Source organism: Rhodococcus sp. P4_C10 (assembly GCF_056402135.1).
In genome coordinates, this window is record NZ_JBFUHZ010000002.1 from 1 (window position 1) to 57,044 (window position 57,044).

Annotated in this window: 50 protein-coding genes, 1 tRNA gene and 2 pseudogenes (1 of these 53 running past the window's edge); 29 read left to right on the plus strand and 24 right to left on the minus strand. The window is 71.2% G+C overall.

The genetic code is table 11. From position 1 onward, the window contains the following. The 3 genes and pseudogenes from AC1DWC_RS01200 to AC1DWC_RS01210 form a co-directional block, all read left to right on the plus strand. Positions 1-240 (plus strand): annotated as a pseudogene (locus AC1DWC_RS01200) (ABC transporter ATP-binding protein); the annotation flags it as partial. Between the two features lie 110 nt (positions 241-350). Further along, positions 351-779: a CBS domain-containing protein gene (locus AC1DWC_RS01205; RefSeq protein WP_477905444.1), complete on the plus strand. Its 429-nt coding sequence runs from the start codon at positions 351-353 to the stop codon at positions 777-779. A gap of 89 nt (positions 780-868) precedes the next feature. Next, the gene (locus tag AC1DWC_RS01210; RefSeq protein ID WP_072844797.1) at positions 869-1,087 is read left to right on the plus strand and encodes a helix-turn-helix domain-containing protein; all 219 of its coding nucleotides are present in this window, start codon (positions 869-871) and stop codon (positions 1,085-1,087) included. Between the two features lie 39 nt (positions 1,088-1,126). Here the strand turns inward: AC1DWC_RS01210 and AC1DWC_RS01215 are convergent, their stop codons facing one another. Both AC1DWC_RS01215 and acnA read right to left on the minus strand, forming a co-directional pair. Continuing rightward, positions 1,127-1,693 (minus strand): TetR/AcrR family transcriptional regulator, encoded by a 567-nt coding sequence (locus AC1DWC_RS01215; RefSeq protein ID WP_477905446.1) that lies wholly within the window; start codon positions 1,691-1,693, stop codon positions 1,127-1,129. 107 nt (positions 1,694-1,800) lie between these two features. Further along, positions 1,801-4,605, minus strand: a complete 2,805-nt coding sequence (acnA, locus tag AC1DWC_RS01220) for an aconitate hydratase AcnA (protein ID WP_477905448.1) — start codon at positions 4,603-4,605, stop codon at positions 1,801-1,803. A gap of 321 nt (positions 4,606-4,926) precedes the next feature. Here acnA and AC1DWC_RS01225 point away from each other — a divergent pair, with 321 nt between their 5' ends. From AC1DWC_RS01225 to AC1DWC_RS01270, 10 genes are all read left to right on the plus strand, one after another. Beyond that, on the plus strand, positions 4,927-5,436 hold the full coding sequence (locus tag AC1DWC_RS01225; protein ID WP_477905450.1) for an Rv1476 family membrane protein: 510 nt from the start codon (positions 4,927-4,929) through the stop codon (positions 5,434-5,436). Positions 5,437-5,839: 403 nt separating this feature from the next. Beyond that, positions 5,840-7,519 carry an NlpC/P60 family protein gene (locus tag AC1DWC_RS01230; RefSeq protein ID WP_477905452.1) on the plus strand — a complete coding sequence of 560 codons (1,680 nt, stop codon included), beginning with the start codon at positions 5,840-5,842 and terminating at the stop codon, positions 7,517-7,519. Positions 7,520-7,619: 100 nt separating this feature from the next. Continuing rightward, positions 7,620-8,798: an AAA family ATPase gene (locus tag AC1DWC_RS01235; protein ID WP_477905789.1), complete on the plus strand. Its 1,179-nt coding sequence runs from the start codon at positions 7,620-7,622 to the stop codon at positions 8,796-8,798. A 68-nt stretch (positions 8,799-8,866) separates the two neighbouring features. After that, positions 8,867-9,802: a DUF58 domain-containing protein gene (locus AC1DWC_RS01240; RefSeq protein WP_072844842.1), complete on the plus strand. Its 936-nt coding sequence runs from the start codon at positions 8,867-8,869 to the stop codon at positions 9,800-9,802. Beyond that, positions 9,799-10,779, plus strand: a complete 981-nt coding sequence (locus tag AC1DWC_RS01245; RefSeq protein ID WP_477839832.1) for a VWA domain-containing protein — start codon at positions 9,799-9,801, stop codon at positions 10,777-10,779. The genes AC1DWC_RS01240 and AC1DWC_RS01245 overlap by 4 nt, the downstream gene beginning before the upstream one ends. A gap of 72 nt (positions 10,780-10,851) precedes the next feature. Beyond that, positions 10,852-11,589, plus strand: a complete 738-nt coding sequence (fabG1, locus tag AC1DWC_RS01250; RefSeq protein ID WP_477839830.1) for a 3-oxoacyl-ACP reductase FabG1 — start codon at positions 10,852-10,854, stop codon at positions 11,587-11,589. Between the two features lie 52 nt (positions 11,590-11,641). Further along, complete coding sequence (gene inhA, locus AC1DWC_RS01255) at positions 11,642-12,439, plus strand: NADH-dependent enoyl-ACP reductase InhA (protein WP_072844791.1); 798 nt, start codon at positions 11,642-11,644, stop codon at positions 12,437-12,439. Positions 12,440-12,474: 35 nt separating this feature from the next. After that, positions 12,475-13,533 (plus strand): ferrochelatase, encoded by a 1,059-nt coding sequence (locus AC1DWC_RS01260; RefSeq protein WP_477905454.1) that lies wholly within the window; start codon positions 12,475-12,477, stop codon positions 13,531-13,533. 67 nt (positions 13,534-13,600) lie between these two features. Beyond that, entirely contained in the window at positions 13,601-14,122 is a 522-nt protein-coding gene (locus AC1DWC_RS01265; RefSeq protein ID WP_477905456.1) for a nitroreductase/quinone reductase family protein, read from the plus strand. Between the two features lie 201 nt (positions 14,123-14,323). Continuing rightward, positions 14,324-14,650 (plus strand): hypothetical protein, encoded by a 327-nt coding sequence (locus AC1DWC_RS01270; protein WP_477839825.1) that lies wholly within the window; start codon positions 14,324-14,326, stop codon positions 14,648-14,650. Positions 14,651-14,666: 16 nt separating this feature from the next. Here AC1DWC_RS01270 and AC1DWC_RS01275 read toward each other — a convergent pair whose 3' ends face one another. Next, positions 14,667-16,001 carry a type I glutamate--ammonia ligase gene (locus tag AC1DWC_RS01275; protein ID WP_477905458.1) on the minus strand — a complete coding sequence of 445 codons (1,335 nt, stop codon included), beginning with the start codon at positions 15,999-16,001 and terminating at the stop codon, positions 14,667-14,669. A gap of 157 nt (positions 16,002-16,158) precedes the next feature. Here AC1DWC_RS01275 and AC1DWC_RS01280 point away from each other — a divergent pair, with 157 nt between their 5' ends. The 3 genes from AC1DWC_RS01280 to AC1DWC_RS01290 all read left to right on the plus strand — a co-directional run bounded on the left by AC1DWC_RS01280 (position 16,159) and on the right by AC1DWC_RS01290 (position 18,368). Continuing rightward, a complete protein-coding gene (locus AC1DWC_RS01280; protein WP_477905460.1) occupies positions 16,159-16,743 on the plus strand; it encodes a TetR/AcrR family transcriptional regulator in 585 nt (194 codons plus the stop codon). Between the two features lie 97 nt (positions 16,744-16,840). Continuing rightward, complete coding sequence (locus AC1DWC_RS01285) at positions 16,841-17,341, plus strand: hypothetical protein (RefSeq protein ID WP_477905462.1); 501 nt, start codon at positions 16,841-16,843, stop codon at positions 17,339-17,341. Between the two features lie 133 nt (positions 17,342-17,474). Further along, entirely contained in the window at positions 17,475-18,368 is an 894-nt protein-coding gene (locus AC1DWC_RS01290) for a class I SAM-dependent methyltransferase (protein ID WP_477905464.1), read from the plus strand. A 10-nt stretch (positions 18,369-18,378) separates the two neighbouring features. On the opposite strand, the gene AC1DWC_RS01295 is transcribed toward AC1DWC_RS01290, so the two are convergent. After that, the gene (locus AC1DWC_RS01295) at positions 18,379-19,191 is read right to left on the minus strand and encodes a hypothetical protein (RefSeq protein ID WP_477905466.1); all 813 of its coding nucleotides are present in this window, start codon (positions 19,189-19,191) and stop codon (positions 18,379-18,381) included. Positions 19,192-19,273: 82 nt separating this feature from the next. On the opposite strand from AC1DWC_RS01295, the gene AC1DWC_RS01300 reads away from it, so the two are divergent. The 3 genes from AC1DWC_RS01300 to AC1DWC_RS01310 all read left to right on the plus strand — a co-directional run bounded on the left by AC1DWC_RS01300 (position 19,274) and on the right by AC1DWC_RS01310 (position 21,823). Beyond that, complete coding sequence (locus AC1DWC_RS01300) at positions 19,274-20,095, plus strand: DUF3097 domain-containing protein (RefSeq protein ID WP_477905791.1); 822 nt, start codon at positions 19,274-19,276, stop codon at positions 20,093-20,095. Between the two features lie 80 nt (positions 20,096-20,175). Next, complete coding sequence (locus AC1DWC_RS01305) at positions 20,176-20,607, plus strand: NfeD family protein (protein ID WP_477839813.1); 432 nt, start codon at positions 20,176-20,178, stop codon at positions 20,605-20,607. Between the two features lie 22 nt (positions 20,608-20,629). Further along, positions 20,630-21,823 carry an SPFH domain-containing protein gene (locus AC1DWC_RS01310; protein ID WP_477905468.1) on the plus strand — a complete coding sequence of 398 codons (1,194 nt, stop codon included), beginning with the start codon at positions 20,630-20,632 and terminating at the stop codon, positions 21,821-21,823. Here the strand turns inward: AC1DWC_RS01310 and AC1DWC_RS01315 are convergent. After that, entirely contained in the window at positions 21,810-22,505 is a 696-nt protein-coding gene (locus tag AC1DWC_RS01315) for a TVP38/TMEM64 family protein (RefSeq protein ID WP_477839809.1), read from the minus strand. The genes AC1DWC_RS01310 and AC1DWC_RS01315 overlap by 14 nt on opposite strands. Before the next feature lie 170 nt (positions 22,506-22,675). Between AC1DWC_RS01315 and mutA the strand changes: the two genes are divergently transcribed. From mutA to AC1DWC_RS01335, 4 genes are all read left to right on the plus strand, one after another. After that, positions 22,676-24,589, plus strand: coding sequence for a methylmalonyl-CoA mutase small subunit (gene mutA, locus AC1DWC_RS01320; RefSeq protein ID WP_477905470.1), 1,914 nt, complete (start codon positions 22,676-22,678; stop codon positions 24,587-24,589). Further along, positions 24,586-26,841 carry a methylmalonyl-CoA mutase gene (scpA, locus tag AC1DWC_RS01325; protein ID WP_477905472.1) on the plus strand — a complete coding sequence of 752 codons (2,256 nt, stop codon included), beginning with the start codon at positions 24,586-24,588 and terminating at the stop codon, positions 26,839-26,841. The genes mutA and scpA overlap by 4 nt, the downstream gene beginning before the upstream one ends. Further along, complete coding sequence (meaB, locus tag AC1DWC_RS01330) at positions 26,831-27,820, plus strand: methylmalonyl Co-A mutase-associated GTPase MeaB (RefSeq protein WP_477905474.1); 990 nt, start codon at positions 26,831-26,833, stop codon at positions 27,818-27,820. The genes scpA and meaB overlap by 11 nt, the downstream gene beginning before the upstream one ends. Before the next feature lie 178 nt (positions 27,821-27,998). Beyond that, positions 27,999-29,348 (plus strand): serine hydrolase domain-containing protein, encoded by a 1,350-nt coding sequence (locus AC1DWC_RS01335; protein ID WP_477905476.1) that lies wholly within the window; start codon positions 27,999-28,001, stop codon positions 29,346-29,348. A 6-nt stretch (positions 29,349-29,354) separates the two neighbouring features. Here AC1DWC_RS01335 and AC1DWC_RS01340 read toward each other — a convergent pair whose 3' ends face one another. The 5 genes and pseudogenes from AC1DWC_RS01340 to AC1DWC_RS01360 form a co-directional block, all read right to left on the minus strand. Then, a complete protein-coding gene (locus tag AC1DWC_RS01340) occupies positions 29,355-30,131 on the minus strand; it encodes a BPL-N domain-containing protein (RefSeq protein ID WP_477905793.1) in 777 nt (258 codons plus the stop codon). Next, positions 30,128-30,460, minus strand: coding sequence for a hypothetical protein (locus tag AC1DWC_RS01345; RefSeq protein WP_477905813.1), 333 nt, complete (start codon positions 30,458-30,460; stop codon positions 30,128-30,130). Before AC1DWC_RS01345 ends, AC1DWC_RS01340 begins: the two co-directional genes overlap by 4 nt. Positions 30,461-30,647: 187 nt before the next feature. Further along, a pseudogene (locus AC1DWC_RS01350) lies at positions 30,648-31,295 on the minus strand (heparan-alpha-glucosaminide N-acetyltransferase domain-containing protein); the annotation flags it as partial. A 2-nt stretch (positions 31,296-31,297) separates the two neighbouring features. Beyond that, positions 31,298-31,972 (minus strand): BPL-N domain-containing protein, encoded by a 675-nt coding sequence (locus tag AC1DWC_RS01355; protein ID WP_477905478.1) that lies wholly within the window; start codon positions 31,970-31,972, stop codon positions 31,298-31,300. Continuing rightward, positions 31,969-35,949 carry a Pls/PosA family non-ribosomal peptide synthetase gene (locus AC1DWC_RS01360; RefSeq protein WP_477905480.1) on the minus strand — a complete coding sequence of 1,327 codons (3,981 nt, stop codon included), beginning with the start codon at positions 35,947-35,949 and terminating at the stop codon, positions 31,969-31,971. Before AC1DWC_RS01360 ends, AC1DWC_RS01355 begins: the two co-directional genes overlap by 4 nt. A gap of 610 nt (positions 35,950-36,559) precedes the next feature. Between AC1DWC_RS01360 and AC1DWC_RS01365 the strand changes: the two genes are divergently transcribed. After that, positions 36,560-39,040 carry a helix-turn-helix transcriptional regulator gene (locus tag AC1DWC_RS01365; protein ID WP_477905482.1) on the plus strand — a complete coding sequence of 827 codons (2,481 nt, stop codon included), beginning with the start codon at positions 36,560-36,562 and terminating at the stop codon, positions 39,038-39,040. Between the two features lie 18 nt (positions 39,041-39,058). Here AC1DWC_RS01365 and AC1DWC_RS01370 read toward each other — a convergent pair whose 3' ends face one another. From AC1DWC_RS01370 to AC1DWC_RS01385, 4 genes are all read right to left on the minus strand, one after another. Further along, entirely contained in the window at positions 39,059-39,934 is an 876-nt protein-coding gene (locus AC1DWC_RS01370; RefSeq protein ID WP_477905484.1) for a BPL-N domain-containing protein, read from the minus strand. 73 nt (positions 39,935-40,007) lie between these two features. Next, positions 40,008-41,090 carry a nucleoside hydrolase gene (locus tag AC1DWC_RS01375; RefSeq protein WP_477905486.1) on the minus strand — a complete coding sequence of 361 codons (1,083 nt, stop codon included), beginning with the start codon at positions 41,088-41,090 and terminating at the stop codon, positions 40,008-40,010. A 1-nt stretch (position 41,091) separates the two neighbouring features. Beyond that, entirely contained in the window at positions 41,092-41,577 is a 486-nt protein-coding gene (locus AC1DWC_RS01380) for an OsmC family protein (protein ID WP_477905488.1), read from the minus strand. Positions 41,578-41,646: 69 nt separating this feature from the next. Beyond that, complete coding sequence (locus tag AC1DWC_RS01385) at positions 41,647-43,002, minus strand: CoA transferase (protein WP_477905490.1); 1,356 nt, start codon at positions 43,000-43,002, stop codon at positions 41,647-41,649. 80 nt (positions 43,003-43,082) lie between these two features. Between AC1DWC_RS01385 and AC1DWC_RS01390 the strand changes: the two genes are divergently transcribed. After that, the gene (locus tag AC1DWC_RS01390) at positions 43,083-43,796 is read left to right on the plus strand and encodes a lysoplasmalogenase (protein WP_477905492.1); all 714 of its coding nucleotides are present in this window, start codon (positions 43,083-43,085) and stop codon (positions 43,794-43,796) included. On the opposite strand, the gene AC1DWC_RS01395 is transcribed toward AC1DWC_RS01390, so the two are convergent. Further along, positions 43,777-45,015 carry a saccharopine dehydrogenase family protein gene (locus tag AC1DWC_RS01395; RefSeq protein ID WP_477905494.1) on the minus strand — a complete coding sequence of 413 codons (1,239 nt, stop codon included), beginning with the start codon at positions 45,013-45,015 and terminating at the stop codon, positions 43,777-43,779. The genes AC1DWC_RS01390 and AC1DWC_RS01395 overlap by 20 nt on opposite strands. Before the next feature lie 24 nt (positions 45,016-45,039). Then, positions 45,040-46,482, minus strand: a complete 1,443-nt coding sequence (locus AC1DWC_RS01400) for an SDR family NAD(P)-dependent oxidoreductase (protein ID WP_477839775.1) — start codon at positions 46,480-46,482, stop codon at positions 45,040-45,042. Positions 46,483-46,660: 178 nt separating this feature from the next. On the opposite strand from AC1DWC_RS01400, the gene AC1DWC_RS01405 reads away from it, so the two are divergent. Continuing rightward, positions 46,661-47,875 (plus strand): S8 family peptidase, encoded by a 1,215-nt coding sequence (locus AC1DWC_RS01405; protein ID WP_477905496.1) that lies wholly within the window; start codon positions 46,661-46,663, stop codon positions 47,873-47,875. A 78-nt stretch (positions 47,876-47,953) separates the two neighbouring features. Here the strand turns inward: AC1DWC_RS01405 and AC1DWC_RS01410 are convergent. Next, a tRNA-Leu gene (locus AC1DWC_RS01410) sits at positions 47,954-48,039 on the minus strand. A gap of 187 nt (positions 48,040-48,226) precedes the next feature. Between AC1DWC_RS01410 and AC1DWC_RS01415 the strand changes: the two genes are divergently transcribed. Beyond that, positions 48,227-49,600, plus strand: coding sequence for a M20/M25/M40 family metallo-hydrolase (locus AC1DWC_RS01415; RefSeq protein WP_477905498.1), 1,374 nt, complete (start codon positions 48,227-48,229; stop codon positions 49,598-49,600). Positions 49,601-49,654: 54 nt separating this feature from the next. Then, positions 49,655-50,188 (plus strand): YbhB/YbcL family Raf kinase inhibitor-like protein, encoded by a 534-nt coding sequence (locus AC1DWC_RS01420; protein WP_477905500.1) that lies wholly within the window; start codon positions 49,655-49,657, stop codon positions 50,186-50,188. 55 nt (positions 50,189-50,243) lie between these two features. Here AC1DWC_RS01420 and AC1DWC_RS01425 read toward each other — a convergent pair whose 3' ends face one another. Continuing rightward, the gene (locus AC1DWC_RS01425) at positions 50,244-51,314 is read right to left on the minus strand and encodes a quinone-dependent dihydroorotate dehydrogenase (protein ID WP_477905502.1); all 1,071 of its coding nucleotides are present in this window, start codon (positions 51,312-51,314) and stop codon (positions 50,244-50,246) included. Positions 51,315-51,370: 56 nt separating this feature from the next. Beyond that, positions 51,371-52,375, minus strand: coding sequence for a YncE family protein (locus AC1DWC_RS01430; RefSeq protein ID WP_477905504.1), 1,005 nt, complete (start codon positions 52,373-52,375; stop codon positions 51,371-51,373). Positions 52,376-52,579: 204 nt separating this feature from the next. Here AC1DWC_RS01430 and AC1DWC_RS01435 point away from each other — a divergent pair, with 204 nt between their 5' ends. Beyond that, entirely contained in the window at positions 52,580-52,933 is a 354-nt protein-coding gene (locus AC1DWC_RS01435; protein WP_477905506.1) for a hypothetical protein, read from the plus strand. A gap of 9 nt (positions 52,934-52,942) precedes the next feature. Here AC1DWC_RS01435 and AC1DWC_RS01440 read toward each other — a convergent pair whose 3' ends face one another. The 5 genes from AC1DWC_RS01440 to AC1DWC_RS01460 all read right to left on the minus strand — a co-directional run. Next, the gene (locus AC1DWC_RS01440; protein ID WP_477905508.1) at positions 52,943-53,794 is read right to left on the minus strand and encodes a heme ABC transporter ATP-binding protein; all 852 of its coding nucleotides are present in this window, start codon (positions 53,792-53,794) and stop codon (positions 52,943-52,945) included. After that, positions 53,791-54,861, minus strand: coding sequence for a FecCD family ABC transporter permease (locus tag AC1DWC_RS01445; protein WP_477905795.1), 1,071 nt, complete (start codon positions 54,859-54,861; stop codon positions 53,791-53,793). The genes AC1DWC_RS01440 and AC1DWC_RS01445 overlap by 4 nt, the downstream gene beginning before the upstream one ends. Before the next feature lie 17 nt (positions 54,862-54,878). After that, on the minus strand, positions 54,879-55,901 hold the full coding sequence (locus AC1DWC_RS01450; RefSeq protein ID WP_477905797.1) for a heme/hemin ABC transporter substrate-binding protein: 1,023 nt from the start codon (positions 55,899-55,901) through the stop codon (positions 54,879-54,881). Positions 55,902-56,011: 110 nt separating this feature from the next. Further along, positions 56,012-56,689, minus strand: coding sequence for a biliverdin-producing heme oxygenase (locus AC1DWC_RS01455; protein WP_072844829.1), 678 nt, complete (start codon positions 56,687-56,689; stop codon positions 56,012-56,014). A 71-nt stretch (positions 56,690-56,760) separates the two neighbouring features. After that, positions 56,761-57,044, minus strand: the 3' portion of a protein-coding gene (locus AC1DWC_RS01460; protein WP_477905510.1) for a TIGR03668 family PPOX class F420-dependent oxidoreductase. It continues 154 nt past the right edge of the window; 284 of the gene's 438 nt are visible here — the last part of the coding sequence; its start codon lies off the right edge, out of view; it ends in the stop codon at positions 56,761-56,763.

Below are 57,044 nucleotides of genomic sequence, written 5' to 3' on the forward strand. Positions count from 1 at the left end.
GCCGGGCTGGTGTCGTCGGCGGCGAACGTGCTGCTGCTCGACGAGCCGACGAACAACCTGGACCCGATCTCCCGCGAGCAGGTGCTCGACGCGCTGCGCAGCTACAAGGGCGCGGTGGTGCTGGTCACGCACGACCCGGGTGCGGCGGAAGCGTTGAACCCGGAGCGGGTCATCCTGCTGCCCGACGGCCAGGAGGACCACTGGTCGCAGGAGTACCTGGAGCTCATCCAGCTCGCCTGAGCGCCCGGTCCGGCCGTGACATCCGCGGCGCCCGACGGTTCCGTCCGGCTCGACTGCCTGCCTATGATCATCTGGCGGGTAGTCGAGAGCGGACGGGTCGGTGTGTCCAGATGCGAATCGCGGATGTGTTACGGCGTAAAGGCGCGGCGGTGTCGACGGTGGGCCCGGGGTTGTCGGTCGGCGGGCTGATCGCGGAACTGTCCCGGCGCAACGTGGGTGCCCTGGTGGTGGTGGAGAACGGCGCGATGGTCGGCATCGTGTCCGAACGCGACGTGGTGCGCCAGATCCACGAGCGCGGCGCCGAGGTGCTCGGCGCCCGGGTCGCCGACATAATGGCGGGCTCGGTGTTCACCTGCCTGCCCACCGACAGCCTGGACAGCCTCGCCGAGACCATGACCGAACGACGGATCCGGCACCTGCCGGTGGTCGAGGACGGCCGGCTGCTCGGCATCGTCAGCATCGGTGACGTGGTGAAGACCCGGATCGACGAGCTGCAGTGCGAACGCGACCAGCTCGAGTCGTACATCGAGCAGGGCTGACGGGCGCCCGGGTCGTTGCCGTGACCCAGGCGTGGTGGCTAGCCTGGAACTGCTGACCGAACACTCGCAGGCTCGCCTGGAGGTCGTCGATGGCAGGACCCGATCCGCTTCGCAAGGGAACCCGGATAACCGGCGCGACCCGCGATGCCCTGCAGCGGGACCTGCGGGACCGCTACACGCGCGGTGAGAGCATCCGAAGCCTCGCCGAGGCCACTGGCCGTTCGTACGGCTTCATCCGCACCGTGCTGACCGAGTCCGGGGTGGTGTTGCGCGGACGGGGCGGGGCGAATCGACACCGGATGGCGTGACTCGCCCCGCCCCGGCGGCGGCGGAAGGAGACGTCGAGGTCAGTCCCGGCGCCGCACCGATTCCTCCACGAGATCGAGTACCGCGGAAAGGTTCTCGGTCGCATGTCCGGACGCGATCCGCGCGATCAGGCCGTCGAGCACCAGATCGAGGTAGCCGAGCAGCACCTCGGTCGGCAGGTCGTCGCGCAGCCGTCCCGCCGACTTCTGGCGTTCGAGCCGGCTGACCGTGGCCTGGGTCAGTTCCGCGCTGTGCTGCGTCCAGTCCCGGGCGAACTCCGGGTCGGTGCGCAGCCGCCGCGCGATCTCCAGGCGGGTACCGAGCCAGTTGAACTGCTCGGGCTGCGCGAGCATGTCGCGCATCACCTGGACCAGGCCCTGCTCGGCCGCCACGTCGGCCATCCGGCGGGCATCCTCGTGGGCGAGGGCCAGGAACAGCCCGTCCTTGTCCTTGAAATGGTGGAAGATGGCACCGCGCGAGAGCCCGGTCTCCTCCTCCAGTCGGCGCACGGTAGCGCCCTCGTAGCCGTACTCCGCGAAACACCGTCGGGAGCCGTCGAGTATCTGGCTCCGACGTGCCGCGAGGTGGTCCTCGCTGACCTTGGGCACAGCCGACATCCTTTCGTACGGAACGGGAACGGCGGGCCCGAGACGAGACGTCCCGAGCCCGCCGCCCACGCTCTGCGCGATCTGCTTAGATCACTGGGTCAGGCTGGCTAGCCCTTGATCATGTTGCGGAGCACGAACTGCAGGATGCCGCCGTTGCGGTAGTAGTCCGCCTCGCCGGGGGTGTCGATGCGGACGACCGCGTCGAACTGCACCTTGGCGCCGTCCGTCTTGGTGGCCGTGACCTTCATGGTCTTCGGGGTGACGCCCTCGTTGAGCTTCACGATGCCCTCGATGTCGAAGGTCTCGGTGCCGTCGAGGCCCAGCGACGCGGCGGACTCGCCGACGGGGAACTGCAGCGGCACAACGCCCATGCCGATGAGGTTGGAGCGGTGGATGCGCTCGAACGACTCGGTGATGACGGCCTTGACGCCGAGCAGGCTGGTGCCCTTGGCGGCCCAGTCACGCGAGGAACCGGAGCCGTACTCCTTGCCGCCCAGGACGACCAGCGGGATGCCGGCGGCCTGGTAGTTCTGCGACGCGTCGTAGATGAACGCCTGCGGCGCGCCTTCCTGGGTGAAGTCGCGGGTGTAGCCGCCCGAGACGTCGTCGAGGAGCTGGTTGCGCAGACGGATGTTCGCGAACGTGCCGCGGATCATCACCTCGTGGTTGCCGCGACGCGAGCCCAGGGAGTTGTAGTCCTTGCGCTCGACACCGTTGGCGTCCAGGTACTGCGCGGCCGGGGTGCCGGGCTTGATCGGGCCGGCCGGGCTGATGTGGTCGGTGGTGACCGAGTCGCCCAGCAACGCCAGGACGCGGGCGCCCTTGATGTCGGTGACCGGGGTGGTCTCCATCGTCATGCCCTCGAAGTACGGCGCCTTGCGGACGTAGGTCGAGTTCTCGTCCCACGCGAAGGTGTCGCCCTCCGGGGTGGACAGGTTCTGCCAGCGCTCGTCGCCCTTGAAGACGTTGGCGTAGGAGTTGACGAACATGTCCTGGTTGATCGAGGACGCGATGGTCTCCTCGATCTCCTTCGTGGACGGCCAGATGTCCTTCAGGAAGACGTCGTTGCCGTCCTGGTCCTGTCCGAGCGGGTCGACCTCGAAGTCGAAGTCCATGGTGCCGGCGAGACCGTAGGCGATGACCAGCGGCGGGGAGGCCAGGTAGTTCATCTTGACGTCGGGGGAGATGCGACCCTCGAAGTTGCGGTTGCCCGAGAGCACCGCGGTGACCGACAGGTCGTTGTCGTTGATCGCCTTGGAGATGTTCTCCGGCAGGGGACCGGTGTTGCCGATGCAGGTGGTGCAGCCGTAGCCACCGAGGTAGTAGCCGAGCTTCTCGAGGTACGGCCAGAGGCCGGCCTTCTCGTAGTAGTCGTTGACGACCTGCGAGCCCGGCGCCATGTTGGTCTTGACCCACGGCTTGGTGGACAGGCCCTTCTCGACCGCGTTGCGGGCCAGCAGGGCGGCGCCCAGCATCACCGACGGGTTCGAGGTGTTGGTGCAGGAGGTGATGCCCGCGACCACGACGGCGCCGTGGTCGAGCACGAACTCGCCCTGCTCCGGGGTGGTGACGCGCACCGGCTTGGAGGGGCGGCCCTCGGCGCCGTTCGCGGCCGACGCCACGGCGCCCGCGCCGTCGTCGGCGAAGGTGAGAGCGGCGGGATCGGACGCGGGGAAGGACTCCTCGACGGCCTCGTCCAGCTGGCTGTGGTCGGCCGCGACGTGATCCTCCACGTAGGTGTGGATGTCGCGACGGAACGCGTTCTTCGAGTCCGAGAGCAGGATGCGGTCCTGCGGGCGCTTCGGGCCGGCGATGGACGGCACGACGGTGCCGAGGTCCAGCTCGAGGTACTCGGAGTAGTTGGGCTCGGCGTCGGCGTCGTGCCACATGCCCTGTTCCTTGGCGTACGCCTCGACGAGCGCGAGCTGCTCCTCGCTGCGGCCGGTCAGGCGCAGGTAGTTCACGGTCTCCTCGTCGATCGGGAAGATCGCGGCGGTGGAACCGAACTCGGGGCTCATGTTGCCCAGGGTGGCGCGGTTGGCCAGCGGCACCTCGGCGACGCCCTTGCCGTAGAACTCGACGAACTTGCCGACGACGCCGTGCTTGCGCAGCATGTCGGTGACGGTGAGCACCACGTCGGTGGCGGTCACGCCGGGCTTGATCTCACCGGTCAGCTTGAAGCCGACGACGCGCGGGATCAGCATGGAGACCGGCTGGCCGAGCATCGCGGCCTCGGCCTCGATGCCGCCGACGCCCCAGCCCAGCACGCCCAGGCCGTTGACCATGGTGGTGTGCGAGTCGGTGCCGACGCAGGTGTCGGGGTACGCCTGACCGTTGCGGATCATGACGGTGGGTGCCAGGTACTCGATGTTGACCTGGTGCACGATGCCCATGCCCGGGGGGACGACCTTGAAGTCGTCGAACGCGCCCTGGCCCCAGCGCAGGAACTGGTAACGCTCCCCGTTGCGCTGGTACTCGAGGTCGACGTTGCGCTCGAGGGCGTCGGCGCGGCCGAAGACGTCGAGGATGACCGAGTGGTCGATGACCATGTCGGCGGGGGAGAGCGGGTTGACCTTGCTCGGGTCGCCGCCGAGGGCGGTGACGGCCTCACGCATGGTGGCGAGGTCGACGATGCAGGGCACGCCGGTGAAGTCCTGCATGATCACGCGGGCCGGGGTGAACTGGATCTCGATGCTCGGGTCGGCCGACGGATCCCAGCTCGCGATGGAGCGGATGTGGTCGGCGGTGATGTTCGCGCCGTCTTCGGTGCGCAGCAGGTTCTCGGCGAGAACCTTCAGCGCGTACGGCAGCTTCTCGGTGCCGGGAACAGCCGAGAGTCGGAAGATCTCGTACGAGTTGTCTCCGACTTCGAGAGTTCCCTTGGCGCCAAATGAATCAATACTGGTGGTCACGTCAGCTCCACTCGTCTTTGAGGTTCGCCGTCGGCGGGGCTGTGCCGACGGCTGAAGCGAGGCTCGTCGCAGCGAACCAATCGGTCGCGCCGAAGCACCTCGCGGCAAGTCTAACAGTACGCTTGTCCTGTGAAGCCCGCGGGCGGTTCGTGCGCTCCCGACGTTCGACCGGTCGGGGCACGTGTCGATCCTTGCCCACGTCCCGGCGTGTCGCAACGCCGGGCGCCGAGCGGCACGGGTGGGATCGGGCCGGTCCCGTAGTGTGCTGGGCGCACGACGCGCCGCGCGAGCCCACGCGCCTGAAACCGATCCGGATGAAAGATGCCTGCTGCCCTCACCTTCGCGTTCCTCCCGGCCCCGGCCGACATCCCGCCCGAGGTCAACATCGACACCGTCGTCGCGGACCTCGCGGACGACGGTGTTTCCGCGCCGTCCGCCGACGTGCCCGGCCTGCAGGCGGTGGTGGCCCGTGCCCAGGAACACGGGCTGGACGTGAAGATCGTCGTCCTCGAGCGGAACCCGGGGCGCGACGAGCAGTTGCGCGACATCGCGACGGCGGTCGGCAAGCACGAGGACGGCACCGTGCTGGTGCTCAGCCCGAGCTGGGTCGGGTCGTACACCAACACCCTGCCCCGGGTCGCCGTCGAGGACGCCCAGGACAAGGCGTACACCGGCAACGCCGTGCAGTCCGCGTCGAACTACGTCGACGAACTCATCGCGCCGGGGGAGTCGTACGGGCTGATCACCGTCGGTGTCCTGGTGCTGGCCGGCGGCGCGGCCACGGCCACCTGGGTGCTGCGCAGGCGCCGCGCCGACCGCGACGGTCGCTGACACTCCTTCCATCGCCCGGATGGGCGTTTTCTCGCGTGCGTCGGCGCGCGGCGCGCCGTAGGGCCCGCGTTTATCCGACAGTCCTACGGGGCGTTGGCATTCGGATGTGAAGTCGGTGAATTCGACGTGTCCGTCAATGGTGCGGAAAACTACTTCAGTGTTATTTGTGGTTAGAGTTACCGCCCGTGGGCAAAGTGTCGTACGGTGCCATTGGCACTTAAGGGGAAGAAGTGTCGTCGTGGCATCGTCGTCACGTATGTGGATCGTCACGTAGGTGACCGCTGCTCGCGCACGTTTCCCCCGATGGGCACGACCACGAAGACGGGTTGCAGGGCCAGTTCTGGACGTCGGCTCGGTGACACCGGAGTTGTTCACCGTGGTGGTTGAACCGAGGGAGAAGTCAGTGAGCCGAAGGGCAGCGCGCGGGACCCACCGCCGCGGATTCTCGCGATCGAGAATTCGTAGTGCGCAACTGCTCGTCGGACTCGCCGTCGTGACGTCCCTGGTGACGACCACGACGGGCCTGGCCGCTGCCGTTCCGCCGCCACCTCCGAACCCCAGTGACTCCGACCTTCAGCAGGCCACGGCGGGTGTGGATTCCCGGCTGGGTCAGGTCGGTGCGCTGATCAACGAAGTCGCTTCGGCCGACCAGCAATTGAGCGCCCTCGACGACGAGGTGGCGATCAAGCGCGAGGGCGTCAACAAGGCACTGGTGGACCTGCAGAACGCGCGTGACGCGGCCAGTGTCGCGGCCGGTGCCGTCGCCGGGACGCTGCAGGCGCTGCAGGACGCGGGCGCGCAGATCCACTGGGCGCAGACGAAGTTCGACGAGTTCGCGGCGAACACCTATCGGCAGGGCACCGGGGTCGCGTCGATCGCCTCCTTCATCGGATCCGCCGGGCCGGCGGACGTGCTCGACCGGGCCCAGTTGATCAAGCTCCTTGCCACCAACAAGAACTCGGTCCTCGACGGGCTGCAACGTGCGCGCACCGCGGAGGCCAACAAGAACTCCGCCGCCCGCGAGGCCAAGCAGTCCGCGGACGAGGCCGCGTCCGCCGCGGAATCGCAGAAGGCGGAGGCGGAGAACGCAATTGCGGTGGCCCGCTCCGCATTGGCCGAGCAGGCGGGCAAGAAGGCGAAGATCGAGGCAGAGAAGGCCGCCGCCGAGGCGGCTCTGGGCGCCGCGCGTGAGAATGTCTCGGGTCTGCAGAATCAACGCCAGGCATTCGTGAACTGGGACACCCAGCGTGCCGCCGAGCAGGTCGCCGCCGCCGCCGCGGCTGCCGCGGCCAAGCAGGCCGCGGCCGAGGCCGCCGCCCGGGTGGCGGCGAACGAGGCCGCCCGGGCCCGCGCCCGCGAACTGGCCGAGGGCCAGCGCGCGCACACCCAGATCGAGGACGACCCGCCGAGCGGCGAGACCGACACCTCGGGGACCGACGAATCGGGCACGGACACCTCCGGGACGGACGACTCCGGCACGGACGAATCGGGCACGGACACCTCGGGCACAGACACTTCCGGCACCGACGGCTCCGGAACCGACACGTCCGGCACCGACGAGGTCGCGCCGACCACCACCCCGAAGCCGACGACGCCGAAGCCCACCAAACCGAAGCCGACGACGCCGAAGCCGACCAAGCCGAAGCCGACGGTCTCGGGAAGCGCCGCGATCGAGACCGTCATCGACCGAGGCATGGCGCAGCTGGGCATCACCTACGCCTGGGGAGGCGGCGACGAGAACGGTCCGACGCTCGGCATCCGGGACGGCGGCGTCGCGGACAGTTACGGCGACTTCAACAAGGTCGGCTTCGACTGCTCGGGCCTGATGATCTACGCCTTCGCCGGAATCGGCGTCTCGCTCCCGCACTACACCGGCTACCAGTACACCGCCGGCGAACAGGTCTCGACGTCGGAGATGAAGCGCGGCGACATGATCTTCTACGGGCCCAATGCCAGCCAGCACGTCGCGCTGTACCTTGGCAACGGGGAGATGCTCGAGGCTCCGCAGTCGGGTTCGGTCGTCAAGGTCTCGCCCGTCCGGTGGAGCGGTATGACCCCCTACGTGGTCCGAATGGTTGCCTGACCTCCTTCTCGCTCCCGGTCCGGGAGACGCGGGTGAGTTCGGGTGCGATCGATGTGAAAGCGGTGGATTCTTGGTGACCTCAGCGGACGGGGCCGGCGCGATGCCGGATGCGCAACTCCTGGAGAAGGTGATCTACGAGGTCAAGCGGGTGATCGTCGGTCAGGACCGGCTGATCGAGCGGATCCTGGTCGGTCTGCTGGCCCGCGGCCACGTGCTGCTCGAGGGCGTGCCGGGTGTTGCGAAGACGCTGGCCGTGGAGACCTTCGCGACGGTGGTCGGCGGGTCGTTCTCGCGGGTGCAGTTCACCCCGGACCTGGTGCCCACCGACCTGATCGGAACCCGCATCTACCGGCAGGGCCGCGAACAGTTCGACACCGAACTCGGCCCGGTGGTGGCCAACTTCGTGCTCGCCGACGAGATCAACCGTGCGCCCGCGAAGGTGCAGTCCGCACTGCTCGAGGTGATGGCCGAACGGCACGTGACCATCGGTGGCAAGACCTTCCCGATGCCCGACCCGTTCCTGGTGATGGCCACCCAGAACCCGATCGAGAACGAGGGTGTCTACCCGCTTCCCGAGGCCCAGCGGGACCGCTTCCTGTTCAAGATCCTCGTCGACTACCCGACGGTCGAGGAGGAGCGCGAGATCGTCTACCGGATGGGTGTCGAGGTGCCCGTGCCCAAGCAGGTGCTGGGCCCGGACGAGTTGATCCGCCTGCAGAAGGCGGCCAGCGGTGTGTTCGTGCACCACGCCCTGGTCGACTACGTCGTCCGGGTGATCGCCGCGACCCGCACGCCCGCCGACCTGGGACTGACCGACGTGGCCGGCTGGATCTCGTACGGGGCCTCGCCGCGCGCCACCCTCGGCATCATCTCCGCGGCGCGGGCGCTGGCCATGGTCCGCGGCCGTGACTACGTGGTGCCGCAGGACGTGCTCGACGTGATTCCGGACGTGTTGCGGCACCGACTGGTGCTGTCCTACGACGCCCTCGCCGACGAGGTCTCGCCCGACGACGTGATCAACAGGGTGCTGCAGACCGTCGGGCTGCCCCAGGTCGCGGCCCAGCCGGTCGCCCCCGTGGCGCCGCCGGCGGTCAACGGTGCGCCGCAACAGCACTCGGTCGGCGCGGTTCAGCAGCATCCGGCCCCGGCGGCCCCGTCCGCGCCCGCACCGGTCGCTGCGTCCGAGCAGCCGTCGGCGGGGTCGGGCCCGGCGCCCCAGAACCCGGCGCCCCAGAACCCGGCGGGCCCGACCGCGGCGGTCGGTGGCCAGCAGCGGTGACCGGTTCGGCACGTGACGCCGCCCCGTCGGCCCACCCGGGCGGGGCGGGGTCGTCCTCCTCGGCGGGGCTGCCCTCGTTCCGCTCGGGCCAACTGCGCGACCCGCAGCTGGCGGCCGCGCTACGCACCCTGGAGTTGACGGTCCGTCGACGCCTGGACGGGGTGCTGCACGGCGAGCACCTCGGGTTGATCCCGGGCCCCGGCACCGAGCCGGGCGACGCCCGCGAGTACCAGCCCGGGGACGACGTCCGGCAGATGGACTGGTCGGTGACCGCCCGCACCACCCACCCACACGTGCGGCAGTCCGTGGCCGACCGGGAGCTCGAGACGTGGATGGTGATCGACCTGTCCGCGAGCCTCGACTTCGGCACCGTGGGTGCGGAGAAGCGTGACCTCGCGGTGGCCGCCGCGGCCGCGGTGACGCACCTGACCAGCGGCGGCGGCAACCGGATCGGTGCGATCGTGGCCACCGGCGAGCGGACCGTACGGATCCCGGCGCGCGGCGGACGGCTGCACGCGCAGGCGATGCTGCGCACCATCGCGACGACGCCGCACGCGCCGGACGGGGTGCGGGGGGACCTGCGCGGCGCGATCGAGTCGCTGCGCCGGCCGCAACGCCGGCGCGGGCTGGCCGTGGTGATCAGCGACTTCCTCGGTCCGCTCGACTGGGAGCGGTCGCTGCGCGCGATCGCGGGCCGGCACGACGTGCTCGGCGTCGAGGTGCTCGATCCCCGCGACCTGGAACTTCCAGACCTCGGCGACGTGGTGCTGCACGACCCCGAGACCGGCCGCACCCGCGAGTTCCACACCACGCCCGAGTTGCGGGCCGACTTCGCCGCCGCGGCGCAGGCCCACCGCCGGGCGGTGGAACAGACCCTGCACGGCTGCGGATCGTCGGTGCTGAGCCTGCGCACCGACCGCGACTGGATCGCGGACGTCGTGCGCTTCGTGGCGGCCCGTCGGCACAGCTATGGTGCTCGGGTGAATCGAGTGCCCCGCCGGTGAGTCTCACGGATTTCGCGTCGCCCTGGTGGCTGGCGTTCGCCGTCGTGGTGGCCGCGATGGCCGTCGGCTACGTGGTGGTCCAACGCGGCAGGCGCAAGCACGTCCTGCGCTTCACCAACCTCGAACTGCTGGAACGGGTCGCCCCCAAGCAGCCCGGCCGGCTCCGGCACCTGCCGACGGCCCTGGTGCTGTGTGGGCTGCTGCTGCTCACCGTCGCGCTGGCCGGCCCGACGACAGACAAGCGGGTCCCTCGCAACCGCGCGACGGTGATCCTGGTGATCGACGTGTCGTTGTCGATGAAGGCGACCGACGTCGAACCGACCCGGCTCGCTGCCGCGCAGGAGGCGGCGAAGTCGTTCGCGGACGGCCTCACCCCGGGCATCAACCTGGGGCTGGTCGCGTTCGCCGGGACGGCCTCCGTGCTGGTCTCGCCGACCACCAACCGCAACGAGACGAAGACCGCCATCGACCACCTCACCCTGGCCGAGCGGACCGCGACCGGCGAGGCCATCTTCACCTCGCTGCAGTCCATCGAGACCCTCGGCGCCGTCCTCGGCGGCGGCGACCAGGCCCCGCCGGCCCGGATCGTGCTGCTCTCCGACGGCAAGCAGACCGTTCCCGACTTCGAGACCGACCCGCGTGGCAGCTACACCGCGGCGCAGTTGGCCAAGGAGAAGGGGGTGCCGATCTCGACGATCTCGTTCGGTACCCGCTACGGCACCGTGGACATCGAGGACGACCGAATAGCGGTGCCGGTCGACGACCCGTCGCTGCGTGAGATCGCGAGGCTGTCCGGCGGTAGCTTCTTCACCGCGTCGAGCCTCGAGGAACTGCGCAAGGTCTACGACACGCTCGAGGAACAGATCGGTTTCGAGACCACCCGTGGCGATGCGAGTCGGCCGTGGCTGGTGCTCGGGGTACTGTGCACCGCCGCCGGTCTTGCGACGGCTTTGGTTCTGCGCCAACGCCTGCCGTGACCACGCGGTGACCGATCACAATTTGCACCGACCCAACCCCGCCAGTCGAACATGAACAGATAGGTTGATCGCATGTCCAACCCTCCTGCGTCCAACAACGCTGCCCCGTCCCGCTCCGTGCTCGTGACCGGAGGCAACCGCGGCATCGGCCTCGCGGTCGCCCAGCGCCTCGCCGCGGACGGCCACAAGGTCGCCGTCACGCACCGTGGCTCCGGGGTTCCCGAGGGACTGTTCGGCGTGAAGTGCGACGTGACGGACTCGGAGTCGGTGGACCGGGCGTTCTCGGAGGTCGAGGCGCACCAGGGCCCGGTCGAGGTGCTGGTGGCCAACGCGGGCATCACCGACGACACCCTGCTCATGCGGATGACCGAGGAGCAGTTCACCAGCGTCATCGACGCCAACCTGACCGGCGCCTTCCGCTGCGCCAAGCGCGCCAACCGCGCGATGCTGCGCGGCCGCTGGGGCCGGATGATCTTCCTGGGTTCGGTGGTCGGCCTGGGCGGCGGCCCCGGCCAGATCAACTACGCGTCGTCGAAGGCCGGAGTCATCGGTCTCGCGCGCTCGGTCACCCGCGAGCTGGGTTCGCGGTCGATCACCGCCAACGTGGTCGCCCCGGGCTTCATCGAGACCGACATGACGGCGGAGCTGCCGGACAACCTGCGCGACAAGGCCAAGGAGTTCATCCCGCTGCAGCGTCTGGGCAAGCCGGAGGACGTCGCGGCCGTGGTCAGCTTCCTCGCCTCCGAGGACTCGGCCTACGTCTCCGGTGCGATCATCCCGGTGGACGGCGGCATGGGCATGGGCCACTAGCCCCGCCCGAATACATCACCCACACACAGACTTTCATCACAGGAGAAGCGCTATGGGCGGACTGCTCGAAGGCAAGACCATCCTCGTCACCGGCATCATCACCGACTCGTCGATCGCGTTCCACGTCGCGAAGGTGGCGCAGGAGCAGGGCGCGAAGGTCATCATCACCGGTTTCGACCGGCTGCGCCTGATCGACCGGATCGCGCAGCGGCTGCCGCAGCCGGTACCGCCGGCCGTCGAGCTCAACGTGCAGGACGACGAGCACCTCGCGACGTTGGCGGACCGTGTCCGTGAGCTCGCGCCCGAGGGCATCGACGGCGTCGTGCACTCCATCGCGTTCTCGCCGCGCTCCGGTTTGGGTGCGCCGTTCCTCGACGCGCCCTGGGCCGACATCTCGACCGCGCTGGAGGTTTCGGCGTACTCGTACGCGTCGTTGGCGAAGGCGCTGCTGCCGGTGCTCAACGACAACGCCTCGATCGTCGGCATGGACTTCGACCCGTCGCGCGCGATGCCGTTCTACAACTGGATGGGTGTCTCGAAGGCCACCCTCGAGGCGGTCAACCGGTACGTGGCCAAGGAGGTCGGCGTCCGCGGCATCCGTTCGAACCTGGTCGCTGCGGGCCCGATCAAGACGCTGGCCGCCAAGGCCATCGCCGGCGACAGCACCGGACCGGGTGCCGAGCTCGACAAGCTGAACACGGGCTGGGACGACGTCGCCCCGATCGGCTGGAACGTGGACGACCCGACGCCTGTCGCCAAGAGCGTGTGCACGGTGCTCTCCGACTGGCTGCCCGGTACCAGCGCGTCGATCATCTACGTCGACGGCGGTTTCCACGCGATGGTCGGCTGACCGGATCCCTTCTCGCCACGACGACGGTTCCCGAGATGACTGAGTTCGACGCCCTGCTGCTGCTCTCCTTCGGCGGGCCCGAGAAGCCCGACGACGTCCGCCCGTTCCTGGAGAACGTGACCAGGGGCAGGGGAGTGCCGCCCGAGCGCCTCGACGAGGTGGTCGAGCACTACCTGCACTTCGGTGGGGTGTCGCCGATCAACCGGCTCAACCGCGACGTCATCGCCGCGGTCGAGGCCGAGTTCGCCGGTGCGGGAATCGATTTGCCGATCTACTTCGGCAACCGGAACTGGCACCCGATGGTCGAGGACACCGTCGCTCGCATGCGCGACGACGGTGTCCGCTCGGCCCTGGTGTTCCCGACCTCGGCGTGGGGTGGCTACTCCGGGTGCAGGCAGTACCACGAGGACGTGCTGCGGGCGCGGGCCGCGGTGGGCGACGGGGCGCCGACGCTGCGGAAGCTGCGGCAGTACTACGACCACCCGCTGCTGGTCGCGGCCTTCGCGGACGCGATCGCGGCGGCCAGGGCGCAGCTGGCGCCGTCGCAGCGCGCCGCCGCCCGTCTGGTGTTCACCGCGCACTCGGTACCCGTGTCCGCGGACGCGAGCGCGGGCCCGCCCGCCGACGGCGGCCGGCTCTACAGCCGCCAGGTGGCCGAGGCCGCGCGGCTGTGCGCGCAGGCCGCGGGCGTGGCGGACCACGACCTGGTCTGGCAGTCCCGGTCGGGACCGCCTCAGGTGCCGTGGCTCGAACCCGACATCTGTGACCACCTCGACGCGCTCGCGGCGGGCGGAACCGAGGCCGTGATCGTGTGCCCGGTGGGCTTCGTCTCCGACCACCTCGAGGTGATCTGGGACCTCGACACCGAGGCCCGCGACAAGGCCGCGGAATTGGGTCTGGGCTACGTCCGCGCCGGCACGCCCGGCACCGATCCCCGGTTTGCCCAACTGGTGACGGCGCTGGTGCGCGAGCAGTTGAGCGGGGCGGCACCGGACCGGCTCGGCAGCGAACCGCTGTACGGCGCCGGGCTGAACGGCGCCCTGTGCGCGACGGCGTGCTGCGAACCGGCTCGCCGGCCCGGTCGCCAGGCGTAGCTTGGCCGACGATCCGGTCGATCGGAACTCCGATTGCAGGGGTCTGACCTGGGCGTATGATCTGAGGATGCCGCTGCGATACGTCGATCCGGCCAAGAAGCACGGCCCGGTGTACAAGGCCACGGAACGCTTCGGGCGCTCCCGCATCGGACAGCTCTACGTGCGCAAGATCGCCTCCCGCACCGACCCGTGGGTGTACCGCGTCACCGGCGGGCGCCTGCCGTCACGGGACTGGTCGGTCCCGTCGGCGCCACTCAGGACCACCGGCGCCAAGTCGGGTCTGCCTCGCGAGGTGCAGGTGTCCTACTTCCACGACGGGAGCGATCCGATCCTGATCGCGTCCAACTACGGTGGAGCGAGACACCCCCACTGGTACTACAACCTGATTGCGCACCCGGAGTGCCAACTCGGCGGCGAGCGATTCGTGGCGACGGCGATCACCGGGGCCGACGAGCACGAGCGTTTGTACGCGCTCGCCGAGCGGGTCTTCGCCGGGTACCACGACTATCGGGTCAGGACTGCGCCGATCGGGCGGCAGATCCCCGTCTTCAGGCTCTCCCGCAGCGAGGCTGCCAAAGGGCGGCAGTAGATCCGCAGCGCCGGACCTGACTGCGTCCCTTGTCCGAAGGTGCCCCTCACGTCGCGCTGAGCCAGCGGCGACTTCACGACGGTGCGGCTGACTGGAACTGCTCCTATCTCACGTTTCTGCACGTCGGGGGTGGTATTGGGGCGCGCCTCGGTGCATGATGATGTCATCACCTCGTCCACGCCGTAGCCGGGGGAGCAATTCATGACCCGTCGTCTCGCCGCGGCAGCGTTCCTCGCGATCGCCGCCGTCACGCAGTTCTCCGGTGTGGTGCCGACCGGCACCACACCGCTCGCGGGAGCGCAGAGCACCACGACGACCGCCGCCCCCAGCGCCACCGCCACGCCGTCGGACAAGTTCATCAGCAACAAGACGGACGACCCCAAGGACCAGCCCTTCTGTGACGACCAGGCGGCCCTGGCCAACAACCTGAACCGGCAGGGCGACGCGACTCGCGCCGAGAGCGTCGTGTCCACGGCCAACATGAGCGGGTGTCGGATCTACACGTTCCCGTCCTCGCCGGACGGGTAGTGACGGCCGCCGGCGGTCACATCGTCCAGGCGAAGCGGAGTCGGTCGACGACCTCCAGCGGCGGCCTGTCCCGGTACTCGGTCAGCTCGTAGTTCCTGACGGCGTACAACGCCTCCAGTACGAGGGGGTCGAACAGTTCCCCCGCCAGCCGGGACGACCGGAACCGGTCGAGCATCTCGTCGGGTTCGGTGGGCAGCGCCTCGACGCCGAGCGCGCGCCGCTCCTCCTCGCTGAGCTGGTCCGGGTTGACGGTCACCTCGGCGGGCAGCGGCAGGTCCGTCGCGATGCCGGCCAGCGCGGCGCCGAGGACCGCGGTGCTCGCGAGGTACGGGTTGGCGGACGGGTCGATCGGCTTCACCTCGAGGTGGGCGCCGTGCGGATTGCCGGGGGTGTCGGCGCACAGCCGGACGGCGGCCTCCCGGTTCTCGAGCCCCCAGCAGGCATAGGCGCCCGCCCACGTGTTCGGCCGCAGTCGGTGGTGCGAGAGCGTGGACCCGGCCAGCACGAGCATCAGCGCGGGCAGGGCCCGGACGAGGCCGGCGACGGCGCCACGTCCGGTGGCCGTCAGTCCGTGCGGGCCGTCGCCGCCGGACAGGGCCGGTCGACCCCGCCGGGACAGCGAGAGGTGCTGGTGGGCGCCGTTCCCGGCGCCGTCGAGGGTGGGGAGCGGCGAGAACGAGGCGCGCATCCCGTGGGCTCGTGCCGCCCTGCTGACGAGGATGCGGGCCAGCACCGAGTCGTCGGCCGCGGAGACGGGGTCGGTCGGGGACAGGGAGACCTCGAACTGGTTCGGCCCGTACTCCGCGTGGACCTGTTCGATCGCCAGTCCGGCCCGGTCCGCCGCCTCGACGAGGTCCCGGACGAACGACTCCGCGGCGAGGGCTGCGGTCAGCCCGTAGGCCGACCACTCGTCGGCGGGCAGCGCGTCGAAGAGGCAGAACTCGATCTCGTGCCCGATGCAGGCCTCGAGGTCCACCTCGGCGAGCCGGTGCACTGCCCGGCGGAGCGCGCTGCGGGGGCAGGCCCCGTAGGGGCTCCCGTCCTGATCGACGAGGTCCGCCGGAGCCCAGTGCGAACCCTGCCCGAGGTCGCGCAGTTGGTCGGCGCGGATCCGGAGCCGGAGGTCGCCGACCGCCGAGAAGGACGGCGTGAACGCGATGTGGTCGTCGACGCAGAATACGCACCAACTCGGGGAGGCGCCGGCCCCCGCCGACGCGAACGTGGACAGGCGCGCGGCGGGCATCACCTTCGCCCGGGAGATGCCGCTCATGTCCACCACGGAGCCGATCACCCGATCCCGTGGGTCGAGCGGGGTGCCGGTCGTGCTCGGCGAACGTGGGACGGAGAGCATGGGCGTCTCGTCTCGTCGGGTGGCTCGGTGTCGCGCTCCCGAGTGTCCCACCCGCGGCGAATTCCGGCAGCCTTGGACCGACCGGTCCACCGGCGTCCGATATCCATGGAATGATCGGTCTATAACGATCGGTCCACGCATTGACCTGGGGGTACAGATGACGGAGACCGGACTGGGTCCCCGCGAGCGACTGGTGAACTCCGCTGTCGCCATGGTTGGTGTGCGCGGTGTACACGGCACCGGAGTCTCGGAACTGCTCGCCCACAGCGGCGCGGCCCGCAACTCGATCTACCAGCATTTCCACGGGGGCAAGGCCGAACTGGTCGAGGCGTCCACGCTCGCCGCGGGCGAACGGATGTCGGCGCTGCTCGGGTCGCTGTACGAGGACGGCGGCGTCGAGGGACTGGTCGACGGGCTGGTCGACTGGTGGCAGCGCGCGCTGGAGCGCGACGGTTTCGAGGCCGGGTGCCCGGTGGTCGCCGCGGCGCTCGCCGGCCCCGACCTGCCCGGTGTGGTGTCCGCGGCCGGGACGGCGTTCACCGTCTGGTGCGCCCAGCTGGCCGCGGCGCTTCTCGAGCGCGGACTGGCGGCCGACGCGGCCGAGTCGCTGGCGCGGTTCACCGTCGGCGCGGTGGAGGGCGCGGTAGTCCTCTGCCGCGCGACGAAGTCACCGCGACCACTCGACGACGCCCGCACGCAGCTCAGGGCACTGCTCGAGCTGCGCCTCCGGGACGAGGGCTGACGACCGCGCACCCGACCGGGAAGCGTCACCGACACCGGTCGCCGCCGGTCCCGAGCACAGTTGGGCGAAAGCGCCCGCGGCCGCCTACCTTCACGGGGTGCACGTCGACCTCTACCACCGTTACGAGTTCACCTTCCTGGTGCCGCTGCTGACCGTCTCCCGCGAGCACACGCTGGCGGCCGACCTCGGCTCACGGGCCCATGAGGCGAACGGGCTGCAACTGCTGACCATGACCGCCGAGGGGATGCGCGCCGTAACCACCGCCGCCGACGTGGTCGAGCGCCTGACGGCGCACGGGGTGCGGCCGCATCGGACACATCCGGACCTGGTGACGCGTCAGGACATCGCGGACCGGGCCGGGGTGACCCGGCAGGCGGTGGGGCAGTGGGTGCGCGGCGAACGGCACCGGACCGCGCCGTTCCCGGTGCCGTTCAACACGGTCTCCGGCGGGGTCTGGCTCTGGGGGGACGTCTACGGCTGGCTGCGCGAACGCGACTACGGTCGCGACACCGGGCTGCGGTATCCGACGCTCGACGAGCACATCCGCATCGACCGGCACATCGCGATGGACCGCGGGGAGCCCGGGGCCCGGGCGTAGAATCGTCGGTTGTCGGCCGGTGAGGTCGTGCCGCACTCGCAGTACCTGTTGCCGCCGCCCTGCCTGGTCGTTCAGCGCGGTTGAGCAGTCGCCCAGCCGAGTCTGCCGACACGGATTGCGAGGCATTTCGGTGATGATGCGGACCGACGGGGACACCTGGGACATCGTCAGCAGCGTCGGTCTCACCGCGTTGGGTGTGGCGACATTCCGGGCGTTGGAGACGGCCAGGCCCGACGCCCTGATCCGGGACGAGTGTGCGCGGTGGTTCGTCGAAGCGGCGGGCGAGTCGCATTTCACCGGACTGCTGGCCGACCCGTCGCCGCTCGAGAACACGCCGTTCTTCTTCCCCGGGTTCATGGGGCTGCGGACGAGATTCTTCGACGACTTCTTCACCTCCGCTGCGACGGCCGGGATTCGGCAGGCGGTGATCGTGGCCGCCGGACTGGACGCCCGGGCGTACCGGCTCGACTGGCCGGCGGGCACGACGGTGTACGAGGTGGACCAGCCCAAGGTGCTCGAGTTCAAGGGCGAGGTGCTCGCCGAACACGGTGCCCGGGCGAAGGCCGATCGGCGTGCGGTCGCCGTCGACCTGCGAGAGGACTGGCCGGCCGCCCTCGTGGCCGCGGGTTTCGACCCGGCCCGGCCCACGGCGTGGTCGACGGAAGGACTGCTGCCGTACCTGCCCGGCGCGGCGCACGATGCGCTGTTCGAGCGGATCGACGAGCTCTCCGGCCCGGGCAGTCGTCTCGCGGTCGACGGATTCGGCGCGGGCACCGACATCAAGCGTTTCGCGGAGCTGCGGGAGAAGTACTTCCCCCAGAACCCGTTCGGCGACATGGACATTGCCGAGCTCTTCTACCAGGACGAGCGGGCAGATCCGGTTCAGTGGCTGACCGGGCGCGGGTGGACGGTGTCGCTGGCGAACCCGCTCGAGCTGGCCGCCGACTACGGCCGGCCGGTCCCCGAGCTCCCCGAGGACCTCGCCGACCTGACCCGGAAGTCGACGTACCTGACCGCGGTGAAGTAGGCCGAACCGCTCACGTGCGCGGCAGCACCGCGCGCATGCTCGCGCCCGCGGCGCCGAGGCGCGCCGCGCGCACCGCGGACCACAGCGGACGCAGGGTGTCCTCGCGGGCCGCGGCCCCGGCCGCGGACTGTGCCCGGCCGCCGGCGTCGCCCGCGACGGTCAGGATCGCGGCCACCTGGTCGGCCGTGTCGAAGATCCGCAGGGCCCGGTCCGGGATGGCGCCGGGGTAGCCGTGGTGGGCGTACTCCGCGAGCAGTCGGGCGATCCGGGCCCGCGGGTCGTCCTCTCCCGGTGCGAACCCGCCGCGCATCGACGCCAACGCGTCCGCCGCCTCCCGGACCGCCTGCCGCAGCGCGTACTCGGCCTCGCCGAGGCCGGTCTGCTCGGCCGGGACGGGAATCGCCGGCACCGGAAAGACCGTCCACCGCAACACGTCCGGTCCCTCCACCGACGGCACGATGCCGATTCCGGCGCGGCCGTGGGCGCCGACCAGCACGCCCTCGCCGGCCTGGACGGCGGCGCCGGCGAAGGCGGTTCCGGGTGGCAGCCCGCGGACGTCGCCGGGTGCGGGCAGCACGAGGGCGATCGACGCCTCGCGGTCCCGCTCGGACACCTGCCGCACCGCGCGCAGCAACAGCACGGGCCCCGCGTCCTCGGGATCGGGCCACGGCAGGTCCCATTGCACCGAGACCTCGGCGTCGGCGGCGCCGACCAGATGCATCGGCGCCCAGGCCTGTACGGCGTCGATGACGTCGTCCGGCGAACTGGAGCCGGCAAGCCAGGAGGCGGCCCACACGGCCAGGGTGGTACTCGGACAGGACACGGTAATCCAGCATAGGTCGGCGTGGCGGGCTCGGACGAACCGAGCGGGTGTCCTAGCGTGATGGTCCGTGACTTCACGCGACATGTACGGCGGCAACATCTTCTCCGGCCACACCAGGCGTCACCGTCCGGCGGCGCCCCGGGTCCCCGCCGACAAGGGGCTGGTCGTGGAGGACGCGGCCACCGGGTACTGCGGGGCCGTGGTCGGGATGGAGAAGACATACGACGGCGACTTCGTCCGGCTCGAGGACGGGCGCAGGCAGACCCGGCTGTTCGCGATGCGGGAGGCGTCCTTCCTGATCGACGGCAAGGCCGTCACGCTGGTCCGGCCGACCGCGGTCAAGAAGGCCGCCCCGGCCCGCTCGGCGTCCGGGTCCACCCGGGTCGAGGGTCTGCGGGCCCGCACCGCGCTGCCCAGCCGGATCTGGGTGGAGGGCATCCACGACGCGGCGCTGGTCGAACGGGTCTGGGGCCACGACCTCCGGGTCGAGGGCGTCGTGGTCGAGCACCTCGAGGGCCTGGACAACCTGGCCGACCGGCTGGCCGAGTTCGGCCCCGGTCCCGGCCGGAAGGTCGGCGTACTGGCCGACCACCTGGTGGAGGGTTCGAAGGAGTCGCGGATGACGCAGAACCTCGGCCCGCACGTGCTGGTCACCGGTCACCCGTACATCGACGTGTGGGAAGCGGTGCGGCCCAAGGCCGTCGGCATCCAGGCCTGGCCGAAGATCCCGCGGGGACAGGACTGGAAGACCGGCATCTGCCGGGAACTCGGGTGGGGGACTCCGCAGGACGGTTGGCGGCGCGTCTACGGCGCGGTGTCGAGCTTCCGCGACCTCGAGGCGCCGCTGATCGGGGCGGTCGAGCGTCTGGTGGACTTCGTCACCGAGCCGGTCGCCGAGGGGTGACCGGGTCGCTCGCCGAGGGGTGACCGGGGGCGGCGTCGCGAGCCCACCGGCTCGGCGCCGGATTCTGGTTAGATGGACTCGTGGCGGCGATAATCTGGCTGGTTGCAGGCGTTTTGCTCGCAGGGGCCGAGGCGATGACTGGGGACTTCTTCCTCCTCATGCTGGCCGGCGGCGCCCTCGCGACGGCGGGGGTCACCAGCGTGACCGACCTGCCCGTGTGGGCGGACGCGGTGATCTTCGCGTTGACCTCGCTGGTCCTCGTGCTCGGCGTGCGACCGGCCCTGCTGCGCCGCTTCGCCAAGCCGCCGCTGTTGGCCACCAACGTCGAGGCGTTGCCGGGCAAGAAGGCGACGGTGCTGGCGGAGGTCGCGGAGCACGGCGGCCAGATCAAACTCGGCGGCGAGGTGTGGACCGCTCGCGCGCTCGACCCGACCGAGGTGTACCTGCCCGGCACCACCGTGACCGTGATGGAGATCGACGGCGCGACCGCCGTCGTGTGGAGGGGACCCTAGAAATGTCTGGAGAGTTGTGACAGTGGCCGCACTCATCGTTCTTGCAGTGATCGTCGTGCTGGTGGTGATCACGATGGCGAAGTCCGTCGCGATCGTCCCGCAGGCCGAGGCGGCGGTGATCGAGCGCCTCGGACGGTACGTGCGCACGGTGTCCGGGCAGCTGACCTTCCTGGTGCCGTTCGTGGACCGGATCCGCGCCAAGGTGGACCTGCGTGAGCGGGTGGTGTCCTTCCCGCCGCAGCCGGTGATCACCCAGGACAACCTGACGGTCTCGATCGACACCGTCGTCTACTTCCAGGTGACCAACCCGCAGGCCGCGGTGTACGAGATCAACAACTACATCGTCGGTGTCGAGCAGCTCACCACCACCACACTGCGCAACGTGGTGGGCGGGATGACGCTGGAGGAGACCCTCACCTCGCGGGACTCGATCAACGGCCAGCTCCGCGTCGTGCTGGACGAGGCCACCGGACGCTGGGGCCTGCGCGTCGCCCGCGTCGAGCTCAAGAGCATCGACCCGCCGCCGTCGATCCAGGAGTCGATGGAGAAGCAGATGAAGGCGGACCGCGAGAAGCGGGCCACCATCCTCACTGCCGAGGGCCATCGGGAGTCCGCGATCAAGACTGCGGAGGGCGACAAGCAGTCCCGCATCCTCGCCGCGGAGGGCGCCAAGCAGGCGTCGATCCTCACCGCCGAGGGCGAGCGGCAGTCCCGCATCCTGCGCGCGGAGGGTGAGCGGGCCGCGAAGTACCTGCAGGCGCAGGGCGAGGCGAAGGCCGTGGAGAAGGTGTTCGCGGCCATCAAGGCCGGCAAGCCAACTCCGGAACTGCTTGCCTACCAGTACCTTCAGACCTTGCCGCAGATGGCGCAGGGCGACGCGAACAAGGTGTGGCTGCTGCCCAGCGACTTCGGTGACGCCCTCAAGGGGTTCGCGAAGACGCTCGGTGCGCCCGGCGACGACGGGGTGTTCCGCTACGAGCCGAGCGCCACGGACGACGCGGCGCCGCCGGTGGACGACTCGGAGGAGGTCGCGAGCTGGTTCGAGAACGCGAGCGACCCGTCGGTGGCACGCGCGGTGGCGGCGGCCGAGGCGGTGGCGCACAAGTCGGTGGATGCGCCGGCGCCGCAGCACCAACAGGTCGAACCTCCGGCTCAGCCGAACCCGTCCTCCGAGCCGGCGATGGACCTGCTGGTGGACCCGCTCAATCCTTCCTGACGGCGGTCGGTACTTCCGACTCCGACAGCGGAACGGTGGTGCCCGGCACGGGCATTCGGGTGTCGAGCACCAGGCCCAGCAGACCGACCGCGATGCAGGCGCCGGAGAGCGCCAGCAGGGCCGGGTTGGTCCGTCCGCCGAGGGCGTCGCCGAGCACCACCACGCCGATGGTGCCGGGCACCACCCCGACCAGGGTGGCGAGGACGAACGGCCAGAACCTGATCGACGACACCCCGCCGCAGTAGTTGACCACCGAGAACGGGACCGGCGCGATCAGCCGCAGCGAGCCGACCGCCAGCCACCCGCGCCGGGCCAGTCGGTCGTCGACCTTCTGCACCGCGGGATGCGTCAGCCGGGCGGCGACCACGTCGCGGCCCACCGCGCGGACCAGCAGCAGGGCGAGGGCGGCGCTGAGCGTGGTCGCGGCCACCGCCAGCAGGATGCCGGTCAGCGCGCCGAACAGCACGCCCGCGGCGAGGGTGAAGACGGTGCGGGGGACCGGTGCGATGGTCACGACCGCGTGTACCGCCAGGAAGACGAAGGGGAAGGCGGGGCCGACCGAGTCGGCCCACTCGCGGATCTGGTCGATCGACGGATGCGGGACGAGGACCGCCGCCACGGCGAGGGCGAGCAACAGGAGCAACGCCCCGATCAGCTTCGGGTCACGCAGCCACCTTGTCACGATTGCCCAGGCTACCTGGCGCCGTCCGGGCGGCTCACCCACCGGCGTCAATGTTACTGAGCGGTAATTAGGTACGCGCGATCGCGGCCGTTTCGGGGGCCGCTAGCATCACGGGACAATGACTGTGCCCGAATAACCGAGAGGAAGCAGACACCGTGTCACAAGCTCCAGTGTCACACGCTTCACAGGCCGAATCGGCTGCCCGCGACTACGCGGCGTGGCAGCAGGCGGTGGCGGCGGTGCTCGCGAAGGCCCGCCGGGTGGACGTGTCCGAGCTGCCCGCGGAGCCGGAACGGCTCCTCGACACCCCGACCTACGACGGCGTCACCATTGCGCCGCTGTACACGCGCCGTGACGAGACCGCCGAGACCGCCCTGCCGGGCGAGTTCCCGTTCGTCCGCGGCCGCGACGCACACCGTGACGTGAACCGGGGTTGGCTCGTCAGCGCGGCGTTCGGTGCCGGCGAGTCGGATCCCGCCGCCACCAACCAGACGATCCTCGACGGCCTGGAGAACGGCATCAGCGCCGTCTGGCTCAGCGTCGGCACCGACGCGCTGCCCGCCACCGGCGTGGCGAAGGCGCTCGAGGGCGTACTCCTGGACCTCGCGCCGCTGACCCTCGACGCGGGCGCGGACACCGCGGCCGCGGCCGAGCAGGTCCTCGCGCTGCTCGATGCGCGGGCCGCCGCCGGTGACGGCGTCACCGACCGGGCCGCGGTCACCGTGAGCCTGGGCGCCGCGCCGCTGACGAGTCGGTTCGCCGACCGGGCCGACGTGGACCTCGCCGCCGCCGTGGCACTCGCGCAGACCGCCGCGGGCCGCGACGAGACCGTCCGCGCGCTCACCGTCGACGGCACCGTGTTCCACAACGCGGGCGCCAGCGACGCGGAGGAGCTGGGCGCGGCCATCGCGGCCGGGCTCGAGTACCTGCGGGCCCTGACGGCCGGGGCGGCCGCAGCGACGGGCGATGCCCCCGCCGGTCTGACGATCTCGCAGGCGCTGGGCCAGGTCGAGTTCCGGTTCTCGGCCTCCGACGACCAGTTCCAGACCATCGCCAAGCTCCGGGCCGGACGCCAGCTGTGGGCCCGGATCGCGCAGGTGTGTGGCGCATCCGAGTTCGGCGGCGCCCCTCAGCACGCCGTCACCTCGGCCGCGATGATGACCCAGCGGGACCCGTGGGTGAACATGCTCCGCACCACGCTCGCCGCGTTCGGCGCCGGCGTCGGCGGTGCCGACTCGGTGACCGTGCTGCCGTTCGACGCCGCGGTGCCGGCGGGCACGCTGGAGACCTCCAAGTCCTTCGCCGCTCGCATCGCCCGCAACACCCAGCTGCTGCTGCTCGAGGAGTCGCACCTCGGCCGGGTCCTCGACCCCGCCGCCGGCTCCTGGTTCGTCGAGGACCTGACCGCCTCGATCGCGGCCAAGGCCTGGGAGTTCTTCCAGCAGATCGAGGCCGACGGCGGGTTCGCCGCGGCGCTCGAGTCCGGGCTGGTCGCGGACCGGATCGCGGTCACCCGCGCGGCCCGCGAGTCCGACATCGCGCACCGCAAGACCGCGGTGACCGGCGTCAACGAGTTCCCGAACCTCGACGAGAAGCCGCTGCCGGTCGGTGCGAGCGCCCCGCTCGACGACGTCGCCCGTTACGGCGCCGCCTTCGAGGCGCTCCGCACCCGATCCGACAGCTACCTGGCGGAGAACGGCTCGCGGCCCAAGGTGCTGCTCGCCGCGCTCGGCTCGGTGGCCGAGCACAACGGCCGCACCACCTTCGCGTCGAACCTCCTGGCCTCCGGCGGCATCGAGGCCGTCAACCCGGGCACCCTCGACCTCGGCACCCTGCCGGGCGTCGTGCGGGACGCGGGCACCACGGTCGCGGTGCTCTGCGGTACCGACAAGCGCTACGGCACGGACGGTGTGCCCGCGGTCGACGCGCTGCGCGCGGCCGGCATCGAGACGGTGCTGCTCGCCGGTCCCGAGAAGACCTTTGCCGACGCGGAGGGTTCCGACCGCCCCGACGGCTTCCTCACCGCTCGTATCGACGCAGTGTCGGCCCTGTCCGGCCTGCTTGACACCTTGGGAGTGAAATGACCAGCCGCGTCGGCCACCTGATCGGCAGCTTCGCCGACGTCCCGCTGACGGACCCGGCCGCGCCCGCCCCGCAGCCGCCCACCCCGGACCAGTCCGCCGCGCACATCGCGGAGGCGGCGGCAGCGAACAACTACACCGCCGACGAGGTGGTGTGGTCCACCCCCGAGGGCATCGACGTCAAGCCGGTCTTCACCAAGGCCGACCGTGACGCGGCGGAGGCCGAGGGCTACCCGCTCGACAGCTTCCCGGGCGCGGCGCCGTTCCTGCGTGGCCCGTACCCGACCATGTACGTCAACCAGCCGTGGACGATTCGCCAGTACGCCGGCTTCTCCACCGCGGCCGAGTCGAACGCCTTCTACCGCCGCAACCTGGCGTCGGGACAGAAGGGCCTGTCGGTCGCGTTCGACCTCGCGACGCACCGCGGCTACGACTCCGACCACCCGCGCGTCGCCGGCGACGTCGGCATGGCCGGTGTGGCCATCGACTCGATCCTCGACATGCGTCAGCTCTTCGACGGGATCGACCTGTCGCAGGTGTCGGTGTCGATGACGATGAACGGCGCGGTGCTGCCGATTCTCGCGCTGTACGTCGTCGCGGCCGAGGAGCAGGGCGTCACGCCCGAGCAGCTCGCCGGAACCATTCAGAATGACATTCTGAAGGAGTTCATGGTCCGCAACACCTACATCTACCCGCCGAAGCCGTCGATGCGGATCATCTCCGACATCTTCGCCTTCGCCAGCGCGAAGATGCCGAAGTTCAACTCGATCTCCATCTCCGGCTACCACATCCAGGAGGCCGGCGCGACGGCCGACCTGGAGCTGGCGTACACCCTCGCCGACGGCGTGGAGTACATCCGCGCCGGCCTGGACGCGGGCATGGAGATCGACAAGTTCGCACCGCGGCTGTCGTTCTTCTGGGCCATCGGCATGAACTTCTTCATGGAGGTGGCCAAGCTGCGTGCCGGCCGCCTGCTGTGGGCCGAGCTGGTCGAGAAGTTCGAGCCCAAGAGCGCGAAGTCGCTCTCGCTGCGTACCCACTCGCAGACCTCCGGCTGGTCGCTGACCGCGCAGGACGTGTTCAACAACGTCGGGCGGACCTGCGTCGAGGCGATGGCCGCGACCCAGGGGCATACCCAGTCGCTGCACACCAACGCGCTCGACGAGGCGATCGCGCTGCCGACCGACTTCTCGGCTCGCATCGCGCGTAACACCCAGCTGCTGCTGCAGCAGGAGTCCGGCACCACCCGGCCGATCGACCCCTGGGGCGGATCGCACTACGTCGAGTGGCTCACCCACCAGCTGGCGAACCGTGCGCGTGCGCACATCGCCGAGGTGGAGGAGGCCGGCGGCATGGCGCAGGCCATCAGCGAGGGCATCCCGAAGCTCCGCATCGAGGAGGCCGCGGCCCGCACCCAGGCCCGGATCGACTCCGGCCGCCAGCCGCTGATCGGCGTCAACAAGTACGTGCCGGACGAGCCGGACAGCATCGAGGTGCTCAAGGTCGAGAACTCCAAGGTGCGTGCGGAGCAGCTCGCGAAGCTCGCGGCGCTGCGGGCCGAGCGGGACGAGGCCGCGACGCAGGCCGCGCTCGCCGAGCTCACCCGGGCGGCTGCGTCCGCCGAGGGCGGCATGGAGAACAACCTGCTCGCGCTCGCCGTGAACGCGGCCCGCGCGAAGGCCACCGTCGGGGAGATCTCCGACGCGCTCGAGAAGGTCTACGGGCGTCACCAGGCCGAGATCCGGACCATCAGCGGTGTGTACCGGGACGAGGCCGGAAAGGCGGAGAACATCGCTACCGCAACCGAACTCGTCGAGGCGTTCGCCGAGGCCGAGGGTCGTCGTCCCCGCATCCTGGTCGCCAAGATGGGTCAGGACGGACACGACCGCGGCCAGAAGGTGATCTCCACCGCCTTCGCCGACCTCGGCTTCGACGTCGACGTCGGACCGCTGTTCCAGACCCCCGAAGAGGTGGCCAACCAGGCCGCCGACGCCGACGTGCACGTCGTCGGTGTCTCCTCCCTGGCCGCCGGACACCTCACCCTGGTGCCGGCGCTGCGGGAGGCGCTCGCCGCGGTGGGCCGCCCCGACATCATGGTCGTGGTCGGCGGCGTCATCCCGCCCGGCGACTTCGAGGAGCTGTACCAGGCCGGCGCAGCCGCCATCTTCCCGCCCGGCACGGTGATCGCGGACGCGGCCACCGGACTGCTCGAGAAGCTGTCGGCACAGTTGGGGCACGATCTGAGTGGCAGCTAGGCCGGTCCTGGACCTGACCGCACTCGGCGACGCGGTGCTGGCCGACCGGCGGGCTCAGCTCGCCAAGGCCATCACCCTCGTCGAGTCGACCCGGGCGGATCACCGGGAGCAGGCGCAGCAGCTGCTGCTGCGCCTGCTCCCGCACGCCGGTGGTGCCATCCGAGTCGGCATCACCGGTGTGCCCGGGGTGGGCAAGTCGACCACCATCGAGGCGCTCGGGATGTACCTGCTCTCGTTGGGGCACAAGGTGGCGGTCCTGGCGGTCGACCCGTCCTCGACGCGGACCGGCGGTTCGATCCTGGGCGACAAGACCCGGATGCAGAACCTCTCGGTGGAGCCCAACGCGTACATCCGCCCCTCGCCGACGTCCGGCACCCTCGGCGGCGTCGCGAAGGCGACCCGCGAGACCATCGTGCTGCTCGAGGCGGCCGGCTACGACGTGATCCTGGTCGAGACGGTCGGCGTCGGGCAGTCCGAGGTCACGGTGGCGAACATGGTCGACACCTTCACGTTCCTGACCCTCGCCCGCACCGGCGACCAGCTGCAGGGCATCAAGAAGGGCGTGCTCGAGCTGGCCGACATCGTCACGGTGAACAAGGCGGACGGCAAGCACAAGATCGAGGCGAAGGGTGCGGCCCGGGAACTGGCCGGGGCGCTGCGGCTGATCTACCCGCACGACGCGTTGTGGAAGCCGCCGGTGCTCACCATGAGTGCCCTCGAGAACGACGGCGTCGACAAGTTCTGGGACGAGGTCCTGCGGCACCGGAAGGTGCTCGGGGACGCCGGGGAACTCGAGCGCAAGCGGCAGCAACAGCAGGTGGACTGGACCTGGTCCATGGTCCACGACCAGCTGCTGCGCCGGCTCGACGACGACGCGAAGGTCAAGTCGATCCGCCACGACGTGGAGCAGCAGGTGCGGGAGGGCTCGCTGACGGCGGCACTCGCCGCGCACCGGATCCTGGACGCGTTCGACAGCTGACGGTGGGTTCGGCCGGGCCGTTTTGTGCCCGGCCGAATCGCTCCGGTGCAGGTCAGAGGCGCTCCGCACCGGATCTGTGGGGTCGCCGCGGTAGGATTACGGCGCCCGCGAGGTCGACCCACCAGGTACCGCTCATCGGCGCGGTACTCGGCCCGGGGCAGAGGCGGAAGTGCCGACCATGAGGGTTTCCCGCAAGGACCACAGCCCGAGCCCCCGTCATGGCGGGCTTCGCCTCCGGCACGCACGCGCCACCCGACTCGCGGTCCTCACGTCGTGCGCCGCGCTGGCGATCGCCGGCTGTTCGGGCACGTCGGACACCACCAGTTCGTCGCGATCCGTCGCGTCCACCGCCTCCGCGCCGGCATCGGCCGCGCTGAAGCCGATCGACCCGGCCGCATTTCAGGCGGCGGTGACGGCCGCCGCCGAGGTGCTGATGGTGCCCGGCGCGGTGGTTCAGCTCCGCACCCCTCAGGGCACCTTCGACGCGGTCGTCGGCACCACCGAGCTGGGCGCGCAGACCCCGCCGGACACCGGCACCCACTTCCGGGTCGCGTCGAACACCAAGACCATGACGGCGGCGCTGATCGTGCTGCTGGCCCAGGACGGCAAGCTCCGGTTCGACGACCCGGTGTCCGCCTACGTGCCGGACGTGCCCGACGGCGACAACATCACCATTTCGGAGCTGCTGAAGATGCGCAGCGGGCTCTACGGCTACACGGACGCGCCGGAGTTGTCGGCGGCCCTGGACGCCGACCCGGCACGGGTCTGGACACCCCAGGAGGTGCTGGACATCGCCTTCCGGCACCCGCCGGGGTTTCCGCCGGACACGGCATTCGAGTACAGCAACACCAACTACGCGCTGCTGGGCCTGGTGGCGGAGAAGGTCGGCGGCCGCCCGCTGGCCCAGCAGTTGCAGGACCGGCTGTTCGGCCCGCTCGGGCTGGGGCGGACGTCGTTGCCTGCGGCCGAGGACAACTCGCTGCCGGAGCACTACTCGCACGGCTACATGTACGGCGACACGTCCTACGCGATGGTCGACAAGCCGTACCCCGCCGACCTGCAGGCCGCCGCACGCAGCGGGTCCTTGCAACCCCTCGACTACACCCACCAGAACCCGTCCTACGCCACCGCCGCCGGGGCGGTGATCTCCACGGCCGACGACCTGGCCACGTGGACCCGAGCGCTGGTGTCGGGCAAGGTCTTCGACGCCGACCACCAGCAGCAGTGGCTCCACAGTCTGCAGCCGGAGGACCCGAGCTCACCCGACGGCCGGCAGTACGGCTACGGCATCACGTACCAGCGTTTCGGGCCGAACGCCGCGATGTACTACCACGGCGGCGAGATTCCGGGCTTCAACTCCTTCATCGGTCACGACCCGGACAACGACGTGACGCTGGTGATCTGGACGAACCTGACCCTCTCGCCCGACGGCAGGACCACGGCAAATGCCTTGCTGCCCACGGTTCTCGACGAGATCTACACGGGGTTGTCCGTGGCGCCGACACCCGCCGTCAGCCCCACCGGCTGACACCGGTCAGCGCGCGACGGTCGCGGCGACCAGGTCGTGACCGAGGTCGAACCGGATGCCGTCGGGGTTGGTCAGTCCGGGTCCGCGGTACCAACTCTCGTCGGCCTCCGGGTGCGGTCCCACCAGCCCGACCCGGCCGGCGCCGTAACTTGTGACGGCGGCCGCGGCGGTCCCGGTCCGGTACCGCGCCAGCACGGTGGTCTCCGGGGCGGTGACCCAGTCGCCGGTGAACTCCGGGCCGTCCTGGAAGAACATGTGCCGCCGCTCGCCGCGCCAGTCCACCTCGATCACGGTGTCGTCGGTGTCCTGCACCTCCGAGCCGGCTGTCCCGAGGTAGCGGTGCACGGCCTCGGGCACCAGGTCGAAACCGGGGTCGGTCCCGGCGAGGTAGGCGCCCAGGCAGAAGCCGAGGTAGTTGCCGCCGCCGTGCACGTAGGCCCGGATGTCGGCTGCGTGCGAGCGCATCCGGCGCCACGCCGGACGCACCTCACCCCCGCCGGGCTGGGCGTAGACGGCGGCGCCGGCGAGCGCTTCCGCGGTCAGCTCGACGTCCTCGTCCGGTCCGCAGTAGACGACCCGGAACGGGTCCGGCGCCGATTCGAGGAGCCGCCCGACGGCCTCGGAGCAGCCCGAGCAGGACGCCTTCCCCCGGTACACCAGTGCCACCGGTCGATCGTCGGACCGCTCGTGAAGTGCCCAGCCGGCGGCGGCGCCGCCGATCGCCGCCGTCCCGGCACCGAGCAGGAACCGCCGCCGGGTCAGCTGCTTACGCCCGGTACTCACGCCGGGCCGTTCGCGGCGGACCGGCGCCGGGCCCAGTCCTCGGTGCGGCGGCGCACCCGGCTGGTCACGGCGGTGACCAGTCCCTCGAGCGGGCCGCGGCCGGCGGTGGCCTTCCAGACGATGGCCAGGGCGATCATCACCACCACCTGGCGCAGGTAGCCGGACCAGGGTCCGTACACGTCGAAGTCCGAGTTCACGAACATGATGTGGCCGACGTAGGCCGTCAACGACAGGCTGCCGACGGCGGCCAGGGGGACGAACAGCACCCGGACGGCCAGCGCGAGGTACCGGCGCGTGACGTGGCCGAGCAGCAGGGCCACCCCGAGCACGGCCAGGGTGCTGCCGATGGTCGCGGCCAGGTCCAGCGGGGTGCCGGTGTGCGGGCCGTCGACCGCGAGCCACCACCAGGTGGTGGTGGGGACGGTGCCGTGGGCCCCCCCCCCCCCCCGCGGAACCGAGCATCAGCGCGACGCCCGTACCGGCCAGGCCCGCCGCGACGCGGATCGAGGTCAGGGTGAGCCGGCCGACCACGATGCCCGCGCCCACGTACGTCATCCAGACCAACGCGGGGAACTCGCCGGTGAGGACGAGCGTCGAGAGCACGCCGAGGGGATCGGAGAACAGCGCCCCGAAGCTCAGTTGCTCGTCGAGGAACTCGGGCAGGTGGGGCCGCAGCGCCTGACTGAGAACCGGCAGCAGCAGTCCGGCGGCGACCGTCGACACCAGCAGCGTCCGGGTCGAGAGGTAGATCAGCGGGATGGCCAGGAGGAACATGACCGCGTAGTAGGTCAGGATCACCACGCCGAACTCGATGTCGGTGTATCCCAGGGACAGTCCGATCAGTCCGATCACGACCGCCCGGGCGGCCAGCGACGCGCTGATCCCGGTCGCCTCGGGGCCGCGATGCAGGCGGCGACGCCGGGAGATGAACGCGATGCTCACCCCGGCGAGCACCGCGAAGACGGCCGCGGCGCGACCGGCCGCGAGCGAGAACATCCAGGTGGGTTCGCCGGCGTCGTCGTACTCGTTGAGGGAGTGGACGGCGATCATGCCCAGGACCGCCAGCCCGCGGGTGGCGTCGACGCCGACGAGGCGCGAGGCCCTGCGGGTCGGGGGAGCGACGGTCGGCTGCGAGACGGCCGCGGTGTCCGGAGTGACGCTCATGGTCAGCACATCACCGCGTCGATCAGGTCCAGCCCGGCGGCGACGCCGGTGGACTCGGGTGTGCGCAGGCCGGAGTCGGCGAACCAGTCGGCATCGGCCTCCGGGTGCGGGCCGACGACGCCGACCCGGCCCGAACCGAAGTGGGTGGCGAGCGCGGCCACCTGCCCGTTGGCGTAGTTTGCGATGACTTCGACGGGGGCGGCGGGGGCCGCGTTCAGCTCGAACATGGGTCCGTCCTGGAAATAGAGGGGTTGACGGTATCCGCGCCACCGCACCTCGACGGTGGTGGCGTCGGTCGAGGCCACGGCCGCCCCGGCGGAGGCGATGTACTGGTCGGTGTCGCCGGGTAGCAGGTCGAAGCCCGGGGTGGCGCCGGCCAGGTAACCGCCCAGGCAGAAGCCGAGGTAGCGGCCGCCTCCGGAGACGAAGTCGCGAATGGTGTCCCGGTGCCGACGCATCCGCCGCCAGGCCGGTCCCAGGGTGGCGCCGCCGGGCTGCGCGTAGACGGTCGCCACGCCGAGGGCCGCGCGGGTGAGCTTGATCTCCTCCCGGGGCCCCACGTAGTGGATGTCGAAGTTCCACCGACTGCGGCGCAGCAGCGACGCGACGGACTCGGGGCAGCCGGGCTCGGTGGCCCCGCCGCGGTAGACCAGCGCGAGCGGACGACGGGTGGTCACGAGCGGACTCCCTGCGCCGGGATCCCGTGCCACCGGGTGTGCGGTGGCAACTGCTCGCCCTTCATCAGCAGCGACAACGCATCGAGTTCGGCGCCGTCGCCGACAACCGCGTCGTAGAGGACGATCGAGCGAGTGCCGACGGTGGCGCTGTCGTCGACCGTGACCGTGGACATCTTCATCACCCGGTCCTCGAAGAGGTGGGTCTGCAGTGAGACACCCGCCCCGACGGTGGCGTCGTCGCCGATCCGGACCAGGTCGAACTCGGTGAGGTAGGTGGTGCCGATCCAGGCGCGGCGGCCGATGGTGGCGCCGAAGCTGCGCAGCAGCGGGGGCAGGAACGGGGTGCCCATCAGCTGGTGCAGCAGCACCGGTACCGCGGCAGCCTCGTACACACCGGTCGCGAACTCGGCGCGACGGACGAACTTCGCCCACAGCGGCTCGACGCGGGGCACGTAGGTGCCCACCATGTTCCGCTTCACCGCGGCCGCGTAGAGCACCACGCCGTACGCCGTCGCCAGCGCCAGCAGCGGGGCGACGACGACGGTCACGAACATGCCGGTGTTGCGGGCGAACTGGGACAGGCCGAGCAGGTAGAAGTACAGGCTGACCCCGACCACGGTGGCGGGCAGGGTGATCCGGAAGAACTCGATGAAGAGCCGGTGGGCGACGACGTCCCGGCCCGGGCTGAAGATCTCGGAGTCGTCGAAGTCGCCGCTGTCCTGACGGGCCGGCAGGAAGATCGCGGGCGAGCCGAGCCAGGATGTGTCCGGCGGCACGCCGCCGGCGGGCGGCACCGTGAGCACGCCGATCAGCGAGCCGTCGCCGGTGCGGGTCCCGCTCGGCAGCATGGCGGCGTTGCCGACGAACGCTCGGGTCCCGACCTCGGTGTGCTCGAACAGCATTCGGCCGTTGCAGACCGTCGCCCCACCGAGACTGGCCATGTCGGCCACGAAGCTCTCGTCGCCGATGGTGAGCAGGTCCGGGTCGATGTGCGCCACCGTCGAGACCTCGGCGCCGGCCCCGACTCGGGCGCCGAGCAGGCGCAGCCACGGTGCCGTGTACAGGGTGGCGTAGAGCGAATTGTTGTAGGTCAGGCTCATCTCGAAGAGCTTGTCGGTCATCCACTTCCGGATCCCGAGGCCGGACGCGGCGGGGTACTCGCCCGCCGGCAGATTCGGCAGGATCAGCTTCTTGCCGCCTGCGACCACGGCGCAGACGGTGAGCACGTAGACGGCGCCGGACAGCAGCGTCGCGAGCAGTGCGGCGATCATGCCGTACTCGAGCAGCACGGCCCAGACCATGACGAGGCTGGGCACGATGGTCGCGATGGCCAGCAGTTCCAGCAGGGCCAGGCCGCCCCAGGCAGCGGCGGTCAGTCGGCGGGTCCAGCACGGCGCGGGTCCGGCGGCGTGCATCGCCTCGACGCCCTCGCTCAGCGCGGGCACCTCGGACGGCGGCGAACCGATCCAGCGCTGACCGTTCGGGATCCGCCAGCCGCGGGTGAGCGCGGACTGCTCGCCGAGCATCGCGTCGTCGCCGATCTCGGAACCGGGCTCGAGAACGCAGTTCTCGGCGACGAAGGCGCGGTCGCCGATCACGATGGGCGCGAGCACTACCCAGCCGCTCGCGACATGCCACGGGCGGAGGTCGGTGTTGTAGCCGATCGAGGCGTGGTCGCCGACGGTCACCATCGAGGGGAAGGGCACCGTACTGGTCCCGATGTAGCTGTCGCGGCCCACCTCGGCGCCGGTGGCACGCAGGAAGTTCGCCATCATCGGGGACCCGCTCAGCACCGGCATGGGCGAGAGCATCATCAGGTGCTCGACCATCCACAGCCGGAGGTAGGTGGCGCCCCACAGGGGGTAGGTGCCGGGCTTGATGCCGCGGGAGAGTGGGCGGACCAGCAGTACCGGCAGTACCCAGCGCACCAGCAGATACGTCGGCACGGTTGCCAGGAGTAGGTCCACCAGCGCGCCGAAGGAGGGCTGGCCGTCGTGCAGGCTGTAGACGACCGAGACGGGAAGGGTGACCACCAGGAGGATGAGCAGCAGCAGCCCGCCCTGTGCGCCGCCGGCCCGGGCCACCTCCGGGCCACGGGGCACCCGCGGGGGCAGTTTGTCCACCGGCGGTGCCGCGACCGCGGCCTGACCGGCCGCGGGCGCCAGGGCGGCGGCCAGTTCCCGGACCGTCGGGTTTGCGTACACGTCCCGGATGCCGAGGGCGTCGTCGACGCCGCGCTCACGGAGCGTGGTCACCAGCTGCGCGGCCAACAGCGAATGTCCACCCAGTTCGGTGAAGAAGTTCGCGTCCACGGACAGGGCGTCGGCCTCGACGCCCAACTGGTCGGCCCACAGCACCTGGAGGGTGCGCTCGAGGTCCGACGCGGCGGCCACCACGGGCCCGGTCGCAAGTGCCAGACGCTGTCCGGTCGGCTCCGGCAGTCGGGGCCGGTCGACCTTGCCGCTGGGCATCATCGGGAGCTCGTCGACGATGTCGACGAACGTGGGCACCATGTAGTCGGGCAGGCGCGAGTGCGCCTCCCGGTGCAGGCGCTCGATCAGTTCGGGGGAGCCGCCCTGGCGGGCCGAACCGGTCCGCAGCACCAGGTAGGCGGCGAGGTGCTGGGAGCCGGCGACGGTGGCCAGGGTGACCACGCTGCTGGCGACGGCGGGGTCCTCGAGCAGCACGCTCTCGATCTCGCCGAGGTCGACGCGGTGGCCGCGGATCTTGACCTCGCTGTCCGCGCGCCCGAGGTACTCGATCTCGCGGTCGTCGGTGATGCGGCCCAGGTCGCCGGTGCGGTAGAGGCGTCCGCCGGGTCCGGCGAAGGGATGCGGGAAGAAGCGGTCCGCGGTGAGGTCCGGGCGGCCGACGTAGCCGCGGGCGACGCCGGGTCCGCCGATGCAGATCTCGCCGACCTCACCGTCGGCGACCGGGTACCGGTCCTCGTCGAGGATGACAACCGAGTAGGTGGGCAGCGGTACGCCGATGGTGACCGGGCGGCCGGGCAGCAGCTCGCACCAGGTCGCGGTGACCGTCGCCTCGGTGGGCCCGTAGGTGTTGAGGATCCGCCTGCCCGGCCGCGCCCAGCGCTCGACGATCTCGCGGGGGCAGGCCTCTCCGCCGACCAGGACGCTGCGCAGCCGGGGAAGGTCGCGGGGGATGGTCGCGAGCAGGGTCGGCACGCAGTACAGGACGGTGATCGCGGCGTCGTCGAGGAAGTCCGCCAGTTCGCCGCCGAGCCGGCGGGAGTCGGTGGGGCCGGCGACCAGCGTCGCCCCGACGGCCCAGGTGGGCCAGATCTCCTCGATGGAGAAGTCGAACGAGATGGTCATGCCCTGGTACACGCGGTCGGTGCGCTGCACGTCGTAGACGTCGGGCACCACGTCGAGGAAGTTGCAGATGCTCGACTGCGCGACCTCGACGCCCTTGGGCCTTCCGGTGGAACCGGAGGTGTAGATGACGTAGGCGGCCGGGTCCCTGTGCAGGATCTCGAGGTCCGGCCGGGTGCCGGGCTGGCCGGAGATCTCGGCGGCCTGGGTGTCGAGCTCGAGCCAGTTGGTGTGCAGCGTGGACAGGGTCTGCCCGAACGATGCGGTGGTGACGACGAGGTCCACCCCGGCGTCTTCGGTTATGTACGCGATCCGGTCGGCCGGCGACGCCGGGTCGATCGGCACGAAGGCCGCGCCGGCCTTGAGCACACCGAGGAGCGCGACGTACGTGGCGGGCGAACGTTCGAGCAGGATCGCCACCCGGGACCCCACCCCGCTGCCCAGCGCGGTGAGCTGGTGGGCCAGCTGGTTGGCGTGGAACTCGAGCTGAGCGTAGGTCAGTCGGACGGACCCACATTCGACCGCCACGGCGGAGGGCGTGAGGTCGGTGGTGGCCTCGAAGACATGGTTGAGCCGACGACTGAGGGGCCGGAAGGCGGACCCTCCGGCCGGGCTCGGCTCCACCCGCCGCATCGGTGCTGTCATGTCTTCGTGCAAGGAGGCCCCCCCAGGCGAAAGTTATTCGATGGTTAACTTTGTGGCGAACAGCACGGCCATAGAACCACGGGGGTTGGGCGTCGCCGATGTGCCGGTGGCGTCCCACTTGATGGGTGACCGCTGGCCTCGCCCGGGCCCGGCGGCCGAGTGGACCCTTTCCGGACGGTCGTCCAAATCCGTACCGCGGGTCCGGGTTTGGCGACAAAGGGCCTGCGTGTGGCTAGTTTTGTACGGCGTCAGGTGGCATCGGCGCTGGGGTGGAATGCGCCTCCGTCGAGGACTTGGGATTCGGCCGGAATCGGCAGTCGGGGGTGATGTGACGGACCCGGGGTCATCCGGTGTGGTGCAGATTTCAACCTCGTCTTCACCCGGTTTCGACCAATGCGGGTGTCCTGGATCACCCAGAAGTTTGGGTGCTGTTTGCGTCCAGTGACATCACGGGTAACTTCGAGTGGAGGGTCGTGATGCGCTGAATGTCCGGTTTGCGGTAACGGAACGACGCGCCCGCCCGACCACACAGTTGACCGGCCGAGGGGGGTGCAGGGTGTTCGAGACGTTCTGTGGTGAGGTCGTCAGGTCTGGGGCTGGGTCCGGGTCGGTGGCCGATCCGACGGTCGCGCCGCGCCCACGGCTGTTCGCCCGACTGGACGAGGGGCGCCCGCTCACGGTGATCGGTGGCCCGCGGGGCTCCGGCAAGTCCGCGCTCGTGCAGTCGTGGTTGGCGACTCCCACGGCGGCGCACCTGCACGCGGTCCTGGTCCCGGCACCTCTCCCGGGCCTCGACCCGGCCGACTACTGGCGGTGTGTCGACGAGTTGCTGCGTCGGGCCGACCCGAGCGCGGGCACGGTGGTCGTCCTGGACCTGCCCGAGTTGCTCGGCGAGGCGGACCACCGGGCCGGGATTCTCGGACTGCTGCGGTCGCGGCCCGGCATCCGGGTGATCGTCACGACGCGCTGGGGCGCGGGGTTCGCGGACCACTGGCCCGCGGAACTCGAGGCGACGGTGCTCGTCGGTGCCGAGCTGTCCTTCACCGAGTCGGAGACGGCCGAGTACTTCGCCCGGTCGGGCGTGGCCCTCGACGAGCGGACCTACCGCAGCATCCACGCGGCGGTGGGTGGGCACGCCGGGCTGGTGAGGTCCGCATTGGCCGTGGCTCGCGTGTTCGGCGCCGACTACGAGGTCGAGCGGGCCCGCTCGACCGAGGCGCTCGACGCCGCGGTCGACCGGTACGTCGCCGACCAGTTCCTCGGTGACGCCGAGCTCGCGCCGCTTCGCCCCTTTCTGCTCTCGACCTCGGTCGCCGCCGTTGTGACGGTGGCCGTCGCCACGGCGTTGACCGGCGACGGCGCCCGGTCGCACATCCTGACCCTCGAGCGGGCCGGCGTCCTGGTGCGTGCGGCGGGCCCGCAGATCGACGAGTGGGTCTACCCTCCGGCGGTCCGGACCGCGCTGGTCCGGGCCGCCAGGGCGGAGCACGGTGGGCGGAGCCTCCCGGAGTCCGCGGTCCTGGCCCGCCACTTCCAGCAGTCCGGAGACCTGCCCGAGGCGTTGGTGCACGCGGTCGAGGCGGAGCAGTGGGACCTCGCGCTGTCGATCGTGGAGGAAAACTGGGTGGAGATGATCCACACCCGGCCGAGGGTGCTGCGGGAGAGCCTGACCGCGCTGCCGCCGTGGGTGGTCGAGGGCTTCCCCACGGTGAAGGCGGCCCGTGAGCTCTTCGTCCGTTGGGGATCCGACCAGGTCGAGGTCCCGTATCCGGGTGCGGCCGGGCCGGCCGGACGCACCGCGGGGAGTCGGGCGCCGCTCTCGCTTCGCGACACCCTCATCCTGAACACGGTCCAGATGATGGTCCTGCGGTTCGCCGGGGAGTTCGGCCGCGCCGTCGACCTTGCCGTTCACACCTCGGCCCTGGCCGCCGGCACCGCGGCGGCGGACCGGTCCGAGGTCGACGAGATCCTGCCGCTGCTCCGGCTGCAGTGGAGTATCACCCGGCAACTCGCCGGCGACCTCGGCGAGTCGACGACCGATCTGCTGCGGGCGTACCGGACCAGCGAGCTCGGTGGCATCGAGTTCGCCGCCCGCAACGCGGCGGGGGCGCTCGCACTGAACTATGCGCTCACCGGCGAGTACGGCCTCGCCGACCAGTGGCTCGAGGCCGAGGCCCGGTTCGGGGTGCCGGCCGGATGGGTCGGGCCGATGGTGCGGGTTCCCGCTCTGGTGGCTCGAGCGCTGGTCGGGGTGGGACGCCTCGACCCTGCGTCGGCGGCGCGGGCCCTCGACCAGCTCGACGACCTGTCCGATCGCGACGAGCTCTGGGGCTTCGCGGTCTACGCGCGGTGCCGGCTGGACCTGGCGCGGGGTGCCGCGGAGGAGGGGCTGGACCGGGTGCGCCGGGCCGTCGCGGTGTACGGCCGCTGGTTGAGGCCGGGGAGCGTGTCCGGTCCGCTGCTGGCCGCGGTGGAGGCGGACCTCCGCTGCGCGCTGGGACGCGCGACCGAGGCGCGAGCAGCGGTGGCGGGAACGTACCGGTCCCACCCGCTGGTGGCACTGGCGCGGGCCCGGGTCGAGTTCCAATCCGGGAACCCGGGCACCGCCGCCGTGGAATGCGAGGAGCTGGCGCACCGCGGCGACGCGTGGACGGGGACCCGGATGGAGGCGGTCCTGCTCGGGTCGGCCGCGTCGCTCGCCCTCGCGGAGGCGGCGGCCGCCGGCCGGGGCTGGCGCCGGGTGGCCGCATTCGTCGAGCAGACCGGGGCGGTCGGGCTGCTGACCACGGTGCCGGCCGCCACGGTGGCCGCGCTGTCGGCCGAGCTGCCCGCGCCGCAGGCGTGGCGGGCGCTGACGGCAGAGGAGCGTGCGGCGCAGTTCCCGGACCCGGTGCGGAGGGTCAGCCTGACGGCCCGGGAGGCGACTGTGCTCCGGTCCATGGCGGACGGGGCGACCGTCGCGGAAATCGCTTCGCGCCTGTACGTCTCGCCGAACACGGTGAAGACCCAACTGCAGTCCCTCTACCGCAAGCTCGGCGTGCACACGCGGGCGGATGCGATCCGGGTTGCGCGGGAGAGCGGCCTGGCCTGAGCGCCTGCCGGGGTGCCGTCAGCCGCCGTAGACGGTGGTCTCGATCAGGTCGTGTCCGAGCTCCGGATGGATCGCGTTGGTGGGCGAGAGCCCGTCGCTGCGGAACCAGCCGCTGTGCGCCTCGGGATGCGGTGCGACGACGCCGACCCGGCCGGCGGCATAGTCCGCCACCACCGCGGCGGCCTGGCCACCGGCGTAGGTCGCGAGGATCTGCGCGGTGTGGTTCGAGTTCAGCTCGAAGACCGGGCCGTCCTGGAAGTAGAGGGTGCGCGGTTCGCCGCGCCAGAGGACGGTGATCCGGGCGGCGTCGGTGGTCGTGACCGTCGCGTCGGCCGCGGTGATGTACTGCCAGGTGTCGCCGGGCAGCAGCTTGAAACCCGGTGTCGCGCCGGCGAGGTAGCCGCCGAGGCAGAACCCGAGGTAGTTCCCACCCCCGGAGACCCAGTTCCGGATGACGTTGGCGTACGGCTGCATCGCGACCCAGGCCGCGGACAGGGTGCCGCCGCCCGGCTGCACGTAGACGGCGGCCGTGTCGAGGACATTCTTGGTGATCTTCAGCTTCTCCTGCGGTCCGACGTACGCGGTGCGGAACGGCCGCGGTGCCGTCTGCAGCAGTGCGGCGGCGGACTCCGGGCAGCCCGGCGAGGAGGCCGGCCCGCGGTAGACGAGTGCCAACGGCAGCTCGGCGGCGGCGGTCTTGGTGGGCGCCGAGGTCGGGGCAGGCGCGACGGTGGGAGCCTGCACCGGCGGCAGCGGCGAGGCCGCCGGCGGGGTGGTCGGTTGCGGCAATGGCCAGTTCGACGACAACTGCGCCTGTGCCGGTCCGGCGGTGGTGCCGCCCGCCAACAGGCCGGCGCCCGCGACACCCAGGAGAAGCCTTCGCCGATCGATCATCCAGACCTCCCAATCGTGCTGTCCCTCGTGGGGTTTGGTCCGACGCTACAACCCTGCCTGTGGCGGGTGTGACTTAAGTCCCGAATTCGTCCGAACCCGTGCGCAGATCGGCGTCCGTCTGATCTCGGGCAAAGGCGCCGACCCGGCCGACGAGACGGGCGAAGAACGCGTCCGGATCGGTCCGGACCGCGACGTCGACATTCGGTGGGCGGCCCCACATCCCGTGCCAGTCCGCGACCGTGCAACCGCGAGTGAGGGTTCCGGCGAGCTCGACGTCGACGGTGGCGGGCCGGTACTCGGCCAGGGCCGGGTCCAGTGCGAGCGCGGCGGCGAACGGGTCGTGCATGTGGGCCAGGAAGCCCTGCCCGTGGTCACGGTGGAACTCGAGGTAGAACCGCACCGCGTCGGACAGATGTCGGATGATCGGAACGGATGCGGCCGAACGGGTTCCGGGCGGATCCAGCTCGGTGACAATCTCGGCCGGCACGCTGCCCGCGGCCGCGGCGAGGCGCCGCAGGTGCTCGGGTCGCATCTCGATGGTCTCGGTGATGTCGAGCGGGCAGACGATCGGCCGACGGTCCGCGGGCGCCGCGGAGAACGCGGCGAACACCTCCTGCGCCGCCTCCGGGTCCACCGAGATGTTCCACTCGGACTCGGGGGTGGTGTTGCCGGGGTGGTTGAACGCGCCACCCATCACCACCAGTCGCCGGAGCAGCTGTGGCAGTGCGGGTTCGAGTCGGAGCGCGAGTGCCAGGTTGGTCAGCGGACCGGTCACCAGGCCGGTCACCTCGCCGGGCCGGGACCGCGCCACCTCGACCCAGGCCTGCGCCGCGCTGCGCGTCGAGACCCGCCGGTCCGACGCGGGCAGCTCGGCGTAGCCGATGCCCTGCGGGCCGTGGGTGTCCTCGGTGGTGCGGAGTGGATCGGTCAACGGCACCGGCGAACCGAGAGTGACCTCGACGTCCGGCCGGCCGCACAGGTCCAGCCAGGCCAGGTTGTTGGCGGCGACCTGTGCGGCGGGCACGTTGCCCGCGGTGCTCGCGACCGTCAGGATCTCGGCCTCGGGGCTCGACAGCAGGTACAGCAGGGCCAGCGAGTCGTCGATGCCGGTGTCGAGGTCGAGGATCAGTGGGACCCTTGCCGATTCGTCGGTCACCTCAGGCCTCGATCCGGACGTCGGCCTGGTGGCGCACCGGGAAGTTCACCGAGCGCGCGATGAAGCACATCTGGTGGGCCTCCTGGTGGAGTGCGTCGAGCCGGTCGCGGACGTCGGGCGCCGAGCCCGCGGACGGCGACACCGTGACCTCCGGCCGGAGCGTCACCTCGGCGAATTGTCCGGCGCCGCCGGATTCCTCGGTCATCGTGCCGGTCGGGTGGTCGACGTACCCGGTCACCACCACACCGGCCGACGCCGCGAGGCCGAGGAACCAGAGCATGTGGCACTGGGACAGTGACGCAACCAGCAGTTCCTCCGGGTTCCAGCGCGACGAGTCGCCGCGGAACGAAGGGTCGGAGCTGCCCGGCAGGTCCGGTTTGCCGGTCGCCGAGACGACGTGTCCGCGGCCGTAGGCGCGAGGGTCCGCGGTTCCCTTGCCGCTGTTGCCGGTCCACGTCACGGTCAGGTCGTAGCGATGTTCGCGCACCCGGCTGATTCTGCCAGCTCGCGAGCCCGTCCCGACCACACCCGACGCCCGGTCGGACCCCGGCTTCGGTCAGACCCAGTGCGGGGCGTCGGCGCCCCAGTCGTGGGCGGGAAACGGGTAGCTCTGACAACCGGGAAGCGGGGGACGGGCGGAGGTGACCGCCCCGTGGGTGACCGTGGTGTCCGGGCCGGGCGCCCGTGCGGTCACCGGATCGGCGACCCGTCCGGGCGCGTCGAGCAGCCAGCGGGCGGTCCTGGCCAGCGACACCGACACCGTCCGCCCCCGACCGTCGCCGCGGCGCAGGGTCAGCGCGTCCACGATCCCGGCGGCCAGCAGGTACCCGCTGGCGTGGTCGAGCGCCTGCACCGGCAGCACGCCGGGATGTTCGCCGCCCTCGGCGAGCGCGACGCCGGTCGCGGCCTGCACGATGGAGTCGAAGCCGCGGCGGTGCGCCCAGGGGCCGTCGGTGCCCCACGCACTGACCGATCCGTGCACGATCCCGGGCGCGTGCTCGTCGAGGCCGAACCGGTCGAGCGCGCCGGGGCGGTAGCCGGTGACGAGCACGTCGGCGGTGGACAGCAGTCCGCGCATCGCCCGAGCCCCGTCGTCGGAACCGAGGTCCAGCAGCGCCGACCGCTTGCCCTGGCCGGTGTCGCGGTGCTGCCAGTCGATCTCGTGCAGGTGCGGCGGATCGACGCGGAGCACCTGCGCGCCGAGCAGCGCCAACGCCCGCCCGGCGACCGGGCCGGCCAGTACCCGGGTCAGGTCCAGGACCCGCAGCCCGGCCAGCGGTCGGGCCGGATCGGTGGCCCGGCCGGTGTGACCCAGCGGGGTCGGGTCGGTGCCGGGCGCAGACCCGACCGTCCCCATCCGGACGATCGGCCCGGTGCCGGAGGCGACACCCTGTGGATGCCGTGACCACTGTGCCTCGGTCCGTGCCCGCGCCGCGACGGCGCCGGACTCGGCGGCCCGGTCCTCGACCTCCTGCACCGACATCGTCCCGATCCGCGAGGACAGCACGCCCGCGTCGGAGTCATCCGCGAGCTCGAGCGCCGCCAGCAGTCGGGCGCGATGGTGTGGGTAGTTCGCATGGGTGCGAACCCACCCGTCGGCCGCCGCGAAGAACCCCGACATCGGCGCGAAGCCGGACACCGGTTCGCCGTCGATGCGCATCATCGCGTCCCCGGCGAACGACGCGGCGACCCGCTCCGGGTCGAGTGCCCACGGGTGCGGATCCAGGCCGCGGGAGGCGTGCAGCCGGTCGACGGCGGAGGCCAGCGCGCCGACGGACCCCAGGGCGAGGGCGGCGGTCGGCAACCTGGACGAGAGGAAGCCGTCGGCGGGCGGGAAGACCACCCGCCCCGAAGACCGCGGCAGCGCGCAGCCGTTCTGGTAGTCGGTGAGGAGCAGCTCGGCGGACACCATCCCTGGACGCTATACCCGCAGACCGGGCGTATCTCCCAACCCCCGTTTCGGGGTTGAGAGACACGCCCTACCCTGGTCGGATGATTGCCGACCCCGCACGGACTTTCGGACGCCGGTCCGCCGCCGCGCTGGGCGCGTTCGCCGTGGTGTCGGTGATCCACCTGGCCGCCCAGCTCGTCGGCGCGGACGGCGTGGCGAACGTGAGCCAGTGGTTCCTGATGCCCCTGCTCGCCGGGTTCCTGGCGCTGGCGACCCCCGCGCCGCGCCCGCGGCTGGTCCGGCTGACGCTGGCGGCGCTCGGCCTGTCCTGGCTGGGCGACGCCGCGCCGGACCTCGCGGACGGCGACACCGCGTTCCTCGTGATGATCGGGTTCTTCCTGCTCGCGCAGCTGGCGTACATCGCCGCGTTCTGGCCCTACCACGCGGCGAGCGTGCGGCGCCGACCGGCGGTTCTCGGATACGTCGCGGTGATCGTCGCCCTGGTGGCGGCCTGCGCGCCGGGTGCGGGGCCGCTGCTCGTGCCCGCGCTGGTCTACGGCACCTGTCTCGGCGCGATGGCCGTGCTCAGCACGGCGCTGGGCCGGGTCGCGGCCGTCGGCGGGGCGCTGTTCCTGCTGTCCGACTCCATGATTGCGCTCGGCGCGTTCGCGGACTGGTACCACCCGCCGGCCGAGGGGTTCGCGGTGATGCTCACCTACGTCGCCGGGCAGGCGCTGCTGGTGTTCGGGGTGCTGGCCGCCGCCCGGTCGACGGCCGCCAGCTCCCTCGCCGCGACTACGTCCTCCGGACGCTGATCTCGAATCCCGCGGCCCGGAGCCGGTCGACGAGGGCGTCGCCGATGGCGGTGGCCGGGGTCAGCACGCCAGCGGTGGCGGGCAGCCTCTCGCCGTCGAACGCCAGCGCCAGCGCCGACTCGCCGAGCATCACCGCGGTCGCGGCGTACCCGGGGTCGCCCTGCGCGCGCACCCGGGCCGCGTACCGGGCGCCGGTGCTGGTGGTGGTGTAGACGTCCATCGTGAAATGGCCAGTCCTGCGGGTCTTCTCGCTCGGGCCCTCGCCGGGTGCGGGCAGCACGCGATCGAGGAGGTAGCGGGTGGGGCCGAAGGCGAGACCGGCCATCAGCGCGCCGAGGCCTGCCGACACCCCGGCGGCGAAGACGGGTGAGAGCGCCGACTGGCCCACGCTCATCACCTCCCGGTACCGGAACGTGCGGCCGTACGCCCACTTGCGCAGCGAGTTGCTGCGGCGCACCACCCGGGTGTTCGTCGAGCCCATCACGAACGGTGCGGTGCGGCCGCCGAGGCCGGGCGCGATGTCCGAGCCCTTCACCATCTCGAAGTCGGACTGCCGCCCCAGGTCGGGTTCGGCGGCCAGGTCGGGGCTCAGCGAGTACGGGCCGGCCGCGATCCGGCGGGCGCTGCGGTCCACCTTCACGGTGTCGACGAGGTTGCGCATCGAGTCGATGGTGCCCCCACTGACCCCGCCGCGGAACGCGCTGACCACCAGCGTGGTGTCGGTGAGGTCGCCCTCGCCGTCGGCGCTCACCTGCTGGTGCAGCACGTGCACGCCGAGGTCCGAGGGAATGGAGTCGACGCCGCAGGAGTGCACGATGCGGGCCCCGGACGCCACCGCCACGTCGTGGAACCGGTCGATGCTCTCGCGGCCGAAGAGCACCTCGCCGGACAGGTCGGTGTAGTCGGTGCCCTCCTCGGCGCAGGCCCGCACCAGGTCGATCCCGTACTTCGCGTACGGGCCGACGGTGGTGACCACGACGTGCGTCGACTTCGCCAGTGCGGTCAGCGAGTCCGGGTCGTCGGCGTCGGCGATCAGGATCGGCCACGCCGACGCCCCCGGCAGCGACTCCCGCACCCGCTCGMGCCGCTCCCGGGAGCGGCCGGCGAGGCCGATCCGGGTGCCGTCGGGCGCGTGGCGGGCCAGGTACTCGGCGGTGAGCCTGCCGACAAAGCCGGAGGCGCCGTAGACGACGACGTCGAGGTCGCGGGTGCGGGTCATGCCGCCGAGCCTAGGTGGCGCAGATCACCAGGGCGAGGGCTGGTAGTCCTTGAGGAAGCAGCCGTAGAGGTCGACGCCGAGTTCGCCCTGCACGATGGGGTCGTACACGCGGGCCGCGCCGTCGACGAGGTCGAGCGGGGCGTGGAAGCCCTCGTCGGCCAGTCGCAGCTTGGTGTAGTGCGGCCGCTCGTCGGTGATCCAGCCGGTGTCCACGGCGGTCATCAGGATGCCGTCCTCGTCCAGCATCTCCTTGGCGCTGGTGCGGGTGAGCATGTTCAGCGCGGCCTTGGCCATGTTGGTGTGCGGGTGTCCGGCGCCCTTGTAGGCGCGGGAGAACTGGCCCTCCATCGCGGACACGTTCACCACGTACTTGCGGCGGGCCGCTGCCGCGGCCATCGCCGGGCGGAGCCGGGAGACCAGGATGAACGGGGCCACCGAGTTGCACAGTTGCACCTCGAGCAGCTCGATCGGGTCCACCTCGGCGACGGTCTGCACCCAGCTGTTGGTGTGTGCGAGGTCCGGGACCAGCCCGCCCGCGTCGATGGCGATCCCCTGCGAAATGCGTTCGGGGGAGGCCGAACCCGCGACCAAGGCCAGCTCGCTGACCTGGTGCACGATCGACTGCGCGGCCTCGGGCAGCGAACTGGCCAGCGAGGCCGGGTGGGCGTCGCTGGTCTTGCCGAAGGTGAGCACGTCCGGCAGTTCACCCGCGGGCAGCGGACCGGACTCGGCCTCGACCAGCGCGGAGTAGGAGCCGGGGGAGCGGCGCACCGTCTGGGCGGCGTTGTTGATCAGGATGTCCAGCGGACCCTGGGCGGCCACCGAGTCCGCCAGCGAGACCACCTGGGCGGGATCGCGGAGGTCGATGCCGACGACGCGGAGCCGGTGGATCCAGTCGGCGCTGTCCTCCATCGCCTTGAACCGGCGGATCGCGTCGTTGGGGAAGCGGGTGGTGATGGTCAGGTGGGCACCGTCGCGGAGCAGTCGCAGCGCGATGTACATGCCGATCTTGGCGCGGCCGCCGGTCAGCAGGGCGCGGCGGCCGGTGAGGTCGGTGCTGGCGTCGCGCTTGGCGTGGCTGCTGGCCGCGCAGTCCGGGCAGAGCTGGTGGTAGAAGGCGTCGACCACGGTGTAGCGCTGCTTGCAGATGTAGCAGGGGCGCGGGCGGATCAGGGTGCCCGCGGTGGCGCCCGGGGCGTTGGAGGTGATCAGTACGCCCGCGGTCTCGTCGTCGATGCGCTCGGGCGAGCCGGTCGCGGTGGCGGCGACGACCGCGCGGTCGGCCTCGGAGACCGCGTCCCGGGCCTCGAGCCGGCGACGCCGCTTGAGTTCCTTGAACATCTTGCCGCTGGCCCGCTGCAGGGCCACCGAATCGGGGTGGTCCGAGTCGAGCTCACCGGCCGCGTTCAGCACCCGGATGCAGGTCTCCAGGTCGGTGGGATCGATACCTGTCATTGGTTGTGCCATCGGTTGCAAACTCAGTTCTGATCGCGTCGTACTGGTCGCAGCGAATCCTACCGAGTCGGCGGCCACCAGCCGATTCGGCCGCCGTCAACTGGTGACAACGGCGCCGGGCGCGAGGAGGATTTTTGGTGTCGGGGGATGGCCGGGCCGCGGCGCCCGGCGGGCGAGAGAGGCCGAGATCATGAACGAGAGAGCACTGAACGAGAGGGCGATCGGCGACGGCAGCGGGGCGATGCACCCGACCCTGCACGCCGAATCAGTGGTGCCGGTGACTGCGCCCCTGCAGAAGGATGGACCGTTCCTGCCGGAACTGACCGAGGTGGATCCACTGGTGCGCGCGCCCGACGCGCGACGCGACTTCAACGTCGGCGGCGCGGGCGTCACGGTCGCCGTGCTGGACACCGGCCTGCGGTCGACGCACGTGGACTTCGCCGGCCGGGTGGTGCCGGGCCGCAACTTCACTGCCGACGGCGGACACGACCGGGCCGACGTCACCGACCGCAACGGCCACGGCACCAACGTCGCGGGCATCGTCTGCGCGGGCCGGATCCACACCGGGATCGCGCCGAACGCGCGGATCGTGCCGGTCAAGGTCCTGTGCGACGACGACACCGGACGGTTCGCGGACGTCCGGGACGGGCTGGAGTGGGTACTCGACCACCGCGCCGCCCTCGGGATCTCCGGGGTCTGCATGTCGATGTGCGCGTCGGACAACCGGACCACCGACACCGACATGCCGGGCGATTCGATCGGTGCGCTGCTGCAGGAACTGGCGGACGCCGACGTCGCCTGCTGCGTGAACGCGGGCAGCGAGTACTACGCACACGGCGGCCTGCAGGGGATGAGCTACCCGGCGATCTTCCGGCAGACGATCAGCGTGGGAGCCGTCTACGACGCCGACGAGGGACCGTTCCGGTACCGGGACGGCGCCAAGGCGTTCAGCACGGCTCCGGACCGGTTGACGCCGTTCACCCAGCGCCTGCACCACAAGGTGGGTGGCGCGTGCGCGACGTCGCTGTTCGCGCCGGGGTCGCCGGTGACCTCCACCGGGATCCTCAACGACACCGGTGAGTCGATCCAGTACGGGGTCAGTCACGCGACGGCGTGCGCGACCGGCGTGGTGCTGCTGTTGCAGTCCTTCTACCTTCGTACGACGGGGTCGTTGCCGTCGGTCGCCGACCTGACCCGATGGCTGGCGCGCGGCAGCGAGGTGATCTACGACGGGGACGACGAGCACGACAACGTGGGCCACACCGGCCTGACGTTCCCGCGGGTGAGCGCGGTCGGCTCCCTGCTGGCCTGCGCGAAGGAACTCGCGATGCGTGAACTGGTGGCCGCGGAGCACGCGCGAACCCAGGCGCGCTCGCCCAGCGAGCCGGTGATGATGTCGAGGTGAACGCCAATGTCCTTGCGGCACAACGAAAAAGGCCCCGGATCGAAATCCGGGGCCTTTCTCGTCTGTCTCAACTCAGAGTGCGCGAGGGGGGACTTGAACCCCCACGTCCATTAGTAGGACACTAGCACCTCAAGCTAGCGCGTCTGCCATTCCGCCACTCGCGCTTGCACACACTGTGTTGCTTGCTCGCTGCTCTCGCTGCGTGCTGGAAAAGATTAACCCAGAGTGGGCCAAAGCCCCAAATCGTCTCGTTTGTGCAGGTCAGAAGGCTGTTTTGGAGGCGGATTGTCGGTTCGACGGCGGAAACCGGTGGCGGCAGGTGGGCGGTGGTAGGAAAGGGAGGTGTCCGACATGGCGAAATCCCAGCAGTCCCAGAGTTTCCAGCAGTCCGAACGGGCCCGCGGCCGCGCCGAGGCGGAGGTCGTCGACCTCGTCAGCGCGCTGATCCGGTTCGACACCTCCAACACCGGGGAGCCCGAGACCACCAAGGGCGAGCGGGAGTGCGCCGAGTGGGTGGCGGCGCGGCTCGAAGAGGTGGGTTACGAGACGGAGTACGTCGAGTCAGGTGCGCCCGGCCGTGGCAACGTCTTCGCCCGGCTGCGCGGCGCCGACCCGGAACGCGGCGCCCTGATGATCCACGGCCACCTCGACGTGGTGCCGGCGGAGCCCTCGGACTGGAGCGTGCACCCGTTCTCCGGCGCGGTGGCGGACGGCTACGTGTGGGGGCGCGGCGCCGTCGACATGAAGGACATGGTCGGGATGACGTTGGCGCTGGCCCGCCAGTTCAAGGCGGAGGGCACGGTGCCGCCCCGGGACCTGGTGTTCGCCTTCCTCGCGGACGAGGAGGCGGGAGGCACCTGGGGCTCGCAGTGGCTGGTCGAGCACCGACCCGACCTGTTCGACGGCATCACCGAGGCGGTGGGAGAGGTGGGCGGCTTCTCCCTGAGCGTGCCGCGCCCGGACGGCAGCGACGCGCGGCTGTACCTGGTCGAGACCGCGGAGAAGGGGCTCGGCTGGATGCGGCTGACCGCGAAGGCCCGCGCCGGACACGGTTCCTTCCTGCACGAGGACAACGCGGTCACGATCCTCGCCGAGGCGGTCGCGCGGCTCGGTCGGCACACCTTCCCGCTGGTGGTGCCGGACTCGGTGGCGGAGTTCCTCGGGGCGGTCGGCGCGACGACGGGCCTCGAGTTCGACCCGCACTCGCCCGACATCGACGGGACCCTGGAGAAACTCGGCACCATCTCCCGGATCATCGGCGCGACGCTGCGGGACACCGCCAACCCGACCATGCTCTCCGCCGGCTACAAGGCGAACGTGATCCCGCAGACCGCGTCGGCCGTGTTCGACTGCCGGGTGCTGCCGGGTCGGCAGGAGGCGTTCGAGCGGGAGGTCGACGAGCTGATCGGGCCGGACGTCACCCGCGAGTGGATCACCAAGCTCGACCCCTACGAGACCACCTTCGACGGGCACCTGGTCGACGCCATGAACGACGCGATCCTCGCGCACGACCCGGACGGGCGCACCGTGCCGTACATGCTGTCCGCGGGGACGGACGCAAAAGCGTTCGCCAAGTTGGGGATTCGGTGCTTCGGCTTCGCGCCGCTGCAGCTCCCGCCGGACCTGGACTTCACCGCGCTCTTCCACGGCGTGGACGAACGGGTGCCGGTGGACGCACTAGAGTTCGGTACCCGGGTACTCGAGCACTTCCTGTTGAACAGCTGAAGCGTTCTCGAGCCGGCTGATCGGCCGAGTCGCCCCTTCGACGAAAGGACCCCCATGTCGCACGACCCGTACGGACCGCTCCCGGACCTGCCGACCTTCGAGCTGACCTCCGAGCAGATCGCCGAGGGCGGGGAGGTGCCCGCCGCGCAGCGCAGCGGCATCTTCGGCGTCCCCGGTGGCCAGGACGTCTCCCCGCAGCTGTCGTGGTCCGGGTTCCCGCCCGAGACGAAGAGCTTCGTGGTGACGATGTTCGACCCGGACGCGCCGACCGCGTCCGGCTTCTGGCACTGGGCCGTCGCGAACATCCCGGCCTCGGTGACCTCGCTGGCCGCCGACGCCGGCGACGGCACGGGCGCGGGACTGCCCGCGGGCGCCGTCACCCTCAAGAACGACGGCGGGGGGCACCGCTACCTGGGCTCGGCGCCGCCGGTCGGGCACGGCCCGCACCGCTACATCTTCGCCGTGCACGCCCTGAGCGTGGAGACCGTCGACGGACTGACCACCGACTCCACCCCGGCCTTCCTCGGGTTCAACCTGTTCAGCCACGCGATCGCGCGCGCGACCCTGACCGCCACCTTCGGGCACTAGTCCTGCGCCGGTGAGTCCTCCCGGTCCCTGATCGGGGCCGGGGGGACCCACAGGGTCAGCTCCGGTGTTCGGCGCCGACCGCCTCGGACAGCGACGTGTAGCCGCCGTCGCGCAGGCGCTGCGCCAGTCCCTTGTGGATCCGGCGCATCCAGAACGGCCCGCCGTAGATGAAGCCCGTGTAGCCCTGCACCAGCGAGGCGCCGGCCACGATCCGCTCCCAGGCCTGGTCCGCGGTCTCGATCCCGCCGACGGAGACGAGCGCGAGCCGGCCGCCGACCCGCGCGTAGAGCCGGCGCAGCACCTCGAGCGACCGGTCGGCCACCGGGGCACCGGACAGTCCGCCGGCGCCGATCGCGGCGACCTCGGCGTCGGGCGTCGCCAGCCCGGCCCGGCTGATGGTGGTGTTCGTGGCGACGATGCCGGCCAGGCCCAGTTCCAGTGCCAGGTCCGCGACGGCATCCACGTCCTCGTCGGACAGGTCGGGTGCGATCTTCACCAGCACCGGCACCTCCACGCAGTCGAGCACGGCCTGCAGCAGCGGGCGCAGCGACTCCACGGCCTGCAGGTCGCGCAGGCCGGGGGTGTTCGGCGAGCTCACGTTGACCACCAGGAAGTCCGCCAGCGGCCCGAGCAGTCGCGCGCTGGCCGCGTAGTCGGCGGCCGCGTCCTCGGCGGGCACGATCTTGGTCTTGCCGATGTTCGCGCCGATCGGCACGCCGACCCGACGCTGCCGCAGGTGGTTGGCCGCGTGGCCGGCGCCGTGGTTGTTGAAGCCCATCCGGTTGACCAGCGCGCGGTCGGCGGGCAGCCGGAACAGCCGCGGCGCGGGGTTGCCGGGCTGTGCCTGCGCGGTCACGGTGCCCACCTCGGCGAAACCGAAGCCCAGCGGACCCCACACGTTCACGCCGGTGGCGTCCTTGTCGAAGCCGGCCGCCAGGCCGAGCGGCGCCGGGAAGTCGACGCCGAACACCTGGGTGCGCAGGGCGGGGTCCCGCACGGTGAGCACCCGCGCCACCAGCGCGCGCAGCGGCCCGAAGAACGTGACCAGACGCATCGCCCGGAATGCCAGGTGGTGCACGCGTTCCGGCGGGACGAGGAACATGATTCGAAGCAGCAAGCGGTACAACGGTTCTCCCTGGATTCCTGGCGTGGGGACGCGGTCGGCGTCGGTGCGGCCCCCGGTCACTGGCCGGCGGTCTCGATGCGCTGCAGCCCGTCACCGGTCGCGGAGGCGACGAACAGGGTGCCCGTCTTCGAGTCCACCGCAACGGAGTTGGGCTGGCGGACGGTGGGGTAGCGGTGCTTCTCCACCGGGATCCCGCTGGAGAGGTCGAAGCCGACCACCTCGTTGGTGCCGGTCAGCGTCACCCAGACCAGGTTGGTGTTCTGGTCGACCGTCACGCCGAACGGCGAGTTCGGCACGGGGAAGCGCTGACGCATCATCAGCGGGTCGGTGGTGAAGGCGATCAGTTCGCCGCCGGTGGTGTCGGTGACCAGCACCCGGCCGAAGTGGTCGGTGGCGAGGTTCGTCGCGCCCTCGCCCGCCCGCAGCGCCATGCCCTGTCCCTCGTCCATGATCACGTTCGTCACGGACGTCTGGCGACGGTCGAGCGCGGTGACCTGGTCGCCGGTGACGCCCAGGGCGTCCACCGAGGCGAAGCCCGAGACCTTGCCGGTCTGAGCGCCGTTCGCGTCGAGTTCGAGCACCGAACCGTCCGCGGTCCCGACGACCATGCCGCCGTCGCCGAGCAGGGTGGCCGAGCGGACCTCGCCGTCGACGTCGACCGTGGTCGTCTCGCCGCTGCCGACGATCACCTTCACCACGGAACGGCCGGCGGGCACCGCCAGCACGCCGTCGCGGGGGTCCGACAGCGCGGCGGTGCCGCCCGGGAGGGTGATGTCCCGCGGCGGCGCCGCGACGTCACCGGCGGGGTAGAGCAGCAGGTGCGTCGCGTCGTCTGTGAGCAGCGCCACGGTGCCCGTCGCGGCGTCGAAAGCGGTGGCGCCGACGGGCGCTCCGAGCGGCACGACGGTGCCGGCGGGGGAGGCGGCGGCAGGCGAGACGGCCGCCGTGGCCGAGTCGATCGTCTTCATGTCGTCCCCGCCGCTGTCCGAGGAACAGCCGGTCACCAGCAGTAACAGCGCTCCCGCCAGAACGGTCGTGGTGCGTGCCGCCGGTCCCCGCATGTATGTCTCCTTTGTCGCCACTCGGCGTTCGGCTGGGGTCGGCGCGGGCTTGTCCCCGCGACCGGCGACCGGCCGGACACCATGTCCACCCCACAGCATCCCTGATTCGGTTCGGGGGCGAGAATCCGACTCGGACGTGCGGAACAAATACGGCTACCGTTGTTGCCAACACGAGGCGCCGGTCGACTCGGTGGAGGACACGCGATGGACGCAGACGAGGCCGCACAGTTCGTCCTCGAGGACCTGACGGTCGGCGCTTACGCGCACGGGTTCGGCCGCAACCCGGACGGCGAGGTCTTCGCCTTCCGGGTCCGCCGCAGCACCCTGCGCGTCGAGGTGTACCGCCACGACCTCGAGACCGACGTGCCCGACAGCTCCGACGTGGTGGCCACGGCCGAATTCGCCGTCACCGACGTCGATCTCACCGACGAACGCAGCGTGGCTGCGGTGGTGCGCGACGCCGTGGCCACCGCGGAGCGGACGGAGCCGGCCGGCAGCGGTGGGCTGACGGTGCGCGCGATCCTGAGCCGTCTCAGCGCCGTGATCGACGTGTTCTGAGCTGTCTCGCTACCCGCCGCCGCGGCGGGGCAGCACCAGTTGGGCGCCGGTCTCCGGGTGCGCCAGCACCTCGACCGGGTGGCCGTAGACCCGGGTGAGCAAGGTCTCGGTCAGCACCTCGGCCGGACTGCCGTGCACGGCCAGGCGACCGGCCTCGAGCACCGCCACGGTGTCCGCGTACGCGGCCGCCAGCGCGAGGTCGTGCAGCACGACCACCACCGCCGCGCCCGCGCGGGCGCGTTCGCGGGCCAGGCCCATCACCGCCTCCTGATGGCCGAGATCCAGGGCCGCGGTCGGCTCGTCGAGCAGCAGCGTCCCCGTCCGCTGGGCCAGCACCCGGGCCAGCGCCACCCGGGAGCGTTCGCCACCCGAGAGGGCCGCGAACGGGCGGTCGGCGAACCGGTCGACGTCGCAGGTCGCCATCGCCTCGCGGACGGCGTCGTCGTCCTCGTCGCGGCGGACGGTTCGCGTCCACGGTGCCCGGCCCATCTGGACCACCTGGCGTGCCGTGAACGAGAACCCGACGGTGTGCTGCTGGGGGAGCACCGCGCGGCGCTGGGCCATGTCGGTGCCGGTCCACTCGGACAGCGGCCTGCCGTCGAGTTCGACGGTGCCGGCCACCACGGCCTGGTCCCCGGCGAGCGCGGCCAGCAGGGTGGACTTGCCCGCGCCGTTCGGGCCGACCAGCGCGAGCACCTCACCGGTGCGCACGTCGAGGCTGACCGACTCGAGCACCCGACGCCGGCCGCGGTCCACGCTGACGCCGACGGCGCGCAGGCTGACCTCGCCTGGCGCGGGCGCGGTCGGGGCCGGGAGTTCGCGGGCGAGGAGGTCCTGGATCCGGCGGGCGAGCGCGGTCATGCCCAACCCCCCTGCTGGTGCCGGGTGCGCCGCAGCATCCAGAAGAAGAACGGGCCACCGATCAGCGAGGTCAGCATGCCCAGCGGCAGGTCGGCGTTGGGCACCAGGGTGCGCGCGCCGAGGTCGGCGGCGAGCAGCACGATCGCCCCGCACAGTGCGCTGGCGGGGATCAGCATCCGGTGCGCAGGGCCGACGATCATCCGCATCAGGTGCGGCACCACCAGGCCGACGAACAGGATGATCCCGGTGAACGCCACCGACGCGGAGACCAGGAGCGCGACCACCACGACCGCGAGCTGACGCAGCCGCTCGACGTTGACCCCGAGGTGTGCCGCCGCGCTCTCGCCGAGCGCGAGCAGGTCCAGCTTGGACGCCATCGCCATGCTCACCGCGATGCCGACCGCCGCCATCGGCGCGACGATCGCGACCGCGCCCCAGGTGGCGCCGTTGAGGCTGCCGAGCTGCCAGAACACGATCTGGTCGCGGGCGGCGGGGTTGGCGACGAAGGTGAAGAACGCGATGAGTCCGCCGGCGAAGGCGTTGATGGCGACGCCGGTGAGGACCAGGGTCACCACCTCGGTGCGGCCCTCGGATCGGGCCAGCAGGTAGACCAGGGCGGTGGTCACCAGGCCGGCGACGAAGGCGCCCGCGGCCACCGCGGTGCCCGCGACGAACGCGCCGCCGGTCACGATGACGAGGCTGGCGCCGACCGCCGCGCCCGCCGAGACGCCGATGACACCGGGCTCGGCCAGCGGGTTGGCGAACACGCCCTGGAGCAGGGCGCCCGCGCAGGCCAGTGCGGCGCCGACGATCACCGCGAGGGTCACCCGCGGGAAGCGCACCTGCCAGAGGGTGACCTCGCCGCTCGGGTGCGCGGGCATCGGGCCGATGTCGAGGCCGATGCGGTGCAGGATGCTGCCCACCACCTCGGCGGGTCCGGTCGGCACCTGCCCGATGCACGCCGACGCGACCGCCAGCACGAGCAGCAGCACCGTCAGCGCGAGCAGGACCGTCCCGCCGCGCAACCGGCGGCGGGCGGGAGTGGTCGGTGCTGTCGTGGTGGTCACGGGGTCTGCGGTGGTCGTCACTGGGCCGACGGGGTGTACAGCGCCGTGGCCAGCGCGTCGAGGACGTCGCCGGTGCGAGGACCGAAGCTGAGCAGCACGCTGTCCTTCATGTCCACCACCCGCTGGTTGCGGCCGGCGGGGGTCTGCGCGACGCCCGGGATCTTCGCCAGCCCGTCGAGTCCGCCGATGGAGTCCAGGCCGTTCGACATCATCAGGAACACGTCCGGGGCGGACGCGATCATCGCCTCGCTGGTGATCGGCTGGAACTGCTGGGTCAGGCCCGCCGCGGTGCCGGCGTCGACGCCGCCGAGTGCCTCGATCAGCGAGTCGGCCCCCGAGCCCGGGCCCGCCATCATGGTGATGGCGGTGCCGCGCATGTAGAGGAAGGCGATCTTGGGTCGGGTGCCGTCGGTCGGGGCCTTGGCCGTCGCGGCCGTGATCTGGTCGGCGGTGCGCCGGCTCAGTTCGGCGCCCGCCGCGGGCACGCCGAGGGCGTCGGCGACGGCCTGGATCTGGCCGGGGACACCGGCCAGCGTCCGCGTGGGGTCGAAGAACACCACGGGCACGCCCGCCGCCCGCAACTGTTCCTGCACGGCCCGCGGGCCGATGCTGGTGTCGGTGAGGAACACGGTCGGGCGCAGGTTCAGGATCGCCTCGGCGGACAGCGACTGCCCGCCGGGCGTGATGTCCGGCACCGACTCGACGGCCGGGAACCCGGAGGCGGTGTCGCGACCGACCAGGCTCTTGCCCAGGCCGAGCGCGTACACCGTCTCCGTCAGCGTGCCGTACTGGTCCGCCGCGACGATGCGACTGGTGTCGGTGATCGTCACCGCGACCCCGTCCGCCCCCGTCACGGTGACCGGCAGGGTCGCGGCCGGGTTGTCCGCGATCGGCTGCGGGTCCAGGCTCGCCAGGGTGGCGGTGCTGCGCCCGGTCTGGCCGCCGGTGGCGGCGTCGTCCTGCGAGCCGCACCCCGCGGTCACCATGATCACCGTGACTGCGGCGAGTGCGCCGAGGACACGGCGGCGGTGATTGATCATCGGATGGTTGGCGCCGGTACTCCTCGTGCCGAGGAGCAACAGGTGCCATCCTCCTTTCGCGGGTTGGTGCGGTTCGAGCCTGAGATCTCCTGCCGTGGGGCAGGAAGGCATTACTTGACGAGGTAGCTCTCGATGTCGGCCTCGAGCGCGGCGAAGAGGTCGCCGTTGAGCTGGTACGCCAGGTTCACCTCGTCGATGAGCTGCCGCTGCTCCTGCTCGGAGAGCGGGGCCGCGTCGAGCTTGGCGCGGTACTCGTCCTTGTAGACCTTGGGCTTCTCGATCTGGTCGAAGATGTAGAAGCGGAGTCCGTCGACGGTGTAGCCGTAGGCGCGCTCGAGCATCCGCCGGATGATCTGGCCGCCGGACAGGTCGCCCATGTACCGGATGTAGTGGTGGGCAACGAAACCCGTCGACGAGTCGTACGCGACCTCGTCGATCCGCTCGATGTAGCGGGCGGTCGCGGGCAGCGCGGTGACCTGCTCGCGCCAGCCGTCTCCGAGCAGGAACTCGAGGTCGGCCTCGAGGGCCTCGGTGCGCAGCAGTTCCTCGCCGATGAACGGCGCGGCGACGGGGTCGCTCGCCTTGGCCCGGCCGGCGGCCTCGAGCGCGAGGTACACCAGGTAGGTCTGGCCGATCAGGGCGGCGTGCGCGGCCGGGGTCAGCTTGCCGGCGAGCAGGTCGCCGACGAAGCGGGACTGCTCCGTGTTCCGGTGTGCCGCGTCGGTTTCGGTCCTGATCCGTTCGGCCAGGCCCGGTGCCGTGGTATCGGTCGCGTCAAGCGTCGTCATGCTCATCTCCCCGTGGGTTGGTCTGGTTTGTCGATACCGTCGCGGAGCGCGGGCCTCGAGTTGTCACTAGGTTAGCCTGCCCTTCCGGAACGCGTTGCAGTGGCGGACCATCCGGCCCACCGGTCGGGACGGAACACGATCACCGGACCGGTCGGGGGAAGGGTCGTGTACTGCGGGTACTTGGCGACGAGGGCGCGGATGCCGGCGGTGCCGTCGGGGCTTGTGGCGTCGGCCACGCGGGCCTCGCAGTCGACGCGGACCCACCACAACAGGTGCCAGTCCTCGTCGTACTCGTCGACGAGGAGGCTGGCCCTGCCGGTGGCCGTGATGTGGTCGAGCCGGCGCAGGTTGCGGG

Excerpts from the sequence above, each read along its gene's own strand:
- AC1DWC_RS01205 (WP_477905444.1), top strand. The coding sequence starts at position 351 with ATGCGAATCGCGGATGTGTTACGGCGTAAAGGCGCGGCGGTGTCGACG.
- AC1DWC_RS01210 (WP_072844797.1), top strand. The coding sequence starts at position 869 with ATGGCAGGACCCGATCCGCTTCGCAAGGGAACCCGGATAACCGGCGCG.
- AC1DWC_RS01225 (WP_477905450.1), top strand. The coding sequence starts at position 4,927 with ATGCCTGCTGCCCTCACCTTCGCGTTCCTCCCGGCCCCGGCCGACATC.
- AC1DWC_RS01235 (WP_477905789.1), top strand. The coding sequence starts at position 7,620 with ATGCCGGATGCGCAACTCCTGGAGAAGGTGATCTACGAGGTCAAGCGG.
- fabG1 (WP_477839830.1), top strand. The coding sequence starts at position 10,852 with ATGTCCAACCCTCCTGCGTCCAACAACGCTGCCCCGTCCCGCTCCGTG.
- inhA (WP_072844791.1), top strand. The coding sequence starts at position 11,642 with ATGGGCGGACTGCTCGAAGGCAAGACCATCCTCGTCACCGGCATCATC.
- AC1DWC_RS01260 (WP_477905454.1), top strand. The coding sequence starts at position 12,475 with ATGACTGAGTTCGACGCCCTGCTGCTGCTCTCCTTCGGCGGGCCCGAG.
- AC1DWC_RS01265 (WP_477905456.1), top strand. The coding sequence starts at position 13,601 with ATGCCGCTGCGATACGTCGATCCGGCCAAGAAGCACGGCCCGGTGTAC.
- AC1DWC_RS01270 (WP_477839825.1), top strand. The coding sequence starts at position 14,324 with ATGACCCGTCGTCTCGCCGCGGCAGCGTTCCTCGCGATCGCCGCCGTC.
- AC1DWC_RS01275 (WP_477905458.1), bottom strand. The coding sequence starts at position 16,001 with ATGCTCTCCGTCCCACGTTCGCCGAGCACGACCGGCACCCCGCTCGAC.
- AC1DWC_RS01280 (WP_477905460.1), top strand. The coding sequence starts at position 16,159 with ATGACGGAGACCGGACTGGGTCCCCGCGAGCGACTGGTGAACTCCGCT.
- AC1DWC_RS01290 (WP_477905464.1), top strand. The coding sequence starts at position 17,475 with ATGATGCGGACCGACGGGGACACCTGGGACATCGTCAGCAGCGTCGGT.
- AC1DWC_RS01300 (WP_477905791.1), top strand. The coding sequence starts at position 19,274 with ATGTACGGCGGCAACATCTTCTCCGGCCACACCAGGCGTCACCGTCCG.
- scpA (WP_477905472.1), top strand. The coding sequence starts at position 24,586 with ATGACCAGCCGCGTCGGCCACCTGATCGGCAGCTTCGCCGACGTCCCG.
- AC1DWC_RS01335 (WP_477905476.1), top strand. The coding sequence starts at position 27,999 with ATGAGGGTTTCCCGCAAGGACCACAGCCCGAGCCCCCGTCATGGCGGG.
- AC1DWC_RS01360 (WP_477905480.1), bottom strand. The coding sequence starts at position 35,949 with ATGACAGCACCGATGCGGCGGGTGGAGCCGAGCCCGGCCGGAGGGTCC.
- AC1DWC_RS01370 (WP_477905484.1), bottom strand. The coding sequence starts at position 39,934 with ATGATCGATCGGCGAAGGCTTCTCCTGGGTGTCGCGGGCGCCGGCCTG.
- AC1DWC_RS01385 (WP_477905490.1), bottom strand. The coding sequence starts at position 43,002 with ATGGTGTCCGCCGAGCTGCTCCTCACCGACTACCAGAACGGCTGCGCG.
- AC1DWC_RS01390 (WP_477905492.1), top strand. The coding sequence starts at position 43,083 with ATGATTGCCGACCCCGCACGGACTTTCGGACGCCGGTCCGCCGCCGCG.
- AC1DWC_RS01400 (WP_477839775.1), bottom strand. The coding sequence starts at position 46,482 with ATGGCACAACCAATGACAGGTATCGATCCCACCGACCTGGAGACCTGC.
- AC1DWC_RS01405 (WP_477905496.1), top strand. The coding sequence starts at position 46,661 with ATGAACGAGAGAGCACTGAACGAGAGGGCGATCGGCGACGGCAGCGGG.
- AC1DWC_RS01415 (WP_477905498.1), top strand. The coding sequence starts at position 48,227 with ATGGCGAAATCCCAGCAGTCCCAGAGTTTCCAGCAGTCCGAACGGGCC.
- AC1DWC_RS01420 (WP_477905500.1), top strand. The coding sequence starts at position 49,655 with ATGTCGCACGACCCGTACGGACCGCTCCCGGACCTGCCGACCTTCGAG.
- AC1DWC_RS01430 (WP_477905504.1), bottom strand. The coding sequence starts at position 52,375 with ATGCGGGGACCGGCGGCACGCACCACGACCGTTCTGGCGGGAGCGCTG.
- AC1DWC_RS01435 (WP_477905506.1), top strand. The coding sequence starts at position 52,580 with ATGGACGCAGACGAGGCCGCACAGTTCGTCCTCGAGGACCTGACGGTC.
- AC1DWC_RS01440 (WP_477905508.1), bottom strand. The coding sequence starts at position 53,794 with ATGACCGCGCTCGCCCGCCGGATCCAGGACCTCCTCGCCCGCGAACTC.
- AC1DWC_RS01450 (WP_477905797.1), bottom strand. The coding sequence starts at position 55,901 with ATGATCAATCACCGCCGCCGTGTCCTCGGCGCACTCGCCGCAGTCACG.
- AC1DWC_RS01455 (WP_072844829.1), bottom strand. The coding sequence starts at position 56,689 with ATGACGACGCTTGACGCGACCGATACCACGGCACCGGGCCTGGCCGAA.